This is a genomic window from Saccharothrix sp. CCNWYY140, assembly GCF_037401995.1.
Taxonomy (GTDB): domain Bacteria; phylum Actinomycetota; class Actinomycetes; order Mycobacteriales; family Pseudonocardiaceae; genus Actinosynnema.
Genome location: NZ_JBBEGC010000003.1, coordinates 171655 through 227687 on the forward strand (window position 1 = coordinate 171655; position 56033 = coordinate 227687).

General features: G+C 73.0%; 59 protein-coding genes (2 of these 59 only partly in view). 34 read left to right on the forward strand and 25 right to left on the reverse strand.

Going from position 1 to position 56033, the window contains the following annotated elements; all coding sequences use genetic code 11:
- The 7 genes from WBN91_RS03200 to WBN91_RS03230 form a co-directional block, all read left to right on the forward strand.
- A protein-coding gene (locus tag WBN91_RS03200; protein ID WP_337722490.1) for a hypothetical protein crosses the window boundary here: on the forward strand, positions 1-224 show its 3' portion. Its footprint begins 217 nt before the window's first position; only the last 224 of its 441 coding nucleotides appear in the window; the start codon falls outside the window, past its left edge; the stop codon is at positions 222-224.
- Positions 221-2002 (forward strand): sodium/solute symporter, encoded by a 1782-nt coding sequence (locus tag WBN91_RS03205; RefSeq protein WP_337722491.1) that lies wholly within the window; start codon positions 221-223, stop codon positions 2000-2002. Before WBN91_RS03200 ends, WBN91_RS03205 begins: the two co-directional genes overlap by 4 nt.
- Positions 2003-2440: 438 nt before the next feature.
- Positions 2441-2797, forward strand: coding sequence for a DUF485 domain-containing protein (locus WBN91_RS03210; RefSeq protein ID WP_443217651.1), 357 nt, complete (start codon positions 2441-2443; stop codon positions 2795-2797).
- Positions 2794-4383: a solute symporter family protein gene (locus tag WBN91_RS03215; protein ID WP_337722492.1), complete on the forward strand. Its 1590-nt coding sequence runs from the start codon at positions 2794-2796 to the stop codon at positions 4381-4383. Before WBN91_RS03210 ends, WBN91_RS03215 begins: the two co-directional genes overlap by 4 nt.
- Before the next feature lie 214 nt (positions 4384-4597).
- Entirely contained in the window at positions 4598-4930 is a 333-nt protein-coding gene (locus tag WBN91_RS03220; protein ID WP_443217652.1) for a rhodanese-like domain-containing protein, read from the forward strand.
- Position 4931: 1 nt separating this feature from the next.
- On the forward strand, positions 4932-5831 hold the full coding sequence (locus WBN91_RS03225) for a DUF4328 domain-containing protein (protein ID WP_337722493.1): 900 nt from the start codon (positions 4932-4934) through the stop codon (positions 5829-5831).
- Between the two features lie 46 nt (positions 5832-5877).
- Positions 5878-6294: a hypothetical protein gene (locus tag WBN91_RS03230; protein WP_337722494.1), complete on the forward strand. Its 417-nt coding sequence runs from the start codon at positions 5878-5880 to the stop codon at positions 6292-6294.
- 33 nt (positions 6295-6327) lie between these two features.
- On the opposite strand, the gene WBN91_RS03235 is transcribed toward WBN91_RS03230, so the two are convergent.
- Complete coding sequence (locus WBN91_RS03235; RefSeq protein WP_337722495.1) at positions 6328-6705, reverse strand: hypothetical protein; 378 nt, start codon at positions 6703-6705, stop codon at positions 6328-6330.
- Positions 6698-7198: an RNA polymerase sigma factor gene (locus tag WBN91_RS03240; RefSeq protein ID WP_337722496.1), complete on the reverse strand. Its 501-nt coding sequence runs from the start codon at positions 7196-7198 to the stop codon at positions 6698-6700. Before WBN91_RS03240 ends, WBN91_RS03235 begins: the two co-directional genes overlap by 8 nt.
- Before the next feature lie 139 nt (positions 7199-7337).
- On the opposite strand from WBN91_RS03240, the gene WBN91_RS03245 reads away from it, so the two are divergent.
- The 5 genes from WBN91_RS03245 (at position 7338) to WBN91_RS03265 (ending at position 11753) form a co-directional block, all read left to right on the forward strand.
- A complete protein-coding gene (locus tag WBN91_RS03245; protein ID WP_337722497.1) occupies positions 7338-8165 on the forward strand; it encodes a helix-turn-helix domain-containing protein in 828 nt (275 codons plus the stop codon).
- Positions 8166-8173: 8 nt separating this feature from the next.
- Entirely contained in the window at positions 8174-8368 is a 195-nt protein-coding gene (locus WBN91_RS03250; RefSeq protein ID WP_337722498.1) for a DUF397 domain-containing protein, read from the forward strand.
- A gap of 82 nt (positions 8369-8450) precedes the next feature.
- A complete protein-coding gene (locus tag WBN91_RS03255) occupies positions 8451-9464 on the forward strand; it encodes a glycerophosphodiester phosphodiesterase (RefSeq protein WP_337722499.1) in 1014 nt (337 codons plus the stop codon).
- A gap of 1009 nt (positions 9465-10473) precedes the next feature.
- Positions 10474-10971 carry a SigE family RNA polymerase sigma factor gene (locus tag WBN91_RS03260; RefSeq protein ID WP_443217653.1) on the forward strand — a complete coding sequence of 166 codons (498 nt, stop codon included), beginning with the start codon at positions 10474-10476 and terminating at the stop codon, positions 10969-10971.
- Positions 10968-11753, forward strand: a complete 786-nt coding sequence (locus tag WBN91_RS03265; RefSeq protein WP_337722501.1) for a hypothetical protein — start codon at positions 10968-10970, stop codon at positions 11751-11753. The genes WBN91_RS03260 and WBN91_RS03265 overlap by 4 nt, the downstream gene beginning before the upstream one ends.
- Before the next feature lies 1 nt (position 11754).
- Here WBN91_RS03265 and WBN91_RS03270 read toward each other — a convergent pair whose 3' ends face one another.
- Positions 11755-12987 carry a cytochrome P450 gene (locus WBN91_RS03270; RefSeq protein WP_337722502.1) on the reverse strand — a complete coding sequence of 411 codons (1233 nt, stop codon included), beginning with the start codon at positions 12985-12987 and terminating at the stop codon, positions 11755-11757.
- Positions 12988-13080: 93 nt separating this feature from the next.
- Here WBN91_RS03270 and WBN91_RS03275 point away from each other — a divergent pair, with 93 nt between their 5' ends.
- From WBN91_RS03275 to WBN91_RS03300, 6 genes are all read left to right on the forward strand, one after another.
- The gene (locus WBN91_RS03275) at positions 13081-13788 is read left to right on the forward strand and encodes a glycerophosphodiester phosphodiesterase family protein (protein ID WP_337722503.1); all 708 of its coding nucleotides are present in this window, start codon (positions 13081-13083) and stop codon (positions 13786-13788) included.
- Between the two features lie 20 nt (positions 13789-13808).
- Entirely contained in the window at positions 13809-14753 is a 945-nt protein-coding gene (locus tag WBN91_RS03280; RefSeq protein ID WP_337722504.1) for a DUF5926 family protein, read from the forward strand.
- 48 nt (positions 14754-14801) lie between these two features.
- Positions 14802-15128: a DUF952 domain-containing protein gene (locus WBN91_RS03285; protein WP_337722505.1), complete on the forward strand. Its 327-nt coding sequence runs from the start codon at positions 14802-14804 to the stop codon at positions 15126-15128.
- A gap of 82 nt (positions 15129-15210) precedes the next feature.
- Positions 15211-15705, forward strand: a complete 495-nt coding sequence (locus WBN91_RS03290) for a SigE family RNA polymerase sigma factor (protein ID WP_337722506.1) — start codon at positions 15211-15213, stop codon at positions 15703-15705.
- Entirely contained in the window at positions 15702-16334 is a 633-nt protein-coding gene (locus tag WBN91_RS03295) for a hypothetical protein (protein WP_337722507.1), read from the forward strand. The genes WBN91_RS03290 and WBN91_RS03295 overlap by 4 nt, the downstream gene beginning before the upstream one ends.
- Positions 16316-16849 (forward strand): hypothetical protein, encoded by a 534-nt coding sequence (locus WBN91_RS03300; protein WP_337722508.1) that lies wholly within the window; start codon positions 16316-16318, stop codon positions 16847-16849. The genes WBN91_RS03295 and WBN91_RS03300 overlap by 19 nt, the downstream gene beginning before the upstream one ends.
- Before the next feature lie 4 nt (positions 16850-16853).
- Here WBN91_RS03300 and WBN91_RS03305 read toward each other — a convergent pair whose 3' ends face one another.
- The 3 genes from WBN91_RS03305 to WBN91_RS03315 form a co-directional block, all read right to left on the reverse strand.
- On the reverse strand, positions 16854-17333 hold the full coding sequence (locus WBN91_RS03305) for a GNAT family N-acetyltransferase (RefSeq protein WP_337722509.1): 480 nt from the start codon (positions 17331-17333) through the stop codon (positions 16854-16856).
- Between the two features lie 109 nt (positions 17334-17442).
- Positions 17443-18000 (reverse strand): ferritin, encoded by a 558-nt coding sequence (locus tag WBN91_RS03310; protein WP_337722510.1) that lies wholly within the window; start codon positions 17998-18000, stop codon positions 17443-17445.
- Positions 18001-18100: 100 nt separating this feature from the next.
- A complete protein-coding gene (locus tag WBN91_RS03315; RefSeq protein ID WP_337722511.1) occupies positions 18101-19348 on the reverse strand; it encodes an arginine deiminase in 1248 nt (415 codons plus the stop codon).
- 207 nt (positions 19349-19555) lie between these two features.
- Here WBN91_RS03315 and WBN91_RS03320 point away from each other — a divergent pair, with 207 nt between their 5' ends.
- Positions 19556-19912: a hypothetical protein gene (locus tag WBN91_RS03320; protein ID WP_337722512.1), complete on the forward strand. Its 357-nt coding sequence runs from the start codon at positions 19556-19558 to the stop codon at positions 19910-19912.
- A 1-nt stretch (position 19913) separates the two neighbouring features.
- On the forward strand, positions 19914-22001 hold the full coding sequence (locus WBN91_RS03325; RefSeq protein WP_337722513.1) for a caspase, EACC1-associated type: 2088 nt from the start codon (positions 19914-19916) through the stop codon (positions 21999-22001).
- 46 nt (positions 22002-22047) lie between these two features.
- On the opposite strand, the gene WBN91_RS03330 is transcribed toward WBN91_RS03325, so the two are convergent.
- The 4 genes from WBN91_RS03330 to WBN91_RS03345 form a co-directional block, all read right to left on the reverse strand.
- Positions 22048-22707 (reverse strand): GOLPH3/VPS74 family protein, encoded by a 660-nt coding sequence (locus WBN91_RS03330; protein ID WP_337722514.1) that lies wholly within the window; start codon positions 22705-22707, stop codon positions 22048-22050.
- Between the two features lie 23 nt (positions 22708-22730).
- Positions 22731-23987: an alpha/beta hydrolase family protein gene (locus tag WBN91_RS03335; protein WP_337722515.1), complete on the reverse strand. Its 1257-nt coding sequence runs from the start codon at positions 23985-23987 to the stop codon at positions 22731-22733.
- Positions 23988-24087: 100 nt separating this feature from the next.
- The gene (locus tag WBN91_RS03340) at positions 24088-24840 is read right to left on the reverse strand and encodes a CPBP family intramembrane glutamic endopeptidase (RefSeq protein ID WP_337722516.1); all 753 of its coding nucleotides are present in this window, start codon (positions 24838-24840) and stop codon (positions 24088-24090) included.
- A gap of 9 nt (positions 24841-24849) precedes the next feature.
- Positions 24850-25608 (reverse strand): DUF2470 domain-containing protein, encoded by a 759-nt coding sequence (locus WBN91_RS03345; RefSeq protein ID WP_337722517.1) that lies wholly within the window; start codon positions 25606-25608, stop codon positions 24850-24852.
- Between the two features lie 155 nt (positions 25609-25763).
- Here WBN91_RS03345 and WBN91_RS03350 point away from each other — a divergent pair, with 155 nt between their 5' ends.
- Both WBN91_RS03350 and WBN91_RS03355 read left to right on the forward strand, forming a co-directional pair.
- Positions 25764-26234 (forward strand): hypothetical protein, encoded by a 471-nt coding sequence (locus WBN91_RS03350; RefSeq protein WP_337722518.1) that lies wholly within the window; start codon positions 25764-25766, stop codon positions 26232-26234.
- 71 nt (positions 26235-26305) lie between these two features.
- Positions 26306-26782, forward strand: coding sequence for a hypothetical protein (locus WBN91_RS03355; RefSeq protein ID WP_337722519.1), 477 nt, complete (start codon positions 26306-26308; stop codon positions 26780-26782).
- Between the two features lie 6 nt (positions 26783-26788).
- Here the strand turns inward: WBN91_RS03355 and WBN91_RS03360 are convergent, their stop codons facing one another.
- The 6 genes from WBN91_RS03360 to WBN91_RS03385 form a co-directional block, all read right to left on the reverse strand.
- Positions 26789-28090 carry a VWA domain-containing protein gene (locus WBN91_RS03360; protein ID WP_337722520.1) on the reverse strand — a complete coding sequence of 434 codons (1302 nt, stop codon included), beginning with the start codon at positions 28088-28090 and terminating at the stop codon, positions 26789-26791.
- Positions 28091-28145: 55 nt separating this feature from the next.
- The gene (locus tag WBN91_RS03365) at positions 28146-30461 is read right to left on the reverse strand and encodes a DUF5682 family protein (protein ID WP_337722521.1); all 2316 of its coding nucleotides are present in this window, start codon (positions 30459-30461) and stop codon (positions 28146-28148) included.
- On the reverse strand, positions 30461-31543 hold the full coding sequence (locus tag WBN91_RS03370) for an ATP-binding protein (protein WP_337722522.1): 1083 nt from the start codon (positions 31541-31543) through the stop codon (positions 30461-30463). The genes WBN91_RS03365 and WBN91_RS03370 overlap by 1 nt, the downstream gene beginning before the upstream one ends.
- 3 nt (positions 31544-31546) lie before the next feature.
- A complete protein-coding gene (locus WBN91_RS03375; RefSeq protein WP_443217654.1) occupies positions 31547-33223 on the reverse strand; it encodes a DUF5691 domain-containing protein in 1677 nt (558 codons plus the stop codon).
- Positions 33220-34485 (reverse strand): SWIM zinc finger family protein, encoded by a 1266-nt coding sequence (locus tag WBN91_RS03380; protein ID WP_337722524.1) that lies wholly within the window; start codon positions 34483-34485, stop codon positions 33220-33222. The genes WBN91_RS03375 and WBN91_RS03380 overlap by 4 nt, the downstream gene beginning before the upstream one ends.
- Positions 34486-34554: 69 nt before the next feature.
- Positions 34555-35730, reverse strand: a complete 1176-nt coding sequence (locus WBN91_RS03385; RefSeq protein WP_337722525.1) for a homogentisate 1,2-dioxygenase — start codon at positions 35728-35730, stop codon at positions 34555-34557.
- Positions 35731-35799: 69 nt separating this feature from the next.
- Here WBN91_RS03385 and WBN91_RS03390 point away from each other — a divergent pair, with 69 nt between their 5' ends.
- The 3 genes from WBN91_RS03390 to WBN91_RS03400 are packed head-to-tail and all read left to right on the forward strand — an operon-like array spanning position 35800 to position 38553.
- Complete coding sequence (locus WBN91_RS03390; protein WP_337722526.1) at positions 35800-36666, forward strand: hypothetical protein; 867 nt, start codon at positions 35800-35802, stop codon at positions 36664-36666.
- Positions 36663-37874 (forward strand): fumarylacetoacetate hydrolase family protein, encoded by a 1212-nt coding sequence (locus WBN91_RS03395; protein WP_337722527.1) that lies wholly within the window; start codon positions 36663-36665, stop codon positions 37872-37874. The genes WBN91_RS03390 and WBN91_RS03395 overlap by 4 nt, the downstream gene beginning before the upstream one ends.
- Before the next feature lie 7 nt (positions 37875-37881).
- Positions 37882-38553: an IclR family transcriptional regulator gene (locus tag WBN91_RS03400; RefSeq protein WP_309110133.1), complete on the forward strand. Its 672-nt coding sequence runs from the start codon at positions 37882-37884 to the stop codon at positions 38551-38553.
- On the opposite strand, the gene WBN91_RS03405 is transcribed toward WBN91_RS03400, so the two are convergent.
- The 3 genes from WBN91_RS03405 to WBN91_RS03415 form a co-directional block, all read right to left on the reverse strand.
- Complete coding sequence (locus tag WBN91_RS03405) at positions 38550-39143, reverse strand: TMEM165/GDT1 family protein (RefSeq protein WP_337722528.1); 594 nt, start codon at positions 39141-39143, stop codon at positions 38550-38552. The two genes, WBN91_RS03400 and WBN91_RS03405, sit on opposite strands and share 4 nt — an antisense overlap.
- A 256-nt stretch (positions 39144-39399) precedes the next feature.
- Positions 39400-40575, reverse strand: coding sequence for a hypothetical protein (locus WBN91_RS03410; RefSeq protein ID WP_337722529.1), 1176 nt, complete (start codon positions 40573-40575; stop codon positions 39400-39402).
- Positions 40572-41057, reverse strand: coding sequence for a hypothetical protein (locus WBN91_RS03415; protein WP_337722530.1), 486 nt, complete (start codon positions 41055-41057; stop codon positions 40572-40574). Before WBN91_RS03415 ends, WBN91_RS03410 begins: the two co-directional genes overlap by 4 nt.
- A gap of 153 nt (positions 41058-41210) precedes the next feature.
- Between WBN91_RS03415 and WBN91_RS03420 the strand changes: the two genes are divergently transcribed.
- A complete protein-coding gene (locus WBN91_RS03420; protein ID WP_337722531.1) occupies positions 41211-42686 on the forward strand; it encodes a cytochrome ubiquinol oxidase subunit I in 1476 nt (491 codons plus the stop codon).
- 9 nt (positions 42687-42695) lie between these two features.
- Positions 42696-43700 carry a cytochrome d ubiquinol oxidase subunit II gene (gene cydB, locus WBN91_RS03425; protein WP_337722532.1) on the forward strand — a complete coding sequence of 335 codons (1005 nt, stop codon included), beginning with the start codon at positions 42696-42698 and terminating at the stop codon, positions 43698-43700.
- A 3-nt stretch (positions 43701-43703) separates the two neighbouring features.
- Here cydB and WBN91_RS03430 read toward each other — a convergent pair whose 3' ends face one another.
- Positions 43704-44135, reverse strand: a complete 432-nt coding sequence (locus tag WBN91_RS03430; protein WP_337722533.1) for a hypothetical protein — start codon at positions 44133-44135, stop codon at positions 43704-43706.
- 255 nt (positions 44136-44390) lie between these two features.
- On the opposite strand from WBN91_RS03430, the gene cydC reads away from it, so the two are divergent.
- Together cydC and WBN91_RS03440 are read left to right on the forward strand one after the other, a co-directional pair.
- Positions 44391-47378 carry a thiol reductant ABC exporter subunit CydC gene (cydC, locus tag WBN91_RS03435; RefSeq protein WP_337722534.1) on the forward strand — a complete coding sequence of 996 codons (2988 nt, stop codon included), beginning with the start codon at positions 44391-44393 and terminating at the stop codon, positions 47376-47378.
- 5 nt (positions 47379-47383) lie between these two features.
- Positions 47384-48490, forward strand: coding sequence for a GAF domain-containing sensor histidine kinase (locus WBN91_RS03440; protein ID WP_443217655.1), 1107 nt, complete (start codon positions 47384-47386; stop codon positions 48488-48490).
- 696 nt (positions 48491-49186) lie between these two features.
- Here WBN91_RS03440 and WBN91_RS03445 read toward each other — a convergent pair.
- A complete protein-coding gene (locus tag WBN91_RS03445) occupies positions 49187-49810 on the reverse strand; it encodes a response regulator transcription factor (RefSeq protein WP_337722536.1) in 624 nt (207 codons plus the stop codon).
- Positions 49811-49871: 61 nt separating this feature from the next.
- On the opposite strand from WBN91_RS03445, the gene WBN91_RS03450 reads away from it, so the two are divergent.
- On the forward strand, positions 49872-50354 hold the full coding sequence (locus WBN91_RS03450; RefSeq protein WP_337722537.1) for a GNAT family N-acetyltransferase: 483 nt from the start codon (positions 49872-49874) through the stop codon (positions 50352-50354).
- Between the two features lie 48 nt (positions 50355-50402).
- On the opposite strand, the gene WBN91_RS03455 is transcribed toward WBN91_RS03450, so the two are convergent.
- Positions 50403-51014, reverse strand: coding sequence for a macro domain-containing protein (locus tag WBN91_RS03455; RefSeq protein ID WP_443217656.1), 612 nt, complete (start codon positions 51012-51014; stop codon positions 50403-50405).
- A 103-nt stretch (positions 51015-51117) separates the two neighbouring features.
- On the opposite strand from WBN91_RS03455, the gene pheA reads away from it, so the two are divergent.
- Both pheA and WBN91_RS03465 read left to right on the forward strand, forming a co-directional pair.
- Positions 51118-52011 (forward strand): prephenate dehydratase, encoded by an 894-nt coding sequence (gene pheA, locus WBN91_RS03460; RefSeq protein ID WP_337722539.1) that lies wholly within the window; start codon positions 51118-51120, stop codon positions 52009-52011.
- Positions 52008-52619, forward strand: coding sequence for a histidine phosphatase family protein (locus tag WBN91_RS03465; RefSeq protein WP_337722540.1), 612 nt, complete (start codon positions 52008-52010; stop codon positions 52617-52619). Before pheA ends, WBN91_RS03465 begins: the two co-directional genes overlap by 4 nt.
- Before the next feature lie 68 nt (positions 52620-52687).
- Here the strand turns inward: WBN91_RS03465 and WBN91_RS03470 are convergent, their stop codons facing one another.
- Genes WBN91_RS03470 through WBN91_RS03480 form a run of 3 tightly spaced genes read right to left on the reverse strand, consistent with a single transcriptional unit; the run spans position 52688 to position 54709 of the window.
- Entirely contained in the window at positions 52688-53311 is a 624-nt protein-coding gene (locus WBN91_RS03470) for a hypothetical protein (RefSeq protein WP_337729356.1), read from the reverse strand.
- Positions 53308-53658 (reverse strand): metallopeptidase family protein, encoded by a 351-nt coding sequence (locus WBN91_RS03475; protein ID WP_337722542.1) that lies wholly within the window; start codon positions 53656-53658, stop codon positions 53308-53310. The genes WBN91_RS03470 and WBN91_RS03475 overlap by 4 nt, the downstream gene beginning before the upstream one ends.
- 4 nt (positions 53659-53662) lie before the next feature.
- On the reverse strand, positions 53663-54709 hold the full coding sequence (locus WBN91_RS03480; RefSeq protein ID WP_337722543.1) for a septum formation family protein: 1047 nt from the start codon (positions 54707-54709) through the stop codon (positions 53663-53665).
- A 126-nt stretch (positions 54710-54835) separates the two neighbouring features.
- Here WBN91_RS03480 and WBN91_RS03485 point away from each other — a divergent pair, with 126 nt between their 5' ends.
- On the forward strand, positions 54836-55651 hold the full coding sequence (locus WBN91_RS03485; protein ID WP_337722544.1) for a hypothetical protein: 816 nt from the start codon (positions 54836-54838) through the stop codon (positions 55649-55651).
- On the forward strand, positions 55652-56033 hold the 5' portion of the coding sequence (locus WBN91_RS03490) for a glutathionylspermidine synthase family protein (RefSeq protein WP_337722545.1). The gene runs 782 nt beyond the window's last position; only the first 382 of its 1164 coding nucleotides appear in the window; its start codon is at positions 55652-55654; its stop codon lies beyond the right edge, outside the window.

A 56033-nucleotide genomic window follows, 5' to 3' on the forward strand; every position in this document is an offset into this window, starting at 1 on the left:
AGGCCGCGTTCCTGCTCGGCGGCGGCACGCTGCTGCTGCTGGCGTCCCTGCCCGTGGTGTTCTACCTGGTGCCGGGGATCTCCGACGTCCAGCTGCTCGGCGTGCGGCTGCCGTGGCTGCTGCTGGGCCTGCTGCCGTTCCCGCTGCTGTACGGGGTGGGCTACGCCTACCGAAGACTGGCCGAGAGCCACGAACACGACTTCGTCAGCTCGGTGGACCGGTGACCGGGAACCTGTGGAGCCTCGGGCTGGTGGTCGTCGTCGCGGCGCTGACCTTCCTGCTGGGCTACGTGGGTTCCCGACGCGCCAACACGACACCGGACTTCCTGGTCGCCCGCCGGGCCATCCCCGCGACCCGCAACGCCGCCGCGATCTCCGGCGAGTACCTGTCCGCGGCGTCGTTCCTGGGCGTGGCGGGCCTGGTGCTCAAGGACGGCATCGACGCGCTGTGGTACCCGATCGGCTTCACCGCGGGCTACTTGGCGATGATGCTGTTCGTCGCCGCGCCGCTGCGCCGGTCCGGGGCGTACACGCTGCCCGACTTCGCCGAGGCGCGGCTGGGGTCGACGAACCTGCGCCGGTTCTGCACGTTCTTCGTGATCTGCATCGGCGTGCTGTACCTGGTGCCGCAGTTGCAGTCCGCCGGGCTGACGCTGAACACCATCACCGGGCTGCCCGCGTGGCTGGGCGCGGTGGCGGTGACGGTGATCGTCGCGGTGAACGTCCTGGGCGGCGGGATGCGCGCGATCACATTGGTGCAGGCCTTCCAGTACTGGGGCAAGCTGTTCGCCATCGCCGCGCCGACTTTCGTGCTGTTCACGGTGTTCCTGGCGGGGCCGGGCAACGGGGCGCAGGGCGTGGACGAGGGCGGGGTGCTGCGGTTCCACCAGGACGTCGAGGTGACCACCGCCGAGCAGGTGCGGGTCCGGGTCGTGGAGCCGATGGAGCTGACCGCGACCGGCACCGTCAACGGCGCGCCCGCCGATGGCCACGCCTACTGGGACGTCGGCACCTACACCGTCGGCAAGAACACCGCGCTGCGCTTCGCGGAGGGCTCGCCGGTCCCGGTGGTGGAGGGGTCGCCGACCGGCAACGAGCAGTGGCTCCGACCGCAGACCGGTGGCCTGGGCGGGTTGTTCGAGACCTACTCGCTGATCTTCGCCACGTTCCTGGGCACGATGGGCCTGCCGCACGTCCTGGTCCGCTTCTACACCAACCCAGACGGCAAGGCCGCGCGCCGCACGGCGCTGCACGTGATGTACCTGCTGGGGCTGTTCTACCTGTTCCCGACGGTGCTGGGGGTGATCTCCCGCCAGTACCTGCCGCAGTTGCTGGTGACCGGCAAGACCGACGCGGCGGTGCTCCTGCTGCCGGAGACGATGCAGCCGAACCTGCTGGGTCAGGTGCTCGGCGCGGTCGTGGCGGCGGGGGCGTTCGCGGCGTTCCTGTCCACGTCGTCGGGGCTCGTGGTGAGCGTGGCCGGGGTGGTGTCGACGGACATCCTGCCCGGCAAGGTGCGTGACTTCCGGTGGGCGACCGTGTTGACCGGCGCGGTGGCGATCGGCTTGGCGCTGCTGCTGCCGCGGGGGGACGCGTCGCTGACCGTGGCGATGTCGTTCGCGCTGGCGGCCTCGACGTTCTGCCCGTTGCTGCTGCTGGGCATCTGGTGGCGCGGCTTGACCTGGGTCGGTGCGATGGCGGGGATGCTGGTCGGCGGCGGGCTGGTGCTGACGGCGCTGGCGGTGAACGTGGTGAGCACGCTGTCGGGCTGGGTGGCGCCCGCGCTGTCCTCGCAGCCGGCGCTGGTGACGGTGCCGGCGGCGTTCCTGACCATGATCATGATCAGCAAGCTGACCAGTCGCCGGCGACCGGACGACGTGAACCAGATCCTGCTGCGCCTGCACGCCCCCGACCCGCTCGGGTTCATGCGGGACCGGGACGTCCAGCGCTTCGGACCGCCGGAGGGCGGGGATGCGCGGGACTCCGCCGGGTCGCGGAAGTGACCGGGGGCTTGTCGCGTCGGGTTTGATCAACACGGCGCAGCAGTCGGGTGGTTCACTTGGGGCCTGGGCGGTGTGTTCTTCGCCACGAGGACAGCGTGGGCGTGCCGGCGCCCGTGGGGTCCGGGTTGTGCGCGGGTGTCCTCGGTCGGGTGCTGACGTGCCTGGTCGACCGGCCTGTTCGATCACCCAGAGGTAGGAAAAGATCTCGATCGGGTGAAGTTAAGTCCACCTATCCGGTTATCGGTGAGGTTCGTCACCCGAACGGCACTTCGTCTCAGCATGCCTACCGCTCATCGCATCACTCGACTGTTGAGCGCAAGTCCACGTCCGGGGTCTTTCAGGCGTGACCGGCGTCTCCCTACGGTGCAGCGCGTATCAGGAACGCACCAGGAGGGGTTACGTGCCGTTCACACCGCCGACAAGTGCGAGGAGGGGAACGTGAGCACCACTGAGAACACTTCAGGGGGCGCCACCCCCGCTGGGGCGACCCACGACTGGGTCGCAGTGCAGGAGAGCCCGGACTTCAAGGAGTTGCGCCGCAGGTTGCGCACCTTCGTGTTCCCAATGGCCGGCCTGTTCCTGGCCTGGTACCTGCTTTATGTCCTCCTCGCCGACTACGCGCACGGCTTCATGTCGTTGAAGGTGGTCGGCAACATCAACGTGGGCCTCATCCTGGGCTTGCTCCAGTTCGTGTCCACGTTCGCGATCACCACGCTGTACGTGCGCCACGCCAACAAGAACCTCGACCCCCGCGCGGAGGCCATCCGCGAGGAGCTTGAAGGGGGTAAGGCGTGAACAACGCGAACGCCCTGCTCAACATCGCCATCTTCGGCGTCTTCGTGGTCGCCACGCTGTTCGTGGTGATCCGCGCCAGCCGCAACACCAAGACCGCCGCCGACTACCTGGCCGCCGGTCGCGCGTTCACCGGTCCCCAGAACGGCATCGCGATCGCGGGCGACTACCTGTCCGCCGCGTCCTTCCTGGGCATCGCGGGCGCCATCGCGGTCAACGGCTACGACGGGTTCCTCTACTCCATCGGGTTCCTCGTCGCCTGGCTGGTCGCGCTGCTGCTGGTCGCCGAACTGCTGCGCAACACCGGCAAGTACACGATGGGCGACGTCCTGAGCTTCCGGATGCGCCAGCGCCCGGTCCGCGCGGCGGCGGCCACGTCCACGATGGCCGTGTCGTTCTTCTACCTGCTGGCGCAGATGGCCGGCGCGGGCGGCCTGGTGGCGCTGCTGCTGGGCATCACCGGCAAGGGCGGCCAGGCGATCGTGATCGCCGTGGTCGGCGCCCTGATGATCGCCTACGTGCTGATCGGCGGCATGAAGGGCACCACCTGGGTGCAGATCATCAAGGCCGTCCTGCTGATCATCGGCGCGGGCGTCATGACGCTGTGGGTGCTCGGCAAGTACGGGCTCAACCTGTCCGGCCTGCTCGGCGCGGCCGTCGAGAACGCGCCCAAGGCCGGCGAGAAGCTGCTCGGCCCCGGCCTCCAGTACGGCAAGAGCGGCACGTCCCAGCTGGACTTCCTGTCCCTGGCGCTCGCGCTGGTCCTGGGCACCGCCGGCCTGCCGCACATCCTGATGCGCTTCTACACCGTGCCCACGGCCAAGGAGGCCCGCCGCTCGGTGGTCTGGGCGATCTGGCTGATCGGCCTGTTCTACCTGTTCACGCTGGTCCTGGGCTACGGCGCGGCGGCGCTGGTCGGCCCCGACAAGATCCTCGCCGCGCCCGGCAAAGCCAACTCCGCCGCACCGCTGCTGGCGGAGGCGCTGGGCGGCCCGCTGCTGCTCGGCCTGATCGCGGCGGTGGCGTTCGCGACGATCCTGGCGGTGGTGGCCGGTCTGACGATCACCGCGTCGGCGTCGTTCGCGCACGACATCTACGCCAACATCATCAAGAAGGGCGCTGACGAGGACAAGGCGAACGAGGTCAAGGTCGCCCGCATCACGGCGATCGTCATCGGCATCGTGTCGATCCTCGGCGGCATCGCGGCCAACGGCCAGAACATCGCGTTCCTGGTGGCCCTGGCGTTCGCGGTGGCGGCGTCGGCGAACCTGCCGACCATCCTGTACTCGCTGTTCTGGAAGCGGTTCAACACGTCCGGCGCGCTGTGGAGCATCTACGGCGGCCTCGCGGTGACGATCACGCTGATCGTGCTGTCGCCGGCCGTGTCGGGCAGCGCCACCGCGATGTTCCCGAAGGCCGACTTCGACGTGTTCCCGCTGTCCAACCCGGGCATCGTGTCGATCCCGGTCGCCTTCTTCCTCGGCTGGCTGGGCACCGTCCTCTCGAAGGAGGACAACAAGGCCAAGTACGCCGAGATGGAGGTCCGCGCGCTCACCGGTGTGGGTGCGGAGAAGGCCGTCGCGCACTGAGTTCAATGGCGCGACTGGCGTCGCGCGGCTCGGCCGCCCGGAAGTCGGCTCATCGCGCCGCGTTTCCCGCCGATCGAAGGACGTGATCGTCGGGAAAGGCGGCGCGACAAGCCGACGGCGGCCTCGCGGTTGTTCGTGCAGGGCCGCCCCCGTGTTCGCGGGGGCGGCCCTGCCGCTTATCCCGGGTTTACCGGGCGCATGGCAGCATGGTGGCGTGATCCCCAGCGTTGAAGTGTCGTCCGTGCCGGCCGAGCTGCCGGAGGGCAAGGTGCTGCTCGACGTGCGCGAAGCCGACGAGTGGGAAGCCGGGCACGCCCCCGGCGCGCTGCACATCCCGATGAGCGAGCTCGCGGGCAGGCTCTCGGAGCTGCCGGAGGCCGAGCTGCTCGTCGTGTGTCGCGCGGGTGGCCGGTCGGCGCGGGTCACCCAGTACCTCAACGCCAACGGGTGGGACGCGACCAACGTCGACGGCGGCATGCAGGTGTGGGCCGCGCAGGGTCGTCCGCTGGTGAGCGAGAAGGCCGGCGCGGAGCCGGAGGTCATCTGACGTGGCGTTCCAGCCGATGCGCGTGGACTGGGTGGCGAGCCCGCCGCCCGGGGCCTACCCGCACCGTCGGCTGGCCGCCCCGCCGCGCCCGTACGCCGGTCCGCCGTCCTACCCGGTGCCGCCGCGGTGGGGGTTCCCGCTGCTAGCGTGGCGCTGGCCCACCTCGGTGGCCGGCGAGGCCGCCGAGAACTCCGTGGAGCAGGTCCAGCGGCTGGCGCGCACCGCGTTCCACGTGCTCGGGCTCGCCGCGCTGACCACGCTGTGGGCGGCGGGCAGCGAGATCTGGCGGTACGTGCTGCTGTTGCAGAGCCGCTACGGGGCGTTGTCGCCCACCTCGGTCGACGTGTCCGACGCGATGGTGGGCTCGGCGTCCACCCTGGCACTGATCGCGGTCCTGGGCGGGGTGGTGTTCGGGTACCTGTGGCTGCGCCGGGCGCGGCTCGCCGCCGCGTCGGCCGCCGGGTACGGGCCGTCCCGGTCGGACGCCGAGGTCCTGGTGGGCCTGCTGGTGCCGGGGGTGAACCTGGTGATGGCCGGGTCCATCGCGGCCGAGCTGGAGCACGCGGCGCTGCGGCTGCCCGCGACCGCGCGGCCCTCGCCCTCGCGCCTGGTGCGCTGGTGGTGGGGGCTGTGGGCGGGCGCCGGGCTGTGGGCCGCGTTCACCGTGGCGTGGTCGTTCCGGGACAGCGTGCAGGCGCTGGCCGACGGGGTGCTGCTGCACGCGGTGTCGGACCTGCTGGCCACGGCCGTGATCGTGTTGACGATGGTCCTGGTGCGCCGCATCACGTCGTTGCTGCTGCCGGTCGCGCCCTCGACGCTGCGCCGCATGAGGGTGGTGGAGCTGCGCGACGCGCCCGCGCCCGAGCTGCGTGCCGTCCGCTCCCACGCCTCACCGCGCTAGGGCCGGTCGGTCCGACCGGCCCCGGCGGGGGTGTCACCGGCTGGTCGTGGACGTCACCGGCGGCCAGGTCGTGGTGGGCCACGCCGTCGTCGTCGTGGGCCGTTCCGTCCGGGTCGTGGTGGGCCACTGCGGCGAGGTGTCCGGTCGCTGGGTGGTCGTCCAGCTCGGCTCGCCCGTGGGGGTCGGCCACGTGGTCGTCGGGCGGTCCGGGCGGGTCGTGGTGACCAGGGGCGGGCTGGTGGTGACCGGCGACGTGGTCGCGGGGCTCGTCGTGGTGGTCGTCGGCCGGGTCGTGGTGCTGACCACCACGTCCTCCGGCGATCCCGAGGCGAGCGCCGTCCAGGTCACGCCCCCGGCGGCCACGACCCCGAGCGACAGCGCGGCGGCGACCGCGGTCCGGCGGGAACGCAAGGTGAAGCGCATGGAGTCCTCCTCGTGCGGGTGGGCACTGCTGCCCACGTGATCTCCATGCGTCCGGACCCGGATCCGTTGCACCTCACCGGGTCGTGGTCAGCGCGGGCCAGGTCGTGGTCGTGTTCGGCCTGTTCGTGGTGGTGTTCGTCCACGTCGTGGTCAGCGGCGGGGACGTGGTGGGCCGGTCCGGCGTCGTGGTCGTCACCGTCGGGCGCGGGTCGCCGCCGGCGGGCACGCTCGTCGCCGGGCGGTCCTCGCCACCCGGAGCGCGGGTCAGCAGGAGGCTCGCCACGGCCACCGCGAGCACCACCGCCACCGCCGACACCAGCGGCGCCAGGCGGCGCAGGGTCCGCGGGCGGGCCGCGGCGCGGGCGCGGATCGCCGGACCGGTGAGGTGCGAGTGGACCCGGTCGGCGCGTGCGGCGAGCAGTCGGCGCAGCTCGTCCTCGGTGTCAGTCATGGCCCCTCCACGCGTGTTCCGGCATCGCCGACCTCAGCGCCGACAGGCCGCGGCTGACGTGCGCGCGGACCGTCGGCAGCCGGCACCCGAGCACCTCGGCGATCTCCGCGTCGGCCAGGTCCTCGTAGTACCGCAGCACGACCGCCGCCCGCTGCTGCCGGGGCAGGCCCTGGAGCAGCCGCCACAGCCGTTCGTCGCGCTCGCGGTAGGGCGGGTCGTGGTGGGCGCGGTCGGGCAGGTCGTCGCCGGCCGGCCGGACGTTGCGCGTGTGCCAGCGCCGCCGCCATGACAGGTACTCGTTGGTGACCGCCCGCCGGACGTACGCGTACACCGGGCCGTCCAGCGAACCCCACCGCTGGTAGACCCGCACCAGCACGTCCTGCACCAGGTCCTCGGCCTCGGCGCGGCTGCCGGACAGCAGCGCCGCGTACCGGACCAGCCCCTGCTGGTGCTCGTGGACGAACTCGTCGAAGGACGCCCCTCCGTCCAACACCGACCCCGTTCCTGTCGTGACACACCCCGGCACCACTTACACGCATCCCGGGCCGTTCGTGTTGCACGGGCCGGTGACCTGCCCGAATACACCCGTTGCGGTGAAGTTTTCCGACGATCACGCCGGCATACTCGATGTTGTGAGTACGCAACCACCGTTTCGCAGGCGCAGACTGGGGCGGAAGCTGGCCCGGATGCGCGCCGACGCCCGCCTGACCCTCGACGGCGCCGCGGAGGCCCTGTTCAAGACCAAAGCCGCGCTCCACCGCATCGAGAAGGGGGAGACACTGGTCGACCCGCACCTGGTCAAGTCCATGATGGACCTCTACGAGCACTACGACCCCGACATCGTGCTGGAGGCCCTGCGCGCCCGCGAACGCGGGTGGTGGACGGCGCTGGGGGTCGAGGACCAGGGCTACATCGACATCGAGACCGAGGCCGCCGAGGTCCGGGACGTGTCGCTGCTGCTGATCCCCGGCCTGCTCCAGACCGCCGACTACACCCGGGCGCTGTGCGCCGCGCGCCCGTTCCCCGGCGACCGGGAGCAGGACGAGCGCAACGTCCGGGCGCGGCAGGTGCGGCAGCGGCGGCTGACCGACCCCGACCACCTGCTGAAGCTGGAGGCGATCGTCGACGAGGCCGCCCTGCGCAAGGGCCTCGGCGGGCGGGAGGTCATGCGCGCGCAGCTGGAACACCTGCTGGAGGCGGCCGAACTGCCGAACGTGAGCTTCCGCGTGCTGGCCCACGAGTGCGGTGCGCACGCCGCGATGGGCGGCGGCTTCGCGCTGCTGAGCTTCCCCGACCCCGCCGACCCGCCGGTGCTGTACGTGGAACACCCGTTCGGCGCGCTGCACCTGGAGGAGGAAGGCGTGACGATCGAGGCCAGACTCGCGTTCGAGCACTTGACCACGCAGGCGCTGGGCCTGGACGAGTCGGTGGCCCTGGTGCAACGCCTGCTGACGGAGTGAGGCAGCCGATGTCCACAGTGGACTTCACCACCGCGGTGTGGCGCAAGAGCACCCGCAGCACCGCCGCGACCAACGCCAACTGCGTGGAAGTCGCGCACGCCGGCCCGACCGTCGGCGTGCGCGACTCCAAGAACGCCGCGGCCACACCGCTCGCGTTCCCCGCGGCGACCTGGGCGTCGTTCCTGCGCGCCACACGGTCCTGACCACCGGCTTTTCCCGTTGTTCAAGCACACTTCCCCCGAACGGCCTTGGGTGCGCCGGCGGCGGCGTGCCACGGTGGTCGGCATGCGGGCAGTCGTGGTGGCGGTGGTCCTGGCGTTGGTCGTTCCCGGGGTCGCGAGCGCGGGCGGGCACAGGAAGTTCGACCTCCAGGCGCACCGGGGCGGGATCGGGCTCACCGTGGAGAGCACGTTGGCGGCGTTCGCCAAGGCGCTCGAACTCGGTGTCACCACGCTCGAACTGGACGTCCAGATCACCAAGGACGGCCGCGAGGTCGTCACGCACGACCGCAAGACCAACCCGAACAAGTGCGTCGACACGGCACCGGCGTTCCCCGGCGACCCGGCGTTCCCGTACGCGGGCAAGTACGTGAAGGACCTGACCTTCGCGCAGGTCCGCACGCTGGACTGCGGGTCGCGCCGGTGGTCGCAGTACCCGGACCAGGAGCTGTCGCCCGGCGCGAGGATGCCGACCCTGGCCGAGGTCTTCGCCCTGGCGAGGGAGTACCGCGCGCACACGGTGAAGTTCAACATCGAGACGAAGGTCGAAGCGGCGGCCCCGCACGAGACCGCGCCGCGCGAGCAGTTCGTGGAGGTGACGGCGCGGGAGATCCGCAAGTCGGGGTTCTACCGCAACGTCACCATCCAGTCGTTCGACTGGGGCACCCTCATGCTGTGGCGCAAGGCGGAACCGCGCCTGCCCCTGGTCGCCCTGACCCAGCCGGAGTTCCTGCGCCCGGGCTCACCGTGGACCGGCGGCCTGGACCTGGCGGACTTCGACGGCAGCGTGGTGAAGGCCGTGAAGTCCTTCGGCGCGACGGCCCTGTCCCCGGTACACGGCAACCCGCAGAACGGCAAGGTCGGCGACCCGAACTACGTGCCCTTCACGACAAAGGCCCTGGTAGACGAGGCCCACGCGCACGGCCTGAAGGTGGTGCCGTGGACGATCAACGACCCGGCCACCATGCACAAGCTCATCGACGACGGCGTGGACGGCATCATCACCGACTACCCGAACCGCCTCCGCACCGTCATGGCCGACCGCGGCTTCAAACTCCCAAAACCCTTCAAGCGCCACTAACCCGCCCGCACCCCACAGATTCCCTCCGGCCGCACGCCGCAGGGAACTGTCGGTCCCCCGTGGGACAATAGAACCGGGGGCCGGAGGCCACGCCTCACCGCAATCACCCCACAACCCGCGCGCCCCACGCCACTTCCGCCCGCGCCATGCCGCCCTCGCCGCGCGCGCCGGCCCACCTCGCCCGCCCGCCTGCCTCGCCGCTGCGCCAGCCTGCGCAGCGGGTCGCCGCCGCTGGTGCCGCGCCGCCGCCCCGCGTCTCGCGCCGCCGCCCCGAACCCGCGCCGCCTCGCCGCTGCGCTGACCTACCTCAGCCCGCTGCTGCGCCCGCTCACCCCGGCGCCTGCCTACCCTCCGGCACCCGCCCCGCTCCCGGCACCCGCCCCGCTCCCGATGCTCGCCTCGCGCTCGCCGCCGCCCCGCTCCCGATGCCCGCCCCCGCGCCCGACGCCCGCCCGCGCTCGCCGCCGCCCGGCCCGCCCGAAGCCTGCGCCGTCCGCCGCGCCAGCCCGCAGCCTGCGCCGGCCGCCGCGCCAGCCCGCGCGCGCCGTCCGCCTCGCCCGCCTCGCGCCTTTCGGCCCTGCGCTCGCCGCCGCCGCGCCGCCCGCCACCCGCTGCCGCCCAGCCGCCAACTACTCGCCACCGCGTCGCCCGCCACCCGCTGCCGCCTCGCCGCCAACTACCCGCCGCCGCCCCGCCACACCCCGCTCCGCGTCCGCCGCGCCCGCGCCACTTTTACCCGAGCCGCGCTAGCCGCCCCGCCCGCGCCACGTCAACCCGAGCCGCGCTAGCCGCCCTGCCCGCGCCGTCTCGCTGCTGCGCCCGCCTGCGTAGCGCGTCGCCGCCGCTGGTGCCGCCGCCCGAGTCCGCGCCGCCTCGCCCCCGCCCTGCGTCTGCCGCCGTGCCGTCCTGCCGTCGCGCACCCTCGTTTGGCCGGCCCGCGCTTTTTTCGGGGGGCGTGCAACGGTTCCGGGGGTTGCCGCGTTGAGGGGCGTGATCACGAGTCGGGAGTGTGCCGATGGAGTTCGGTGAGTACGTCGAACGGCGGCGGCCGGCGTTGATGCGGTTCGCCACCGTTCTGACTTGCCAGGCGTGGCTGGCCGAGGATCTCGTGAGTGATGTCCTCGGGCGGGCGTTCGAGCGGTGGGAGCGGATTTCGCGGCTGGACGAGCCGCATGCCTACGTGCGGCGGATGGTCGTCAACGAGTACCTGTCGTGGCGTCGTCGGCTTGCTCGCACCTCGCCCCGCGCCGAACTGGAGGACGTCGGCCGTGGTGACGGTGCCGACGAGCGTGCCGAGCGGGACGCCATGATCCGGCGGCTCGCCACCCTCCCGCGTCGGCAGCGGGCGGCTGTCGTCCTGCGGTACTACGCCGGGCTGCCCGACGCCGAGATCGCCGCCGAACTGGGCTGCCGGGTGACCACCGTGCGCAGCCAGATCTCGCGGGCGCTCGCGAGCCTGCGGGTGGACCTCACCGCCAACCCCCACGCCTACCAGGAGACGAGATGAGCGACCTGCGTGCCCTGAACGACGCGTTCGGCGAGCTGGAGCGGCGCGCCGACGCCGTGACCGCCGGACTGCCCCCGGAGGTCCCGCACCGGACCAAGTCCCGGCTGGTGCCGGTGGCGGTCGCCGTCGCCGTGGTCGCCGGACTGGCCACCGCGACCGCCCTGCTGGTGCCGAACGACGAACCCGGCACCCAGCAAGCCGCAGCTCAGACGACAGCCCAGACGACCCCACCCCCGAGCACCACGACCGCGACCACCACCACCGCGAAGACCAGCCCGAACACCCCCGACGAGCTGGCTGAGCGCTTCAGGGCGGTCCTCGGCGGCACCGCCACCTTCACGGTCACCGAAAGCGGGCCGGGGGCGGTCGTCATGACCATGCCCAAGTCGCCCGACGCGCCGAGCACGGAAACCACGGACACCGAGGCCACGAGGCTCGGGGCGGCGTTGGTCGGCCAGTTGTCGGCGGGCGGGGTGACCGGCGGCTACGACCTCATCGTCTACCCGAGCACGTCCAGCGAGCCCGCGCACTGCGACCTGCCCGACTCGGCCGACTGCACCACCCGCACCCTGCCCGACGGCTCGACGCTGGCCACCGACCGGACCGCGCTGGAAGACGGGGGCGTCACGCACCTGGCCCGCCTCGAACGCGCCGACGGCCTGTCGATCACCATCCACGTCAGCAACCGGGAGAACCCCAAGGGCATGGGCGGCGTGACCGCCGACCGGCCCCCGCTGACCGTGGAGCAGCTCGTGCAGATCGTGACGTCCGACCTCTGGTGAACTAAGCGGCCGTGAGCGGGAGTTCGTGCAGACCTCTGATCACGAACTCCGCCCGGCGGCGCGGTTCGGCCGCCGGCTCCGCCTTGGGCAGCTTCCGGACCAGCGCGGACAGCGCGGCCTGCACCTCGATGCGGGCCAGGGGCGCGCCCAGGCAGTAGTGGATGCCCATGCCGAACCCCAGGTGCGGGTTGCGCTCCCGCCCCACGTCCAGCACGTCGGGGTCCGGGAACACCAGGGGGTCGCGGGCGGCGGCGCCGAGGAGGGCGGCGATCTTCGTCCCCGGCGCCACCGCGTACCCGGCGATCTCGACCGGTTCGGTGGCCGTCCGCTCGAACAGCTGGAGCGGGGAGTCGTAGCGGATCAGCTCCTCCACCGCCGTGGAGAGGAGGGACTGATCCGCTACGAGGCGTTCCCACTGTCCCCGGTGGGTCATGAGGGCGTTGACGCCGTTGCCGATGACGTTGACCGTCGCCTCGTGGCCCGCCATCAGCAGCAGGACCGCGGTGGCCACCAGCTCGTCCTCGGTGAGCTTCGCGCCGTCGGTGTCGGTGACGGCGACCAGGTCGGACACCAGGTCGTCGCCGGGGGAGCGCCGCCGCAGCGCCACCAGGTCCCGCAGGTAGGCGACGAACTCGGTGGCGGCGCGCTCGGCCGCGACCTGCTTGTCGGCGGGCAGGTCGTACTCGTACATCTTCACGATCGCGTTGGACCACGGCTGGAGCAGCGGCCGGTCGGCGGTCGGCACGCCCAGGAGCTCGGCGATGACCTCCACCGGCAGCGGCGCGGCGACGTGCGCGAGCAGGTCGGCGTGACCGTCGTCGGCGATCCGCGCGGACAGCTCGTCCACCAGCCGGTCGGCGAGGTCGGCGATCCACGGCCGCAGCCGCTCGACGTGCCCGCGCCCGAACGCCGCCGCGACCAGGCGGCGCAGCCGGCCGTGCGTGGGCGGCTCGTTCTCCAGCAGCGAGTTGCGGTGCAGCAGGTTGAAGCTGGTGAAGTTCTCGACGGGCTTGGCGTCGGACCAGATCCGGCCCAGCGACCGGTGCTTGAGCACCGCCGAGGACGCCGCGTGCGACACGGCCAGGGCGACACCCATGTCCTCGTGCCAGTGCACCTCGGCTTCGGCTCGCAGCGCGGCGAAGACGGGGTACGGATCGGCGATGAACGCCGGATCGTGCTGGTCGAAGGGTGCCACGGTCACGGACGGTAGGTCTTGAGGGCAGCTCGCGTCCATTGGTGTGTGGTTGTTCTGTCAAACATTCAGCGAGCTGTGACATGGGGTAGTCGAGTTGACCCGTTCGGTGCTCCACCAGGAGCATTCCTCGTTGTGCCGCCTGAAGTCGTCGCCCACCGCGGGGCCTCCGCCGCCCGTCCCGAGCACACCCTGGCCGCTTACGAGTTGGCGCTCGCGCAGGGCGCGGACGGCGTCGAGTGCGACGTCCGCCTGACCCGCGACGGCCACCTGGTGTGCGTGCACGACCGCCGGATCGACCGCACCAGCGGCGGCAGCGGCGTGGTCGGCGCGATGACCCTGGACCAGCTGCGCCGGCACGACTTCGGCAGCAGGCTGGGCGGCGAGCCCGCCGAGGTGCTCACCCTGGAGGACCTGCTGGGCCTGCTCGCCGACTCCGGGGTTCGCCTGTTCGTGGAGACGAAGCACCCGGTCCGGTCCGGCGGCGAGGTGGAACGGCGACTTGTCGACGTGTTGTCCAGGCACCGGGTGGACACCGTGATGATGTCGTTCTCGCCGTGGGCGGTGCGGCGGTTCAAGGACCTCGCGCCGGACGTCCCGACCGTGCTGCTGCTCAACCGGTTCTGGCCGAAGCGGCTGCCCGCCTTCGCCGACTACGCCGGTCCCGGCGTGCACCTCCTCCGGCGGTACCCCGATCGGGGCGCGGGCACGTACTGCTGGACGGTGGACGAGCCGGCGGACGTGGCCCTGTGCGTCGAGCGCGGCGTGCGGTTCCTCGCGACCAACAACCCGGCGCGGACGCGCGGGCTCGTGGGGGATAACTTGACGCCCGACCAGCCCTGAGGATCGAAGAGGAGGCGGCGGTGGCGAAGCGGACGGCCGTGAAGACCAAGCCGGCGGACGGCGTCAACCCGCGTCAGCCCTGCCCGTGCGGCTCGGGCAAGCGCTACAAGGCGTGCCACGGCTCCGCGGGAGGCGCGGCGGACGTCATCGTGGCCCGGCCGTTCCAGGGCTTGGCCGCCGAGACCGAGCTGATCGCGCTGCGCGAGTTCGTGCCCTCCGCCACCGTGGTGCTGCCGCTCAAGGACGCCCCGCGCGAGATCGTGCTGGCGTCGGTGCTGCCGATGGCCGCCGCCGCGCTCGTGCGCGCCGACGGCACCGCGTTCGTCGGCCTCCAGGTGCAGACCCGCTCCGGCGACCTCAGCCGCGACCTGGCGCGCGCCGTCCAGTGGGCGCTCACCGCCGAGACCGGCGAGGCGCTGCCCGTGGTCGGCGTCGACGACGGCAGCAACCCCGGCCGCCTCCAGGACCTGCTCGACGTGGACGCCACCATCGCGCCCGAGCTGCACAAGGACTTCGCGTGGTGGATGCCGCCGGACCACGAGCCGACCGGTGACGTCGCCCTGTCCCTGGAGCGCGCGAACGCCGCGATCCTGCCCACCGAGCGGGTCGACGCCCCCGGCGTGCACGCCGCCTACTGGGTCGACGCGGGCGACAAGGCGCACCTGCGCTGGGTCCGCCCCGAGCCCGAGGAGCGGCTGCTGGCGGCCCTCGCGCGGCTGTCGGTGCGCGGCGAGCTGGACCTGGGCGAGGGCTCCCGGTACGCGGGGTCGTTCCGGGCGCACGGCCTGCTGGTGCCGGTGTGGGACCTGGACCGTGAGCTGCACTCCAGCGAGTGGGCCGGCCCCGCCGAAGCCCTGAGCAAGCGTTTGCAGGACGCCTTGACCAGCCTCGACGACGAGCCGCTGACCGAGGCCGAGCGCCGGGCGCGGGACGGGCTGCGCGGTCGCCAGATCACCCTGCGCTGAGGTTGTCCACACCCGTTCCCCCGGTTGTCCACAGGAGGTTGTGGATAGATGCTGTTGCGGATCGCGTCGCGCGAACAGTGGGCGCGCGCCCGGGAGGACGGCGCCATCCCGCTCGACCCGGACGGGTTCGTGCACTGCTCCGACCCCGGGACGGTGCACCTGCCCGCCAACCGCCTGTTCCGGGGCCGCAACGACCTCGTGCTGCTGATGATCGACCCCGAGGGCCTGCCGGTGCTGTGGGAGCCGGGCGACGGCGACGAGACCGGGCCGTGGTTCCCGCACGTCTACGGCCCGGTCCCGGCCGACGCCGTGGTCGCCGTGCACGAGTTCAGCCCCGACTCGGACGGCTCGTTCCGCCCGTTGCCCGTTCTGTGACCTTCCGGCGGGCAACCGGGAGCCACCCGTCCGCGTGAACCCGTCGACGCCCGATGGGGAGGTCGTCGGGAAGGGGAACGAGGTGACGGCGGTACTGCCCGGCGTCCGGGTCGACTTCGCGGAGTTCGTCCGGACCGCCCTGCCGGGGCTGCTGCGCTACGGGCACGCGCTGACCGGCAACCCGCACGACGCGGCCGACCTGGTCCAGTCCGTGCTGGAGAAGGTCGGGTCGCGCTGGGCGGCGGTGCTGCGCAAGGACGTGGACCCGCTGGCCTACACGCGGCGGGCGATGGCCAACGCGCACATCAGCGTGTGGCGCAGGCTGCGCCGGGAACGCCTCGTGGCCGAGCTCCCCGAGGTCGTCGTGGAGTCCACCGACCGCCTGGAGCACGAACCGCTGTGGCAGGCCCTGCGCGACCTGCCGCCGCGGCAGCGGGCCGTGGTGGTGCTCCGGTTCTACGAGGGGCTGTCCGAGCGGGAGATCGCCGACGCGCTGGGCATCTCCCCGGGCACGGTCAAGAGCCAGAACAGCAAGGCGATGGCGTCCTTGCGCAACAAGCTCGGGGAAGGCGGGTGAGCACGGTGGAGCTGGACGAGCGTTTGCGCGAGCTGTTCTCCGACGAACGGCTCGACCTGCCGGCGCGGGAGGACGCGGTGCCGCGGATCGTGGGTGGCGCGCGCCGGCGGCGCCGGACCCGGTCCGTGGCGACGGGTGCGCTGGTGGTGGCCGCCGTCGTGGGGGGTGTGGTGGCGGCGCAGGGCCTGACGGCCGATTTCGCGTCCGAACCGGGCACCTCGCCGACGTCCACCACGACGATCCGGCCGCAGGCGCTGGAGCCGCCCGCGCACGGCCCGTTCCGGTTGGGCATGCCCGCGGCCGAGGTGGTCGCGAAGGGCTACCCCGTGGCGCCGGCCGGGCCGTGCGCGGTCCACCTCGGCAGCGAGACCAGCTACGACGTGGTGGTGTCGCCGCGGGGTGAAGTGGTGGGGATCAGGACGCCCCGGTTCACCAGGACACCCTCGGGGGTCGGCCACGGCAGCACGCCGGCCGAGCTGCGGGGGCCGTACCCGGACCTGGTGGAGGCCGGGGACCGCGTCACGGTGGCGATGGGGTCAGACTGGGGCTACGTGTTCGAGTTGGACCAGGGCAAGGTGTCCGTCGTGCGGATCGAGAAGACCGGCGGCGGGTGCGGATCGGGTGGCTGATGAAGGCGTTGGCGTGGGTGGTCGGGTCGGTGCTGGCTGCGTCGCTGGTGGCCGGGTGCACGGCCGCGCAGCCGACGCCGACCACGACCACGCCCGCTCCCGCCCGCACGGTCGTGGTGGACGACGTGCCGGTGCTGACCCCCACCGGGCTGGGGAAGGTGCGGCTCGGGATGACGCTGGAGGAGCTGAAGGCCACCGGCGAGGTCGGCGAGCAGCTCGACGACTGGCCGCAGGCGAACTGCCCGGTCTACGGGCTCAAGCGCGCCGCCGGCTGGGTCGGCGTCGAGGACGGGGTGGCGGTCGACCTGCGGTTGGACGGCGGGGCGCGCACGCCCGAGGGCCTGCGGTTCGGCGAGTCGCAGGAGCGGGTGAAGCAGCTGTACCCGACCGCCGAGCTGACCGGCCACGGGTACGTCCTGGCCGTGGCGGAGAGCCGCTGGTACTACTTCGGCTTCGCCAACGCCGGTGACACGCTGACCGTGATGGGCTTGCGGGACCGCGGCTGCTTCATCTGAGACTTCACTCGACCGGGTGAAGTTCGAGCACGGCGTACCCGTCGTGGTCCTCGACGCGGGTCAGCCCGGCGCGTTCGGCGACCCGGATGGCAGCCGCGTTCCAGGGGCGGGTCTCGCAGCGGACGGTCCAATCCGGGCGGGCCCGCGCGGCGGCGCGCACCGCTTCCCGGGCCACCTCGGTGGCGATGCCCCGGCCGTGGAGGGCGGGGTCGACGCGGTAGTACAGGTTCCAGGCGTCGCCGTGGGGTTGGACGCCGCCGAACCCGACCACGCGGCCGTCCAGCTCGACCGCCCAGTAGCCGAGCTCGCCGCGCTCCCACACCCCGGTGAACCGGCGGAGGTACCCGGCCGACGCGGCTTCGTCCGCCGGGGCGCGGTTCTCGGTGGCGCGCAAAGCGTTTTCGAGGGCGGTGAAGGCCGGCAGGTCGGACATCCGAACCCGGCGCAGCCGCAGCCGCGCGGTCGTTCTCTCGAATTGCCCCATGTGGCGAAGGTAACGGCCCCGGCGCGCATTGTCGGGGGATTTTCCCGACCCCGGACACGGCACCGCGCCGCCCCCTGGACCGGGAGCGGCGCGGAGAGGCCCGTGGTGGTTACAGGCTGCCGCCGGCGGCGCGCGGGGCAGTCGGGTCGGCGTCCTCGCCGACGGACTCGCGGGCCAGGAAGGCCTCCACGTGGAACAGGTTGCCGTCGGCGCGGTCCACGACGTTGAGCAGGGTGCTCATCGACGCGACCTCCTCGACCTGCTCCTTGAGGAACCACTGGAGGAACTGCTCGCCGAGGTAGTCGCCCTCGTCGCGGGCGGTCTTGGCCAGCGTCACGACCTGGTCGGTGACCGTCTTCTCCTGCTGGAGGGCCAGTTCGACCGGCTCGCGGGCGGTGCCGAAGTCGTTGCGGACCTCGTCCACGCCCGGGATGGTCGCCTTGATGCCGTTGTCCATCAGGTACTGGACGATCATCATCGCGTGGTTGCGCTCTTCCAGCGCCTGCTTGTAGAAGTGCGCGGCCAGCCGCGGCAGGTCGTTGTCGTCGAACCACACCGCGATGGCCACGTACTGCTGGGACGCGGTGAACTCGTTGCGCACCTGCGCCTGGAGCAGGTCGTGGAACTTCGACGTGCGCGAGGGAATCTTCTTGACGTTGAGGGCCATGCGGACGAGATTAACCGAAAAGGGTTCTCGTCGCATTCAAGGTAAGGCTTATGAATGTTTGGAAAGGGTTGCCTAAATTAGGCAACCCTTTCCAAAGAATTCAGGCCAGTGGGGCGCGGTCGATCGGGCACGACATGCACCGGGGACCGCCGCGGCCCGAGCCCAGCTCCGACCCGCTGATCCGCAGCACCTCGATCCCGGAGGCCTCCAGGCGCTCGTTGGTCTCCACGTTGCGTTCATACGCCACCACCAGACCGGGCGCGACCGCGAGCGTGTTGTTGCCGTCGTCCCACTGCTCGCGCTCGGCGGTCACCGGGTCCAGGCCGGTGTCGATCACGCGCAGCCGCTCGATGCCCATCGCCTCGGCCGCCGCCTCCAGGAACGGCCGCCGGTCGTCGACGAGCACGCCGCCGTCGCCGTCGGAGCGAACGGGGTAGGCGAACAGGTTGTCCCGCACCGCCGGGTACATGACCACGGCGTCCCGGTCGACCATCGTGCACACGGTGTCCAGGTGCATGGTCGCCCGCTCCTGGGTGATCGGCACCGCCAGCACGGTGTGCGCCAGGCCGTCGGCCAGCGCCGACCGGGCGAACGACTCCGCGCCCGCCGGCGTGGTCCGCTCGCCGACGCCGATCGCGAGCACCCCCGGCGCGAGCAGCAGCACGTCACCGCCCTCCACCGGCGCGGAGTGCGCCCCGTAGGCGCGGCCGGTCCGGCGGAACCGCGAGTGGTAGGCGTAGATCAGGTCGGTCAGCGCGGTCTCCCGGTCGCGGGCGGGCAGCGCCAGGGACGTGATCGCCACCCGGTCGCCCACCCACACCGACGAGTCGCGGGTGAACAGCAGGTTCGGCAGCGGGTCCACCGCGAAGTCGATCGGGTGGTGCATCTTGCGCACCAGGGACGCGCCCTCGGCGGCCGGCAGCTCCTCGAACGTCATGCCGGTCATCAACGCCGTCGCGAGCTGCTCCGGACCGCACGACGACAGGTGCGACCGCAGCGCGTCCGCCAGGTCGATGCCCAGCCGCCGCTCGTTGACCGCGCTGTGGATGCCCGCGATGCGCGCCCGGTCGTCGTGCAGCGCCTCCACCAGCAGGTCCGCCAGCAGCAGCACCTCGACCCCGCGCGAGCGCAGCACCTCGGCGAACGCGTCGTGCTCCTCCTGCGCCCGGTCCACCCACGGCACGCCGTCGAACAGGAGCTGGTCGTTGTTGCGCGGGGTCAGCCGTTTCAGCTCCAGGCCCGGGCGGTGCAGCAGCACCGTGCGCAGCGGGCCCACCTCGCTGTCCACCCTCGGCGCCGGGAACGACGCGGCGTCGACGGACTCCGTCTGAGTGATGTGCGCAGTCACGTAGGCGAGGGTAACCCGACGACGGCGAAACGTGCAGCTCTAAGTGGCCTAGATCAGCGAAACTCGATCGTATGAACGGCCCAATGCAGCGAATCGTTAAGCGTTCTGCCGCTTGAGCAGGAGAATCGTTGCGTTGTGACGTGGACTGGCCCTGTCCCGATGATCGGTATGACTGGGATGATCGACGTTCAACCGGGGAGGATCCGCGTGTTCCACTTGACGATCGACGCGCCGGGCAGTGCCGCGTCCGCGACGAACCTGCTGCTCGAGGAGCTGGTCCGGGGCGCCCGCGTGGATGCCCGGCACGCGCCGACACCGCTGCCGGACGGCGCCAAGAGCGGCACCGGCATGGCCATCGCGGAGCTGGTGGTCAACGGCGCGTTACCCGCCGCCGTGGCCGCCGCCGTCGCGTCCGTCATCACCGCCTTCGTCCAGCGCGGCAGCGCCCGCAAGGTCACCATCAAGGTCGGCCAGGACTCGATCACCGTCCAGGGCGGCACCAAGGCCGACCAGAAGGCCCTGGTGCAGGCGTTCCTGGAGAAGCACGGCAAGACGGACGCCTGACGTGGGCCGCTACGCCCTGCTGGTGGCCACCGGCCAGTACGAGGACGCGCGGCTGAGCCGGCTTCGCGCGCCCTCGCAGGACGTGGAGCGGCTCGCCGCGCTGCTGGAGGACCCCGACGTCGGCGGTTTCGCGGGCGTCCGGGTCCTGCGCGACGCGCCCGACCACGAGATCCGCCGGGCCGTCGAGGACGTGCTGGCCTCCCGCACCCCCGACGACCTGGTCCTGCTGTACTTCTCCTGCCACGGCCTCACCACGCCCGCGCGGCGGCTGTACTTCGCGGCGGCCAACACCCTCCAGGACCGGCCCGCCGGCACCGCCATCCCGCGCTCGTTCCTCAACGAGCAGCTGGAGGACTGCCGGGCCGCGGGCCGCATCCTGGTGCTGGACTGCTGCTTCAGCGGCGCGTTCGTGGAGGGCTTCAAGGACGCGTCGGCGACCGTCCTGGACGACTCCGCCCAGGGGTACGTGGTGCTGACCGCCTCCAACGCCTACGAGTACGCCTTCGAGCAGGACACCCTGTCGCTGGAAGCGCCGCGGGCCTCGCTGTTCACCGACGTGCTCATCGAAGGGCTGTCCAGCGGCGCGGCCGACCTCGACGGCGACGGGTGGATCGACGTCAACGAGCTGTTCGGCTACGCCCACCGGGAGGTCCGGCGGCGGCGACCCGACCAGACGCCGCAGTTCTTCGCCCAGGCCGGCGGGCCTCCGCTGCGGGTGGCGCGGGCCGGCGGGTCTGTGCCGGCGGTGGTGCGGCGGTCGGCGTCCTACACGTCCGGGCAGCTGCTGGTGGCGCGCGGGTTCCGGGCGGCGGCGGAACCCGTGTGCCGGACGTTGGGGCCGCTGGGCCGGCGGTCGGTGCTGTTCGTACGGGGCGTGCCGGTCGAACTGGCCGACGCCGCCGCCATCGCGCACGCGTTCCACCCGGACGACCCGCGCGACACCCTCGGGGCGTCCTACGTGCGCGAACTGGTCGAGGACGTGCACCGGGCGGCCGGGGACGGCGCCGCGTCGGCGGTCGCGGTCGCGCAGGGGGCGATCCTGCGGCTGGTCGAGGCCATGCGCGACGGCCACAACCCCGTGCGGCTCATGCGCGGTGTCCAGGCAGCCGGCGTCCGCGCGGCCGAGCTGATCGCCGAGGTCGCCCGGCCGCTGGAGAACCCCGACGTCACCCGGCTGGCCACCGCGTCCTCCGGCAGTGCCGAGATCGGCGCGGTCGTCGGGCAGGTCATGGCGGTGACCGGGCGAGGCGGCGCGCTGCTCGTCGAACCGACCCGGCGGTTCGGCCTGGACTACGAGATCACCCGCGGCCTGCGCTTCCCGGGCGGCTACGCCTCGCCGGAGTCGGTCACCGACCGCGTCCGCCGGGAAGCGGTGCTCGAGTCGCCGCAGGTGTTCCTGCACCGGGGCCGGCTGACCGCGGTGCCGCGCCTGATCGCGACCGGGCAGTTCCTGGTGGTGTGCGAGGAGGTCGCCGACTCCGCGCTCACCGACCTGGTGCTCGGCGGCAAGGTCGTGGTGACCGCGGGAGCGGACGTGCTGGCCCGGCTGAGCACCGTCGTCGGCGGGCGCGTCCTGGACCCGGACCTGCTGCTGCCCAACGTGAGCCAGGGCGTCGGCCCGGAGGACCTGGGCCGGGCGGCGAAGGTCGTGGTGACCGAGACCGACACCACCGTGATCGGCCTGCCGGTCGTGGGGTCGCGGGTCCCCGAGGCCGCTCCGGCCGCGGGCGTGATCCTCGCCCCGGCCGCCGCCGGCATCATCCGCGCGCCGGCCGCCGACGTGGAACGCGTGCGCGGAGCCGTCCGCACGGTCCGGGGCGCGGTGGCCGCCGGCGTCCTGCGCGGCGCGGCGGTCGGGTTGCGCGAGGTCGGCGAGCGCTTGGCGGCCGAGGCCACCGGTGCGCCCGCCGAGGTCGCGGGCTGGAAGGCGCTGGCTGGCGCGCTGTCCGAACCGTCGCGGTGGATCGCCGAGAACGCGGCCGTGGACGTGTCCGACCTGGACCCGACCCTGATCGACTCGGCCGCCACCGCCCGCGCGGTGGTGGCGGCGGCCGGCGCCACCGCCGCCCGCTTCCTGCTGGTGGCGTGACGCCGGGGTCAGCTGCCCGCTTCCTGCCGGTGGCCTGAGGCCGGGGTCAGCTGCCGGCCGCCGGCAGGACGGCGGCCACCAGCACCAACGTCACCGCCGCCTGCACCTCCTCGATCGCCTTGCGGGTCGCGTCGGCCGCCCAGTCGCCCCGGGAGATCTCCTTGAGCCGCCGCTTCACCCGGTCGCGCGGCTGGCCGGCGAACACCGTGCGCTCGAACTGCACCGCCTTGATCAGCGCGCACAGCGCGGCCGTGCGCGGGTCCACCGGATCGTCCGTGGCGACCGCCCGCGCCAGCCGTGCCCGGACCTCGGTCTCCAGCGGCGGTTCGACACCGCCGGGCGAGGGGAAGCGGGTGCGCGGGAAGACCAGCAGCACCTTGTCCTGCTCGCGGCGCAGGACGCCGGACTCGGCCAGGCCGTCCAGCACCTGGTCGGTCAGGCCCTTGCTCAGCTTCTCGATCCACGCCTTGGGCTTGCGCAGCCGGTCGTCGGCGATCCGGGTCAGGGCGTCGTCGAGCACGTCGTGGCCGATGCGCTCGGTGCTCACCGCCACGACCTTCTTGTCCACGACCTCGACCCGACCGGAGATCGTGAGCTCCACCAGCACCGCGCCGGCCAGGCCGTACCCCAGGGCGGGCTGGCCCAGCCGGCGCTTGCCGTCGTCGTCGTAGGCCAACAACGCCAGTTCGTCGGCGAGAGTCAACATGAGAACCACGATAGGCGCGCTGATCAGGCGATGAATCGCGTGTCGGGGTGCCGGACGGGGCCGTGGTCGAACAGCCACCCGCCCCGGTGCTTCAGGTGCAGGTCGAAGAACCCGGCGAAGTAGGCGCGCTGCGCGTCCATCGACCGGTCGGCGTCGATGGTGCCGACGACCTCGCGCCGCTTGTCCGGCGGGACCAGGTCGCCCAGCTGCGCCACGGCGAACTGGAGGTCGCTGAAGCTCAGGTGCGCGGCCCCGTCGAAGTGCAGGTCCCGCTTCCAGCCCCGCTGGTGGGGCCAGAACGCGTGCCAGGTCGGGTCGAACTCGGTCTCCCGGTGGGAGTGGACGATGACCCGGCCGTCCACCTCGAAGTCCGCGCCGACCAGCATGAACGGCCGGTCCAGGCCGTGCTTCACGACGTCGCCCACGTCGTCGGAGCGCATGGCGCCGTCGACGTTGATCCCCGCGTCGAACCGCCGGTCCCGGTACATCGTCTCGCCCGCCGTGAACCCGCCGTAGGAGTGCCCGTAGATCCCGACCCGGGACAGGTCCAGGGCGCCGGCCAGGCCACGCGGCAGCGGGTCGCGCTCGGCGTCCGGGTTCTCGCCGCGGTCGACCCGTTCGAGCTGGTCCAGCACGAACCGGGAGTCCGCGATCCGCGCCTCCAGCGCGGTCCGCATCGCGGCGGCGTCCGGGTCGCCGACCGACCCGACCACGACCCGCCCGCCGGGGAACTCGACGACGCCGGCCTCGTGCGTGTGCGAGATCGACACGACGACGTAGCCGCGACTGGCCAGGTCGTCGGTGAGGCCCGCGTTCAGCTCCCGCATCCCGCCGAACCCGTGCGAGAACACCACGACCGGCCAGTCACCGCGCAGCGCCCGCGCGCCGGTGCGGGTGTGCCGCTTGGTCGCGTCCCAGTCCACCGAACCCGGCGGCACGCCCAGCAGGTCCGGACCGATCTGCTCGATCGCCCCGGCCACGCTCGGCGACAGCCACGCGGCGCGGTCGCCGTCGCGGTGCGCCGGGTAGGTGACGGTGACCATCAGTTCCCGCTTCTCGGCGGGGAACCACGGGTCGGGGCGCGCGTCGACCAGGTGCAGGTCGGTGGTGCCGACCGGGAAGTGCCCGGTGAGCGCGGGCATCGTGATCGACACCTTCGTGCCGGCCGCCGGTGCGGCGGCGGCCGACGCCGGTGGTGCGAGCAGAGCGCCGGCGACCGCGAGGCCCGCGGTCAGCGCTAGCGCGCGTCTGTACACAGTGGACGTTTGCATGTCGGGCATTCCCCTCGTTGCCGGATGGCGGCCCGGCTCATGCTGGCAAGGGGGACGGTGGTGGCGCGTCAGCCTGGCGGAGGAGTTCGGCGTACTCCGCCGGAGTGATCTACGGCAGCCAGGAGACGACGCCGCGCAGCGCCGTGTACCCGACGAAAGCGACCACGTCGAGCAACGTGTGGGCGATGACGAGCACCCACAGGCGGTTCGTGCGCTGCCACACCTTGCCGAACACCAAGCCCATCACGACGTTGCCGATGAACCCGCCGAACCCCTGGTACAGGTGGTACGAGCCGCGCAGCACGGCGCTGACCAGCAGCGCGGTGTTGTCCCGGAAGCCCAGCTGCTTGAGCCGCGTCAGCAGGTAGCCGACGACCAGGACCTCCTCCGCCCACGCGTTGCCCGCGGCGGCCAGGACCAGCACCACGCTGCGCCACCACGACTCGTCCAAAGTGGACGGCAGCACCGCGAGGTTGAGGCCCAGGTTCCACGCGATCAGGTAGAAGACCAGGCCGGGGATGCCGATCACGGCGGCCAGCGCGGTGCCCCCGAGGAAGTCCTTGCCGATCCGGGTGCGGTCCAGGCCCAGCGAGGCCAGGGCGACCCCGCCGCGCCACAGCAGGTACGCGCCGAGCCCGCCCCACGCCACCAGCTGCACCACCCCGAGCAGCTGCGCGAGCAGGTCCAGCAGGTCGAACCGGGCCTGCGGCACGTTGATCGCGACCGACTGCTCGTTGAGCGGCTTGGGCTGGAGCAGGCTGTCCAGCAACCGCACGAGGCTGCGCAACCCGGACAGGCCGAGGGTGACGGCGAAGACCAGCAGCAGCTCGACCTTGTGCGCGGTGCGCTCCTCCGGGATCACCCGCGCAGGTTAACGGCGCTGTGCCAGGAACGGGCAGCCCATCAGCCGGCGCAACTCCGCCGCCAGTTCACCCGAGGTGGCCACCGGGCGGGAGAACGCGATCCGCACGTCGTGGTCGGAGTCGGCGGTCTCCACCCGCAGCCGCAGCCCGAACCGGTCCAGGCCCAGCGGCCGGACGTGCCCGCCGCGCAGGTCGTCGGGCAGGTGCCGGCCGAGCAGGCCGACGACGTCCCGGTGCGACAGCTCCAGGTGCCGCAGCCAGTGGTCCTCCTGCCGGTGGAACGGGTCCGGGTCGGCCTGGGCGAACAGCTCCGGGCGCAGCGAGGTGGTGCCCTCGGCGTCGGCCACGACCAGGCTCGCCGGCACCAGCCGCAGCACGGACGCGCCGTGTCCGACGTCCAGCAGGCGCGGGTCGGGGCGCTCCTCGGCGACCTCCAGGCTCGCGGCGCGGGCCTCCTGCGGGTCCATCGTGCGCAGCCAGCCGGTCACCCACAGCAGGCCGCGCACCGGTTCGCGCAGCGGCACGGCGGCGTGGTCGGCGACCTCCAGCATCGCGGTGATCTCACCGCCCTCGGCGGCCTTGGTGAGCGGGTGGTCGTCCGGCAGCAGGATCGTCGCGTCACCGCACGCGTGCACGTGGTGCAGCAGCGGCGTCACGCGGTTCTCCGTGCCGTCCGAGGGCAGCAAGGCGGCGCGGCCACCCCGTGCGGCGATCGTCCGTGCGCGCTCCGCGGGGTGCGGCGCGGGCGGTCGGCGGTTGTCGGTCACCGTTCACCTCCCCAACTTAGGGCAGCCTAACTTGGAGGAGTGCGTGCGGGGAAGTCCCACGAACGGATGTCCCGCTTCGTGGTTGCCCGCAGACGGACGGTGGTCGGAGGTCGTAGCCTCGTCGGTCGTGGCCTCGGCGGTGGCGGAGGTGGGCCGTGGTCGTGCCGAACAAGCCGTCCACCGAGGGGGCGGCGCTCGACGACGAGTGGACCCGGCACTGCCTGGAGATCGCGAGCAGACGGGCGTTCGGCTGGGTCGTGCTGGGCGTGCTGGCGTTCGTCGGGCAGCTGCTCCTGGTGTTCCTGGCCCCCGTGCCGGACTTGCCCGTGGTGCTGCTCGCGTTCTCCACGATCGTGCTGTTGGCCGCTCTGCGCCGCCGTCGACCGGCCGCGCCCGTCCTGGCCGACCGCGAGTGGCGGTACGTGCGGGTCCACTGGCGGCACGGGCTGCTGGTCGTCCACGGCGAGTTCCCGCTGGTCCTGGACATCAACGCCGGCCCGCTGGCCCGGGGTCGGATCAGCCGCCACCGCCGGGCCTGGCTGGTGGACCCGGACCGGGCCGGGAACACCGTGGTGACCTTCCGGGGCGTGCCCCGCCTCTTCCCCGCCCAGGTCCGCCGGCGTTGAGAGCTATCTCTCGGGGGTTTCGGTGATCATTTGGGCGGCTATCCGGGCTGGGAGGAGCTATCTCTGGTTGTGTGGGAGCAGTGGTGGGCGAGGAGTGGACGCGGCGGTGCCTGGTGCGGGCGGACCGGCGCGCGGTCGGGTTCATCGGGCTCGCGCTGCTCTCGTTCGCCGTCCTGTGGCTGGTGTCGCTGTGGATCGGCTCGAACTGGGTGTTCGTGCTGATCCCGCTGTGCATCGAGTTCGCAGTGCCCGGCTTGCGGCACTTCGCGTGCCGGCGCAAGGTCCGGCGGCTGGCCGAGGACTTCTCGTGGCACCCGGTCAGCGTGTCGTTCGTGCCCGGCAGGTCTCGGATCGGGCGGCAGGCGTACCTGGAGACCGAGGGCTCGGACCGGACGTTCCTGCGGCTGCCCGAGATGCCCGAACGCGCCCGCGAGGACGTCCGCCGCACCGGCAAGCTGTGGCTCGCGGGCCCCGACGACCGGGGCCGCACCGCCGTGCTGACGCCGGAGACCCCCTTCGTGACGCTGGGCCGGGTGGTGATCCGCTGACCGGGGTCAGCGGCCCACCGCGATGTCGTTGCGCTCCGCCCAGGCGGTGACGTCCTCCTTGCGCAGCGCCGTGGCCAGCAGGTCCGGGAAGCGGTCCGGGGTGCAGGCGAACGCGGGCGCGCCCAGCTCCGACAGCTTCGCCGCCAGCTCGTGGTCGTAGGCCGGCGTGCCGCTGTCTGACAGGGCCAGCAGAACGACCACCGTCACGCCGCTCTGCACCAGCTCCCGCACCCGGCGCTGGAGTTCCCGCGCCACACCGCCCTCGTACAGGTCGCTGATCAGGACCAGCACGGTGTCGGTCGGGCGTCGGACCAGGGACTGGCCGTACGCGACCGCGCGGTTGATGTCCGTGCCGCCGCCCAACTGGGTGGCGAACAGCAGGTCCACGGGGTCCTTCAGGTCCTCGGTCAGGTCCACGACCTCGGTGTCGAACACGACCAGCTTCGTGTCGACGGCCCTGAGCGACGCCAGCGAGGCACCCATCACCGCCGAGTAGACCACCGACTCCGCCATCGACCCCGACTGGTCGACCAGCAGGATCACGTCCTTGAGGGACGCGGCCCGGCTGCGGCGCGTGTTGCCCTTCAGGTCCTGGACGACGACCGTCCGCTGGTCCGGCTGGTAGTGCTTGAGGTTGGCGCGGATGGTGCGGGCCCAGTCGACGTCGCTCAGGCGCGGCCGGTTGGTGCGCTTGGCGTGGTCGATCGCGCCGTGGACGGCGGCGAGCAGGCGTTCGGCCAGGCGGCGCTCGATGTCCTCGACGACCTTGCGCACGACCGCGCGGGCCGTGTCGCGGGTCTTCGCCGGGATCGCGCCGGACAGCGAGATCAGCGTGCCGACGAGGTTGACGTCCGGCTCGACGCTCTTGAGCAGCTCGGGTTCGAGCAGCAGCTGGCGCAGGCCCAGGCGGTCGACGGCGTCCTTCTGCATGACCTGGACGACCGAGGTCGGGAAGTACGTGCGGATGTCGCCCAGCCAGCGGTGCAGGACCGGTGACGAGCCGCCCAGGCCGGCGCTGCGCTTGCCGTTGGCCTCGGGGGCGTCGGTGGCATTCACGGGCGCCCCGCCGCCGTAGAGGCCGGTGAGGGCGGAGTCGCGGCGGCGGTCGTCCTCGTCCAGCGCGCCCAGGTCGCCGGCCGCGCCGCCGAGGAGGAGACGCCAGCGGCGGAGGCGTTCGGTGTCCGTGTCGGCGGGTCCTGTGGCTGTGGGCGGGCCGGCGGGTCCGGTGGCGGTGTCCGTGTCGGCGGGTCCTGGGGCAGCGGGCGGGTCGGCGGGGCCTGTGGCTGTGGGCGGGTCGGCGTTTGTCATCGGGTGGCGTGCTCCTTGCCGGGGGTGTGCCCTGCCGGCTGCCCGCGCTCCTTGTTTACGGGACGCGCGAGTCGGCCTTTGGTCGCGGATCGTGCATGTCGCTTGATCGGGTGATGTTGGCGAGTGGGCTGGTGAGCAGGGCTTGGACGTGGGCGGTGAGGCGGGCGGCCAGGGGTTCGTCCCAGGTGGTGGTGGCGGTCGTCGTTCGGGCCGCGCCCTTCGCGCGGTCGCCGAGCATGCGGCGTTCCGCCGGGCTGAACTCGGTGATCGCCCGGCGCAGCAGGGGCAGCGCCGCCTCGAAGTCCGGGCTGGTGAGGTCCGTCAGCCAGTCGTCCACCACCGCGAAGAGCCGGGGGTCCGCGGTCAGGAGTGCCGCCGAGCCGCGCAGGAAGCCGGCCACGAAGGCGGTCGCGGCGGCGGCTTGAGTGGTGGCGCGGTGGAGCCTGGTCGCGACGGCGTCGGAGTCCAGGGCTCCCGACTCCCACAGGAGGCGGGTCGCGCGGCCGGTGGGCAGGCCGTGCGCGTCCGGCATGGCGACCAGCGAGCGCAGCGCGTGCTGCCAGGTCTCCTTGTGGTCGTCGTCGGCGGCCAGGCGCACGGCGTCGTCGGCCCCGTTGACGGCGGCCAACGCGCGTTCGGCGGTGTCGTCGTCGATGCCCCGGCACGCCAGCGGCAGGCCGACCGCACCCCGGGTCAGCAGGCCGTGCAGGGCCACGCGCAGCAGGTCCGGGTCGGTGCCGCGGACCGAGCCGTAGCGGACCGTGGACGCGAGGTCCGGCAGGGCCGTCAGGAGTTCGAGGGCGTCCGTCGCCGCCGCGGCGCAGCGGTCGAGGGCGGTTCGGGACGCGGTGACCGACTCGGGGAGTTCGCAGTTCACCGAGCGGCCCAGGGCGTCCGCCGCCTCGACCACGCGGGTCGCCGCGCCGGCCCGGGTGACCAGGACCTGGTTCGCCGCAGCCTCGACCGTGGTGCCGTGGCGGGCGGCCGTGGCCAGGGCGACCGCGAACTCCGGCCGCCAGTGCAGCTGCCACGCCTCGGCGAACGTGCCGATGGTGCGGGTCGTGTCCGGCTTGCCCCAGGGGACGTCGAGGACTTCCAGGCGACGGAGGAGTTTCGAGCGTTCGCGGTCGGTGTCCTTGCGGAGGTCCAGGCGGATCTGCTTCGGCTCCGCGTTCAGCGGCAGGCGCAGGCGGCGGGTCAGCCGGTTCAGGTCGGCGGCCAGCGGGGACGTCGGGACGGACTCGCCCACCTCGCCCAGCCGCTCGCCGACCACCAGCCGGGTGTGGATCAGCCGCAACGGGGTGTCGTCGCCGCCGCACAGCACCGCCCGCGCGGCCTCCATGACCTCGGACAGCCCCGGCGACGGCCGCCCGCGCAGCGCCGCGAGCGTGTCCGCCAGGCGCACGGCCTCCACGGCGCTCGCCGTCGACGCCGGCAGGTCCTCCCCGCGCAGCACGGTGCACGCCCGCGCGAACCACCGCGGCACCGCATCACCGGCCGGGGCGCACTCCCACAGGTGCGCGTACCAGCCGGGGGAGTCGACGCCCGCGCCGTAGCCCGACGCCGTGGCCAGCTTGCCGTGGCTCCACGGGACCCAGGTGCCGGAGACCTTCCGCCGGGGCAGCCCCTTGAGCAGGGCGTTGTCGGCGGACGCGGGCGGCAGCGCGCGCAACGCCGGCACGTGCCACGCGCCGCACACGACCGCGATCGGCCCGTCGGTGTCCTTCAGGGCTTGGCGGAGGTTCTTCCGCATCGCGGCTTCGCGGCGCAGTGTGCGGTCGTCGACCTCGTCGGCGAACTCCTCGCGCAGGGCCGTCATCGCCTCCGCCACGGCCTCGGCGAGGTCGGCGGGATCGGTGTGGTGCTCGACCACGTCCTCCCACCAGCGCTCCGGGTCGTCGAAGCCGGCCGCGGCGGCGAGGGTGCCCAGCGGGTCGAGGGACGCACGGTGCCGCTCGCCCGGCTCGGGTTGGCCGCCCGGCTCGGGCTGGCCGGGCGGCGTGGGCTGGCTGGGTGTGGCGGCGGCCGGCGGGGTGTCGGGGTCGTCGGCGAGCGAGGTCGCCGCGGGCAGGTCGAAGAAGCGCACGGGCACGTTCTCGGCGTCCGCCCAGACCATCGCCCGCCACTCCGGCGAGAACTCCGCGAACGGCCAGAACGCCGCCCGTGCCGGGTCGGTCTCGTCGTGCAGCAGCAACGCCACCGGCGGCACCAGGTCCGGCACGTGCGGCAGCAGCGCGTCGCCTTCCGGCGGACCCTCGATCAGCACGATCGACGGCCGCACGCGGTCCAGCGCCTCGGCGACCATGCGGGCCGAGCCGGGGCCGTGGTGGCGGATGCCGAGCAGGGTCACCCGCGGTGGCAGGTCGGCCATCACCACCCCTGGCACGCCCGGTAGAGGTCGCGCCAGTCGGCGCGTTCCTTCACGACCGCCTCCAGGTACTCCTGCCAGGCCGCCGTGTCCGACACGCGGTCCTTCACCACCGCGCCCTGCAAGCCCGACGCCAGTTCGTCGGCGGTGATCGTGCCGTCGCCGAAGTGCCCGGCCAGCGCCATCCCGCTGGTCACCACGGAGATCGCCTCCGCCGTGGACAGGCTGCCGCTGGGCCGCTTGAGCTGGGTACGACCGTCCACTGTGGACCCGTTGCGCAGTTCGCGGAAGATGCGCACCACCCGGCGCACCTCCTCCAGCGCCGGCGGCTCGGCGGGAAGTTCCAGCGCCCGGCCCAGCTCGGCGGCCCGCGACGCCACGATCCGCACCTCGTCGTCCTCGGTCGCCGGCGGCGGCAGCACCACGGTGTTGAACCGGCGGGCCAGCGCGGACGACATCTGGTTGACGCCCCGGTCCCGGTCGTTGGCCGTGGCGATCACCGTGAACCCGGGCACCGCCTGCACCTGCATGCCCAGCTCCGGCACGGGCAGCGCCTTCTCCGACAGGATCGTGATGAACGAGTCCTGCACCTCGGCCGGCATCCGGGTCAGCTCCTCGACCCGCGCCACCGCCCCGGTCCGCATCGCGGTCAGCACCGGGCTGGGCACCAGCGCCGCCTCGCTCGGACCCTCCGCGATCAGCCGCGCGTAGTTCCAGCCGTAGCGGACCTGCTCCTCGCCGGTGCCCGCCGTGCCCTGCACGACCAGTGTCGAGTCACCGCTCACCGCCGCCGCCAGGTGCTCGGACAGCCACGACTTCGCCGTGCCCGGCACACCCACCAGCAGCAGCGCCCGGTCGGTCACCAGGGTGCCCACGGCGATCTCCACCAGCCGGCGTTCGCCGACGTACTTCGGTGCGATCACGGTGCCGTCGGGCAGCGTGCCGCCCAGCACGTACCGGACCACGGCCTGCGGCGACAGCCGCCAGCGCGGCGGGCGCGGGCGGTCGTCCTGGCGGGCGAGGGCCGCGAGTTCGTCGGCGTACTGCCGCTCCGCGGCGGGGCGCAGCACGGTCTCGGTGGTCACGGCTCAAGGTCCTTCCGGTCGGGGGGTGAAGGCTTCGCGCAGCTGCACCCGCAGGCGGAGCACGTCGAGGTCCACGGTGCGCTCGGGCCACCGCGCGGTGATGCGGTCCCAGTTCGCGCCCAGCACGCCGGCGTCGCCCCGGGCCAGCAGCACCGCGGGCGGGCGGCCCGCGCGCCACCGGGGGTCGCGCATCAGCGCGTACCGGTCCAGCAGGGCGGCGGTGGCCTCCGGTGTCCACGGCGCGGGCAGCTGCGAGCAGGCGTGGTCGAGCAGGTCGTAGTTCCAGTTCTTCGACACCTCGGCCACGGTGCGCGCCCCGAGGTCCGGCGGCAGGGTGGCCAGCATCTCCAGCTGCTCCATGCCGGTCAGCGCGCGGGTGGCCGCCACCGCCCACGGCCCGGCGTCCGCCGCCAGCCGCAGCCGCTGCGCCACGCCCCGCAGCAGCGCGGACGCCCACGGGCTGCGCTCCAGCTCGCGGGCCGCGCCCAGGTCGTCGGTGCCCAGCCGCTGCGTCCAGTGGCTCGGCGGCACGCTCGCCGCCGCGCCCCGGATGCGGCCCGCCACGCCGCTCTCCGACCCGTCGCGCAGCAGGTCCCGAGCCTCCTCGGGCTCGGGGTCCAGGGCCGTCCACAGCTCGTCGCTCTGCACGTCGAAGCCGTCGGTGGTCAGCCACAACCCCCGGTAGAGGCGTTCGGCGGCCCGCTGGGACAGCCGCGAGGACGGCAGCGCCCGCAGCAGCTGCACGGCCTCGTCGTGGACGCCGACCGCCCGGTCGTCCAGGACCTCCTCGAGCAGCGGCTCGTCGTCCTCGGACAGCGCCGCGGCCAGTGCGCCGACCAGCACCTGCCGGTCGGTGGCCCGCCGCTGCACGGCCAGCTGCTCGGCGATGAACTCGCGCGTGCCCGCCGGGTCGTGCCGGCGCGCCCGGCGCAGGGCGGTGAGCCGGCTCTGGCCCGGCAGGTCGAGCACGTCGGCCAGGTCGACGTCGGCCGGTGTGGCGTCGGTGGCCCACGACCAGACCGGCCGCAGCCCCGCGAGCCACCGGCCGCGCGCGCCCAGCACCCCGGACACCGCCTGCCGCAGACCGGGGTGACCGGTGGCCATCGTGAGCAGCGCGGGCAACTGCCTGGGCTCCGCGACGAACCCGCCCGCCGCCGCCAACCCGCACCACTCGGTGAGCAGCACCTGGTCGTCCAGCGCCACGACCTGCGCCAGCACACCCCGCGCCGCCGGCCCGGGCACCCGGTCGGCCGACTGCGGCGCCGGCTCCAGCAGGGGTGTGTCCACGGTCGGCGGGAGTTGCGCGCCGTGCGCGGCCAGGCCGAGCGCGGCGCACCGGTCCAGCAGCTCGGTGGGGCTGGTGCGGGCGCGGTGCGCGCCGACCAGCAGTGCCTGCACGGTCTCGTCCCACGCGGCGCGCGTGGCCGCGGAAGGCCCTGGCGCGCTCCCCGCCGCGTCTGGCGTGCCCGCGGAAGGGCCTGGCGCGCTCCCCGCCGCGCCGGGGGTGGTCGCGGCAGCGTCTCGCGCGTTCCCCGCTGCGGCGGGCGTGGCCGCGGAAGGCCCTGGCGCGCTTCCCGCTGCGCCTGGCGTGGTTGCGGCGGCGTCTCGCGCGCTCCCCGTGGGGTCTCCCGTGGTCCGGGCTGCGCCTGGCGTGCTCGCCCCGGTGGCTCGCGTGCTCATCCCAGCACCTCCGGCACCCCGCCGGGCTCCGCGACCGCGCCCAGGCGGAGGTCGCGCCCGTTCCACAGCCCCCACGCGTCGAACGGCGCACCGCCGGTGATCGCCACCGCCTGCTCCAGCGCCAGGTCACCGCGCACCGGCAGGCCGCGCCCCGCGGCGTCCACCACGTGCTTGAGGTCGGCGGTCAGCCGCACGCCGCCGCACCCCAGCGGGTGGAGCCGCAGCCACGGGTCGCCGAGCAACTGGGGTTCCAGCCCCGCCAACGCCTCCCGCCACGTCCCGGGCACCGGCACCGGCACCGGATCACAAGGCTCCACTTCGCCCACGGCCACCCGGTGCGGCGACGATCCCGGGTACGGGTGCACCACCCCCTGCACCTCCACCCCGTGCGGCAGCGCCGGAACCGGCCGCGCCCCACCGGCCGCGTGCTTCACCGCGACCACCCAGCCGTGCTCCCGACCCCACAGCCACTGCCGGACCGTGCGCACCAGCCCGTCGTCGGACTCCAGCCGCAGCAGCGGCAACCAGCGGTCCGACCAGGTCTCGCCCGCCCGGACCTCCTCCTCGGCCACCGAGAACCCCAGCCGGCGGCGCACCACGTCCGACGGTGTGTCCGCCAGCCGCGCCAGCAGGTGCAGGCCGCCCAACCGGTCCGCCGCGTCGTGCGCCCAGGACGGCCCGCCCGCGGCCACCACGGACCGCAGGTCGTCCACGGCCGACGCCAGCCCCTTGGCCTGCGCGTCCACCATCCGCGCCCCGATCGAGTGCCACCACCCGCCGTCGCGCGCGGGCAGGCCCGCGATGCCCGCGCCCGCCACGTCGGCCAGCCAGTCGGTCAGCCCGGCGACGCCGCCGCGCACCGCCTCGGCCCGGTTGCGGGCCGTCTTCTCCTTCGCCCGCGCCCGCCGCTCGACCGCCTCCGGCGAGTCGTCCAGCGGTCGGGCGGTCTGCTGCCGCCTGTCCAGCCACTCGACTACCCAGTCGGGTGGATCACCGGCCGGGAACGGCTCCCGCGCGTCCCGCAGTTGCAGCGCCAGCGCGTGCTTGCACGGGAACTTCCGCGACGGGCACGAGCACTTCGACGCCCGGTCGCCCAGGTCGACGCACACCCGGTACGGGTTGGCCCCGCTGCCCTTGCACAGCCCCCACAGCGCCTCGTCGCTGCGGCCGGTGCCGGTCCAGCCGGACGACCCCGCCAGCCGGGTGGCGCTGCTCGCCACCTGGCTGTCCGGGGCCAGTCCCAGCACCGCTTGTGCGTCCATGCCCACGACGCTAGCGGCGAGCACCGACAAAAAGACGATCACCCGCCAGGAAGATTCCCGACGAGGGGATCAGTCCAGGTCAGGGCCTCGCTTCGCCCACGACCACGCGTACTTGCGGTCCTCGGACGCCAGCGCCGCCTCGCCCAGCTCCAGCGGCCGGAAGGTGTCCACCATGACCGCGGTCTCGTCGAAGTAGTCCACTCCCAGCGACGCCTCTACCGCACCCGGCTGCGGTCCGTGGGTGCAGCCCGACGGGTGCAGCGACAGCGACCCGATGCCGATGCCCGAGCCCTTGCGGGCCTCGTAGTTGCCGCCCACGTAGAACATCAGCTCGTCGGAGTCGACGTTGGCGTGGTTGTAGGGCACCGGGATCGCCAGCGGGTGGTAGTCGACCTTGCGCGGCATGAACGAGCACACCACGAAGTTCGGCCCTTCGAACGTCTGGTGCACGGGCGGCGGCTGGTGCACGCGGCCCGTGATCGGCTCGAAGTCGCGGATGTTGAACACCCACGGGTACAGGCAGCCGTCCCACCCGACGACGTCGAACGGGTGGTTGGCGTAGGTGAACCGGGTGAGGCCGGCGCGGTGGCGCACCAGGACCTCGACGTCCTCGCCGTCCACCAGCAGCGGCTCGGCCGGCCCGCGGATGTCCCGCTCGCAGTACGGCGAGTGCTCCAGGAACTGGCCCTTGGCCGACAGGTAGCGGCGCGGCGGGCCGATGTGGCCCTTGGCCTCCAGCACCAGGACGTTCATGGGCTGGGACGGCACGACCCGGTAGGTGCACGACGTCGGCAGGACCACGTAGTCGCCCTCGGCGACCGGCAGCGCGCCGTAGATGGTCTCCACGACCCCCTCGCCGGTCTGCACGTACAGCAGCTCGTCGCCCGCCGCGTTGCGGTACAGGGGGCTGGGGGTGGTGGCGCGGACGAACCCGATCGTCACGTCCTGGTTGCCGAACAGCCGCCGCCGCCCGGTGACCGCGTCCACGTCGTCGGACCAGGTCAGGTCCTGCGTCTTGAAGGCGCGGGGCTTGAGCGGGAGGTTCGGCTCCAGCGCGCCCCGGTCGTCCGCGACGGTCTCCGCGTTCACGATCGCGGTCGGCAGGTGGCGGTGGTAGAGCAAGGCCGAGTCGGCCGAAAAGCCCTCCACGCCCATCAGCTCTTCCGCGTACAGGCCGCCGTCCGGTGTGCGGAACTGCGTGTGGCGCTTTCGGGGGATCTCCCCGACTTGGCGGTAGTACGCCATCGTTCTCTCCGGGCGTTCGATAAACGGACATCTTTGTTCATTGACCGGTACGCCACTAGCGTGTCAGCCGTGTCAAGCGCCTTCGAACTCCGTGCGCCCGGTCCCCGCGGCACTCCGCCCCTGCTCGCGCGGCTAGTCGACGACGCCGCGCTCTTCCCGCCGGGCAACGCGACCATGCCCGACGCGGTCCGCGGCCACCTCGACGCGAGGGCCGGCGAGTGGGCCGGCGCGGTGGGGCTCTTCCTGTGTCCCGCGTCACGCCTGGCCGAGCTGATCACCGAGTTGATCAAGGTCAAGCCGGTGAAGCCGGTCGCCCTGTCCCTCGTCATCGACACCGGTCTGGGCGGCGTGCCCAAGGCGGTCTCGATCGTCGAGTCGCGCAGCGAGCTGCTCGCGCTGCGCATGGTCGAGATGCCCGCCCCGTCCGACGTGGACGAGGTGTGGCTGGAGCGCGTCTCGGAGTTCGTCCCCGAGGACGTGATCCGGGTCGTCGAGCCCCGCCGGGGCGGCCCCGAGTGGCTCGACGGCGTCCGCCGCGTCATCGAGCACGGCAGCTGGCCCAAGCTGCGCTGCGGTGGCCTGAGCAAGGAGAACTTCCCCAGCGTGGACGAGGTCGCCGACTTCCTGGCGGTGGTCTCCGGCGGCGGGGTCGCGTTCAAGGCGACCGCGGGCCTGCACCACGCCGTCCGCTACACCGACAGCGAGACCGGGTTCACCCACCACGGTTTCCTCAACCTGCTGGTCGCCACCGCCCGCGCCCTGTCCGGCGGCGACGTGCGGGCCGCGCTGGCCTCCTCCGACGCCCAGGCGCTGGCCGCCGAGGCCGGCGAGCTGTCCGACCAGGCCGCCCACGCCGTGCGCGGCGTGTTCGCCTCCTACGGCTCGTGCTCCCTGGACGAGCCCGTCACCGACCTGGAAGAACTGGGCCTGCTGTGAGCTGGATCGAGGACCCGGCGTTCACGCCGGACGCGCCCTTCGGGCCGCAGACCCTGCCCTACGGCGTCGTGGCGGGCGGCATCGCCGTGCGCGTCGGCGACCGGGCACTGCTCCTGCGACCCCTCGCCGACCACTTCGGGGAGCGCCTGGCGCCCCTCGTGGCGGCTCCGACGCTCAACCCCCTGCTGGCCGCCGGCCGGCCGGTGTGGAGCGAGCTGCGGGCCAAGCTGGTCGAGCTCGTCACCGCCACCTCCGCGCCGCGCGGCGCCGAGCTGGTGGACGTCGAGGGCGCGGTGCTGCCGTTCGAGGTCGCCGACTACGTGGACTTCTACTCGTCGCGCCACCACGCGGAGAACGTCGGCCGGATGTTCCGCCCCGACGGCGACCCGCTGCTGCCCAACTGGACCCACATCCCGATCGGCTACCACGGCCGCGCGGGCACGGTGGTCGTGTCGGGGACGCCGGTGGTGCGGCCGGAGGGTCAGCGCAGGTCCTCGGACGGGCCGGTGTTCGGGCCCAGCCGGCGGTTGGACATCGAGGCCGAGGTCGGCTTCGTGTGCGGCGGCCCGGTGGCGTCCCGGCTGTCGCCGGCCGCGGCCGTGGACCACGTGTTCGGCGTGACCCTGGTCAACGACTGGAGCGCGCGGGACGTCCAGGCCTGGGAGTACCAGCCGCTCGGGCCGTTCCTGGGCAAGTCGTTCGCCACCTCGGTGGGCGCGTGGATCACGCCGCTGGAGGCGTTCTCGGCGGCCCGCGTCACCCCGCCGCCGCTGGGCAACGACGTGCTGCCGTACCTGGTCGAGGACCGGCCGTGGGGCCTGGACATCCGCATCGAGGTCGAGTGGAACGGCGAACTGGTGTCGCGCCCGCCGTTCCGGACCATGTCGTGGACGTTCGCGCAGCAACTCGCGCACCTCTCGTCCAACGGCGCTACGGTCAGGCCGGGTGACCTGATCGCGTCGGGCACCGTGTCCGGCCCGGAGCGCGACCAGCGCGGCTCGTTCCTGGAGCTGAGCTGGGGCGGGCAGGAGCCGGTCGCGGTCGGGGGCGCCGAGCGCACGTTCCTGGAGGACGGCGACACGGTGCGGATCACCGCGACGGCCCCCGGCCCCAACGGGTCGGTCGTGGGCCTGTCCGAGGTGGTCGGCACCATCTCGCCCGCGGTGTCGGATGCGGTTGCAGTTTCGGGCTCGGGTTCGGAAGGGTAGGACGCCGGTGGCCAGACCAGACCCGCGCGGCAAGCTGCCGCTGCCCGCCGGGTCCAAGGAGAGCTCGCTGACCCTGGAGCGGGGCCTGGCCCTGCTCCAGGCGGTGGCGGACGCCGAGTCGGAAGCCCCGTCGATCAGCGAGCTGGCCGCCGCCATCGGCGCCTCCCGGGCGGCCGTGTACCGGCTGCTGGTGCCGTTGCAGTCGCGTGGCCTGGTGCGCCGGGAGGGCTCGAAGGTCCGGCTGGGCCTGGGCGTGCTGCGCCTGGCGTCCAACGTCCTGCCGCAACTGCGCCTGGCCGCCCAGCCCGCCCTGCGGACGTTGGCCGAGCAGGTGGGCGCGACCGCGCACCTGACCGTGGCCGACGGGACGGAGGCCCAGGCGGTGGCCGTGGTGGAACCGTCCTGGACGGCCTACCACGTGGCGTACCGGGTGGGGTCGCGCCACCCGGTCCACCGGGGCGCGGCGGGCAAGGCCATCGGCCTGTCCCCGGAGGGTCGCCAGTGGGTCCACTCGACGGGCGAGTTGCAGCCGGGCGCGTTCGGCGTGGCCGCACCCGTGCGCGGTGTGCCCGGATTGCGGGCCAGCGTGGGCGTGGTGGCCCTGGAGAAGCTCGACGGCGACGTGGTGGGGCCCCAGGTGGTCCGGGCGGCTCAGGAGGTCGCTGACGCCCTGCGCTAGGCGAGGGCCTGCCACAGCGCCAGGACGGCGAACACCGCGAAGATCGTCCCGCTCACCCGTTGGATCAGGTGCGTCGGGATGCGCGCGGCGATCTTGCGGCCCACCAAGACCGCGATCCCGGCCACCGTGACCAGCGCCAGGAACGCGCCCAACCCCACGAACACCGGGGTGCCGTAACGGGCGGCCAAGGCGGCGGTGCCCAGTTGGGACGCGTCGCCCCACTCGGCCGCGAACAAGACGCCGAAGGACGTCAGCGCCGCCCGGCCGAAGGAGACCGCCGGGGCCGAGGAACCGCCGTCGGTGTCGTCCTCGTCCTTCGCGAAGCTCTCCTTGAGCAGCAGGAACGCCCCGACGCCGAACAGCGCCGCCACGATCCCCGCCACCACCCGATCCGGGAGCAGGGTCAGCACGCCGCCGAACGTCGCCGCCACCACGCACTGGATGGCGAACGCGGCCGTGACGCCGACGAACACCGGTAGCGCCCGGTAGCGGGTGGTCAGGACCAGGGTGGCGACCATTGTCTTATCGGGTAGTTCGGCCAGGAAGATGATGCCGAACGCCGTCGCCAGCGCGATGAGTTCCGGTGCCACGAGTACCTCCACGTCCGTGAACCCGGACGGAGGCAGCACGACCCCGACCGGGCGTGTTGCGCTGCCCGGCCGGAGGTCTCGTTCGCCCGTTCACGAGAACGGGTGAGGGACCGGATCCGCTCGAAGGCGGGATCAGTGTGTCGATCACCTCGCCGTGATCGTCCGAAGTGCACGATCGCGGGAACTACTCCCCTCTGGCGGAACCTATCCTAGGTCACGCATATGAGCAGGTCGACGTGACGCCGGACGCATCCGCTCACCGCCAGGTGGACCTCGGGCGGACACCGTGCTCGCGGGCGTTCAGCACGGTCGGGCGGGCGAAGGCCCACAGCCCTTCCACGACCTCCTGCAAAGTCGTGGCCAGGTGCAGGGGTCCGTCCGCCGCGTCGCCCAGAAAGTCGCGCAAGGACCGGCGAAGGGCCTCGCGACGCAGGGCGGCCGGCGGGTGGCTGGTCGCGAGCGGGACCTCTTCGGTGCCGGTCCGCAGCAACTGCATGGCCCGCGAGAACACGTCCATGAGGGTGAAGTAGAAGTCCGGCCCGGCCGCGTAGCCGAGGGTCAGGTCGTAGCCTGCGCGGATCGTGGGCGGGATGGCGTACTCGACGCCACGGACGTCCGCCTCCAGTTCCTGCTTCCAGCTGTAGAGGACCTCCTCGGGCAACTCCTCCGCGTCATCCCCGCCGATGTCCATGCCGGCCACCAGTCGCCGTTCGCCCAGGTGCCGGGAGACGATGTGCCCGTACTCGTGGCCCAGGACGAAGAACTCCAACGCGTTGCGGAAGATCCTGGTCAGCGCCTCGCGCTTGCGGCTCTGGAGGTACTGGCGGGCGAAACCCGGCCGACCGGTCACGGCGTAGCCGAGCAGGACCTCGACGAACCGCGCCGCGAGCCGCGGCTCGGCTTCCAGCGCTGCCCGGATGTGCGCGGTGTCGAGGTCGAAGGACAAGCGGCCGTCGTCGAGTTCGCCGAGGGGGAGCGCCTCGACGACGGCCTTCGCGGCGAGGTGCGCGAACAGGATGAGCTGGCTCTCGAACAGGACGAGGTGTTCACCGGTCCCCGGGACCAGCATCGTCCGGGCGTTGACGTCCCCGTGGGGGAGCGTGCCGAGCAGCGGGCGGTCCGGGAGGGGCACCCCCGCCTCCCGGCACGCGGCTTCGACCCGGTCGGCGACGTCCCGGAGGATGCTGATCATGAACGGGTCCTCGTACTTGCTCAGGACGTTCCCCGCGGCGGCCTCCAGGGCCTGCTCGGCGGCCTCCCGCACGACCCGGGCCTCCTCCGGTGGCAGCCCGTCGCTGTGCAGCTCGTGGATCTGGCGCACGATCCGGAGGTTGGTGGGGTCGCGCGTCACGTCCTGCTCACCGGGCGGCGGGAGACCCGCCGTCCGGTACACGGCCTCGTAGAGGCTGTCCAGGAACGTCGACGCCTTCACACCGGCCCCCCGCCCGACGCCCGCTCGACGGCCACGCTGCCGATCTCGCCCACGGCCGACTCGACGACCCCGGCCACCTCTGCGGCGCCGGCTTCCGGCATCCCGGTGAGCACCTGCACGACCGCGTCGATCGCTTGGCCGAACAGGCCGCGCGGCTCCTTCACCTCGACGGACACCTTCCCGTCCACCGTGTGGATCACGATCAGCCCGTACACGACGTCCTTCGACCGGTACAGCGGCCGGGGCGCGCCGGGACGCAGGTCGACCACCTGGCCGCCTTTCACCCGGTCCACCAGGTGGGTCACGGTGCCGACCGCGAGCGCCGAGCCGAGCAGGACCAGTGTCACGGTGAGCACCGGTTCGAGGTCGCGGGTGTCGACCGGCTGCACGAGCACGCCGTGCTCCGCGGCGATCCCGGTGACCGCGTCCAGGTCGTCGCGGTCCACGATGACGACGCTCGAAGTGTTGTCGCTCAAAGCCATCCCCTCCTCCTACGAGGCCTTGACCGGTAGTTCGGGTGGGGTGGGCGGCCCGTTAGCCGTTCACCCGGACGGGGGTGGGGGGACCTTGGTCCCGGGCCGGACGGGACCGTCGTACCTGAGCGGGACCCGCTCCTCCGACTTACCGTCGTCGCCGTGGACGTACTCGACCTGGCGCGGTGGCAGTTCGGCATCACCACCGTCTACCACTTCCTGATGGTGCCGCTGACGATCGGCCTGTCGCTGCTCGTCGCGGGCATGCAGACGGCGTGGGTCCGCACGGGGGACCGCAAGTACTACGCGATGACCAAGTTCTGGGGCAAGCTCCTGCTGATCAACTTCGCGATGGGCGTGGTGACCGGCATCGTGCAGGAGTTCCAGTTCGGCATGACCTGGAGCGCCTACTCGCGGTTCGTCGGCGACGTGTTCGGCGCGCCGCTGGCGATGGAGGGCCTGGTCGCGTTCTTCGTGGAGTCGACCTTCCTCGGCCTGTGGATCTTCGGCTGGGACCGGCTGCCCAAGAAGGTCCACCTCGCCTGCGCCTGGGCGTTCTCCACGGCCACGATGGCCTCGGCGTACTTCATCCTGGCCGCCAACTCGTGGATGCAGCACCCGGTGGGCGTCGAGCTGGTCGACGGCCGGCCGCGGCTGACCTCGATCTGGGCGGTGCTGGGCAACAACACCGTGCTGGCCGCGTTCCCGCACACGATCTTCGGCGCGTTCGCCGTGGCCGCCTCGTTCCTGGTCGGCATCGCCGCCTGGCACCTGTGGAAGCGCTCGGCCGACGGCCCGGTGTGGCGGTCGTCGGTCAAGCTCGGCACGTGGGTCGGCGTGGTCGCGTTCGCCGGGCTGGCGATCAGCGGCGACGTCCAGGGCAAGCTGATGTTCGAGCAGCAGCCGATGAAGATGGCCGCCGCCGAGGCGCTGTGCCACACCGAGCAGCCCGCCGCGTTCTCGGTGTTCGCGGTCGGCGACGTGTCGCGGCCGGACTGCGAGAACGTCAAGAGCATCACCGTGCCCGCGCTGCTGTCGTTCCTGGCGCACAACGACTTCACGTCGGAGGTCAAGGGCATCGAGGAGCTGGTCCCGATGTACCAGGCCAAGTACGGCACGAACTACCCGGTGGACGAGCGGCTGGGCGAGCTGTCGGGCAAGCCCATCGACTACGTGCCGCTGCTGCCGGTGACCTACTGGGGCTTCCGGCTGATGATCGGCTTCGGCGCGATCGCCGCCGGCGTGGGCCTGTTGATTCTGTGGCTGACGCGGGGCGGGCGGGTGCCGACCGGGCGGTGGTTCCGGCTGCTGGCGCTGGGCAGCATCGCGACCCCGTTCCTGGCCAACAGCTTCGGCTGGATCTTCACCGAGATGGGACGGCAGCCCTTCGTCGTCGTCCCGAACCCGAGCGGCGTGGACGGGGTGTGGATGTTCACCGCGCGCGCCGTGTCGAACTCGACGGTCGGCGAGGTGCTGACGTCGTTGATCGCCTTGACGCTCGTCTACGGGGTGCTCGCGTGCGTCGAGGTGTTCCTGGTCCGGCGGTACGTCCGCGGCGGTGTCGCGGGCGTGCTGCCGGACCACAAACCGGACCAGGCCGATCGCAAAGACGACGACGTCCTGTCGTTCGCGTACTGAGGGGTTGTCGTGGAGACGTTCTGGTTCTGCGTGATCGCCCTGCTGTGGCTGGGCTACCTGTTCCTGGAGGGCTTCGACTTCGGCGTCGGTATGCTGCTGCCGGTGCTGGGCCGTGACGAGACCGAGCGGCGCGTGCTGATCAACACGATCGGGCCGGTGTGGGACGGCAACGAGGTGTGGCTGCTGGTGGCGGGCGGCGCGACGTTCGCCGCGTTCCCCGGCTGGTACGCCTCGCTGTTCAGCTCGGCCTACCTGCCGCTGGTGCTGTTCCTGCTGGCCCTGATCGGGCGCGGGGTGGCCTTCGAGTACCGCGGCAAGGTGGACTCGGCGCGCTGGCGGCGGGTGTGGGACGCGGTGATCTTCGTCGGCTCGTGGGTGGCGACGCTCGGGGTCGGGTTGGTGTTGACGGCCAACGTGTTCGGGCTGCCGCTGGACGCCAACGGCGACCGGGTGGGCTCGCCGTTCGCGGCGGTGACGCTGGAGTCGTTGTTGGGCGCGTTGGCGATCGCCGGGTACGCGCTGGTGCACGGCGCGGTGTTCCTGTCGCTGAAGACCGAGGGCGAAGTGCGGGAACGTGCCCGTGCGGTGGCGTTGCGGATCGCACCGGTCGCGTTGCTGCCGCTGGTCGTGTTGCTGCTGTTGGTGCAGCTGCGGTTCGGGAGCGTGTGGACGTACGCGGCGGCGATCGGTGTCGCGTTGGCGGCTTTCGGTGCTCTGGCGCGGTTGGCGCTGCGGCGTGAGGGGCAGGCGTTCGCGTTGATGGGCGTGGCGGTGGCGTGTGCGGTGGTGGCGTTGTTCGGTGCGCTGTACCCGAACGTGCTGCCGTCCACTTTGGACCCAGCGTTCTCGTTGACGGTGGAGAACGCCGCTTCGAGCCCTTACACGTTGACCGTGATGACGTGGGTGGCGGCGTTCGGGACGCCCGCGGTGCTCGTGTACCAGGGGTGGACGTACTGGGTGTTCCGCAAGCGCATCGGGACGCGGCACATCCCCAAGGTGCACGTGCCCCAGTAAGCCTCAGTAGTCGAGTTCGAAGTCGCGGTGGTCGTCGGGGTCGACCACCGCGTCGAGCTTGTTCCCGGCCTTCAGGCTGGGGTGGTACGAGGTGTCGTGGTCGATCAGGAACTCGGGCACGTCCGGACCCCTGATCAGGAGCCGGACGCGGATCGTGGCGTCCTCGCTGATCGGCTCCGAGGTCAGGACGAAGGCGGTCGCGGGCAGGCCCACCTCGTCCAGGCGCAGCAGCCGCCGCTTGGCCCGGCCGGTGCCGCGCCACACGCCGATGCCCAGGGGCAACAGGATCACCGTGAGCACGATGCCGACCGTGCCGCCATCGGTGGACGCGTAGACGATCGGTCCGGTGACCATCAGCGCCACGGCGAACAGGTGCAGGACGACGTTGTTCCCCCGGTTGGCCCCGCGCACTTCGACGAACCCGCTCTCCGCCATTCCGGCACCGTAACGCGCGGGCGGCGGTCCCCTGGCCGGGTCGCGGCGAGGTGCGGCCGGACGGCGGACGGGGCGAGGGGACCTAGGTCCTGCCGTCGGGGGGACCCTCGTACCTGAGCGGGACGAGGGCCGGGGACCTACGGTCGTGGTGTGGACGTCCCCGGAACCCCTTCCGCCAAGAAGCCGGGGAGAGGGCCGCTCGGCGCGCTACCCGCCCTTTCGCCTTCGGCGCGCCGAGCGCTGACCCTCTGCGGCGTGCTCGCCGCGCTGTCCTCCGCCGCTCTGGTCCTCCAGGCCGTGACGCTCGCCTCCGCGCTGGTGGAGGGCGGGTCGCTGTGGGCGCTGGGGTGCGCGGTGGTGGCGCGGGCGGTGTTGGCGTGGGCCACCGAGACGGTCGCGGCGCGGGCGGCGGCGGGCGCCAAGGAGGAGCTGCGGGCCGCGGTGCTGGACCGGGCGCTGGGGCTGGGGCCGGCGTGGATCGTGTCCCGCGGGCCGGCGGAGCTGGCGGTGGTGGCCACCAAGGGCCTGGACGCGCTGGACGCCTACTTCACCAAGTACCTGCCCGCCCTGGTGACGACGGCCGTGGTGCCGGTGCTGGTGGGTCTGTGGATCTTCGTGACGGACCCGACGTCGGCGGTGCTGGTGGCGGTGACGCTGCCGCTGATCCCGGTGTTCGCGATCCTGATCGGCAAGTTCACCTCGGCCCGGGTGGCGGCTGCCGCGACGGCGTTGGAGCGGCTGTCGGGGCGGTTGGCGGAGCTGGTGCGCGCGCTGCCGGTGCTCACGGCGTTCGGGCGGGCTTCGGCGCAGGCGCGGGCGGTCGAGGAGGTGGGGGCGCGGTACCGCAAGGCCACGATGGGGACGTTGCGGGTGGCGTTCCTGTCGGCGCTGGTGCTGGAGGTGGCGGCGTCGCTGTCGGTGGCGCTGATCGCGGTCGGCATCGGGCTGCGGCTGGTGTCGGGGGAGTTGACGCTGGTCACCGGGCTGGTGGTGCTGATCCTCGCGCCCGAGTGCTACCTGCCGCTGCGGGCGGCGGGCGCGGCGCACCACGCGTCGGAGGACGGCGTGGAGGCCGTGCGCCGGGTCGCGGAGATCCCGGAGGCGCGGCGCACGAGCGGACGGGCGGTCCGGTTGGTCGGGGTGGCGATCGACGGTCGGCCCGTGGGCGTGCAGGTGCGCAACCTGCGGGTGCGGCGCCGGGGCCGGTTCGCGCCGGACGGGATCAGCCTCGTGGTGTGGCCCGGCGAGGTGCACCGCCTGGACGCGCCCAGCGGCGCGGGCAAGTCGACCTTGTTCGACGTGCTCCTCGGCTACGTCGAGCCGGATGGCGGCGAGGTCGTCGTGGACCGGGACGCCATCGCGTGGGTCCCGCAGCGGCCCGCGTTCGCCGGGCGGACGGTCGCCGACGAGCTGGAGTTGACCACCGGCCGCGTCGACCGGGAGGTGCTGGCGTCGGTCGCCGCCGACCACCTGGTGGAGCGCCGGATCGCCGAGCTGTCCACCGGCGAGCGGCAGCGGGTGGCCATCGCCCGTGCGCTGACCAGGGTGAAGGACGGCGCGACGGTCCTGCTGCTGGACGAGCCCACGGCCCACCTCGACCCCGCGACGGCGGCGCTCGTGATGACCGCCGTGCAGGCCGCCGCGGACGCCGGTGCGGCCGTTCTCCTCTCGACCCACCGGACCGTCGAACAAGCGGACAACGCCTTCGCGGCGGCGGCCGTGGACCACGAGGTCGGCCGGGCCGCGACACCGCGGACCCCGCGGCCGACCGGGCGGGTGCTGGCCGGGGCGGCGTTGGGGATCGCCGCCTCGGCCAGCGGGGTCGCGCTGACCGCCGTCGCCGCGCACCTCATCGCCAAGGCCGCCACCCAGCCGCCGATCCTGACGCTGTCGGTGCTGGTCGTGGGCGTGCGAACGTTTGCACTCTCGAAGGGCGTCCTGCGCTACCTCGAAAGGCTGGTGTCGCACGACGCCGCGTTCCGGTTCGCCGAGGACCTCCGCGTCCGGCTGTGGCGGTCGCTGCGCCCGGGGCGCGCCGAGCTGACCCGGCTGGTGGACGACGTGGACACCGTCCGCGACCTGGTGCCCCGAGTCCTCCAGCCGCCGCTGGTGGCCGCCGGGGTCGGGCTCGCCACGACCGTCCTGTTCGCGCTCCTGGACCCGTGGGCAGGGGTTGCGGTCGGGCTCGCGGTCCTGGTCGGCGGGACGCTCCCGCCGCTGGTCGCGGTCCTGGCCGAGCGGCGGGCGAGCACCGTGCTGGCGCGCGGTCGGCGGCAGGTGTCCGAAGAGGTGCTGACCCTGTTGACCGCCGCGCCCGACCTGATCGCGTTCGGGGCGGACCGGGAGGTGCGGGCGCGGCTGGCCGCGCACGACGCCGAACTGGCCCGGCTGGCGCGGCGGCAGGCGTGGGGCGCGGGCGCGGCGACCGGGCTGGTGCACCTCGTGCTCGGCGGCGCGGTGGTGGCGTGCACGGCGATCGCCGCCGGCGTCGACCCGCTGCTCGCGCCTTTGCTGGGCTTGGTGCCGTTGGCGCTGGCCGAGGCGTTGGGCGCGTTGCCGGCGGCTGCTCAGCACCGGCAGGCGTTGCGGGAGGCGTACGGGCGGATCGTGGAACAGGGCAATGACCTGCCGCCGGTTGGGCACGTCGATGGCGTGATCTTGGACGGCGTCACCGCGCGGTGGCCGGGTGCGACCCGACCGGTGCTCGAGGACGTGAGCGTCCAGGTGCCCGCCGGGGCGAAGGTCGCCGTCGTGGGACCGTCGGGCGCGGGCAAGTCGACGCTGTTCGCGCTGCTGCTGGGGTTCGTAGCGCCGAGCACGGGCACGGTCCGGCGACCCGCGCGGATCGCGTGGTGCCCGCAGGAGCCGATGCTGGTGTCCACGACCCTGCGCGAGAACCTGCGCATCGGCGACCCGGCCGCCGACGACACCCGGCTGCGGGCGGCACTCGCGTCGGTCGGGCTCGACCTCGACCTGGACACCGTCGTCGGCCCGACCCTGCTGTCCGGCGGCGAGGCGCAACGCGTGGCCCTCGCCCGCGCCCTGCTGCACGACGCCGACGTCCTGCTCCTGGACGAACCCACCGCCCACCTCGACGAGGACTCGGCCCGCCGGCTGCTGGACCTGGTGGACGGGCTGGACCGGACCGTCGTGCACATCACCCACCGCCCCGACGAGGCGCGGCGGGCCGACGTGGTGTGGGAGGTGTCCCGGGGCCGAGTCGCGGTCGGGGCCTACCGTTGACGGCCGTGGACCCCGCCCTGGTGCTCGCCGCGTCGACCGAGATCACCTCCGCCGCCCTCGCCGGCGACGACCCGGACGCCGTGCTGCCGCTCGTCGTGCGCCGCGCCGCCGAGTTGGCCGAGGCGGACCTGGGCCTGGCGATGGCCACCGGCGACGACGGGAGCCTCACCGTGGAGGCGTCGTCCGGCGACGTGGACCCGGTGGGCATCGTGCTGTCCCACCGCTCTTCCGCCGCGCGCGCCGCCCGAACCGGCGTCGCGGTGGTCGCCGACGACTTCACCACCGACCCACGCACAGCGCCTTTCGTGCCGCAGTCGCTGCGCGGCTACGGCCCGTTCGCCGTCGCGCCGTTCGGGACACGCGAACGCAAGATCGGCGCCCTGGCCGTGTACCGCCGCAAGGGTGCACCCCCCTTCAGCACCGACACCGTCGACGTCCTCACCGCTTTCGCCGCCCAGGCCGGACTGGCCGTTGTGCTCGCGGAGGGTTCGACGGCCAGGCAGCGGATCGCGGTGTACCAGGAGCGCGAACGGATCGCCCGCGACCTGCACGACGTGATCATCCAGCGCTTGTACGCGACCGGCGTGCAGCTGGAACTCCTCAACCGCCGCCTGAAGCTGGACGGACGGGAAGCCAAGCGCCTCGCCGACTGCGTGGACCAACTCGACCAGACGATGGCCGAAGTCCGCGCCACCGTCCGAGCACTCCGCAGCGCCGACCCCGGCAAACCCGGCGACGCCGACCTGCACACCTCCGTCCTGGCCGAAGCGAGGACCGCGGGCGAGCTGCTCGGCTTCGACCCGGAGGTCCACGTGGACGGCGACCTGACCGACGTACCGGCAGCCCTGGCCGACCACGCCCGAGCGGCCCTGCGCGAGGCCCTGTCCAACGTCGTCCGCCACTCGGGCGCCGGCCGGGTGGAAATCGCCCTGACCCGAGACCCTTCCCACCTGGAACTCCGCGTGTCCGACAACGGCTGCGGCATCCCGCGCGGCGTGGCCCGCCGCGGCCTGCGGCACTTGGAGGAGCGGGCTCTGGCGGCAGGCGGCGGCTGCGAGGTCACTTCCTCCCCGCGCACCGGCACCACGATCACCTGGCACGTACCGCTCTGAGAGGCCTTCCGCCGTTTCCGGCACCTGGCCAGGCCGCGGTCTGAACGCCCCAACACCTGCTCGCTGATTGGGCGGGGTCGCGGCCTCCGGCCCCCGTCTCCATTATCTCACCTGGGTACGACAATTCCGCCCAAGCGCCCCCTGGGGCTCATTCTTCCAGCCGGCACCGACAATTCTCGGCCAGTCGTGGTCGTGCGGCGGCTGTGGCGCTGTGCGTGGCGGCCCGCAGGAGGGGCGGCCCGCGCTCGGGGTGTGCGATGGCCGAAAGGTCCGCGCGAGAGTGAGCGGTGACGTCGTGGCCCTCGGCCGCCCGGCTCGGCTCCAGCCCTCAGCCTCCAGCCCTCAGCCTCCAGCCCTCAGCCTCCAGCCCTCAGCCTCCAGCCCTCAGCCTCCAGCCCTCAGCCTCGGCCGGTCTGGCTCGGCCCCCGGCCGCCTGGCGCAGCCCTCGGCCCTTGGGCGAGCCTCCAGCCCCCGGCCTTCGCCGCGCCCGGCTCCAGCCTCCAGCTCTCGGCTCCAGCCCCCGGCCTTCGCCGCCCCCAGCTCCAGTCCTCAGCTCCCGGCTCCAGCCCTCGGCTCGGCCCTGGCCCTGGGCTCTTGGGCGTGGCCTCCGGCCCCCGGTTCCATTGTCCCACGGGGGTACGACAATTTCGGCTGAGCGCCCCCTGGGGCTCATTCTTCCAGGCGGCACCGACAAAGTCAGCGGGAGCGGCGGGCTACCCAGGCGGCGGCTTGGGTTCGGCGTTCCATTCCGAGTTTTTGCAGCACCGAGGTGACGTAGTTCTTCACCGTCTTCTCCGCCAGGAACAGTTGTTCCGCGATCTGCCGGTTCGTCATGCCCTCGCCGATCAGGTCCAGCACCCGTCGCTCCTGCTCGGTCAGGGCGTCCAGGACGTCGACCTCCGGTGGGCGGCGCATCCGGTCCAGGACCCTGGCCGTGGTCTGGGGGTCCAGCAGGGATCTGCCTGCCGCTACCTCGTGGACCGCGTTGACCAGGTCCTGTCCTCGGACTTGCTTCAGGAGGTAGCCCGAGGCGCCGGCCATGATCGCGCCGACCAAGGCTTCCTCGTCGTCGAACGCCGTCAGGACCAGGCAGCGGACGTCCAGTGCCCTCAAGCGGCGGCACAGGTCTACGCCTGTTCCGTCCGGCAGGCGGACATCCACGAGGGCCACGTCCGGGTGCAGGGACGTCGCGAAGACCACGGCCTCGTCGACCCCTCCGGCCTCGGCCACGACGGTGATGTCGTCCTCGTCTTCCAGGAGTTCGCGCAGACCCCTGCGGACGATCTCGTGGTCGTCGACCAGCAACACGCGCACGGGCACGAACCCACCATAGGTCGAATGCCGGTACCGGTTGCGCGCGGACCTCAAGACAGTGCAAGACATGCAGGTACGCGCGATCGAGGAAGCCGACCGGATCGTCGTCGGTCGGCTGGTGCTGGAGCTGTGGGGCGCGCACACCGCGGTCGCCCACGGCCAGGTGTTCTTCCCCGCGAGTCTGCCGGGGTTCCTGGTGGAGCAGCAGGACCAGGTGGTCGGCCTGCTGACCTACGCCACCACCGAGGGGCTGCTGGAGATCGTCACCGTCGACGCGCTGCGAAGAGGCCGGGGCGTGGGGAGTTCGCTGGTCGAGGCGGCCGTGCAGCGCGCGCGGCAGCTCGGCTGCTCCCGCGTCCGGCTCACCACCACCAACGACAACCTGGACGCGCTGCGGTTCTACCAGCGGCGCGGGTTCCGGCTCGCCGCGTTGCGGCCCGACGCGGTGCGCGAGTCACGTCGGCTCAAACCAGAGATCCCCTCCGTGGGGGACTACGGCATCCCCATCACCGATGAGCTGGACCTGGAGCGATGGGTCGCACCCCGGTAGTTGTCCACAGGCTCCACGCGGGTTGTCCACAGAGTTGTGCACAGGTCGTCAGCGCCGGGGGAGGGAGCTGAACACCTCGTCCCACGCGGCGGCGACCTGGCGCGCGCACGTCTCCGGCGCCACCCCGCCGACGCCCGTGCCCAGGCCCGGCATGGCGATCGTCCGCACCGCCGTCCGGACCGGGCGGCCGTCGTCCAGGCGGCCGTCCCGCCACAGCCGCAGCACGGCCCGCGCCGCCAGGTACGGGTGGACGGTGTCGCCGGGCAGGTGCTCGCCGGCGGTGCGCATGGTCGGCGCGCTGATCAGCCACTCCGGCTGCGGCTCGCCGGTCGGCACCACCAGCGCCTCGCCCACCGGCAGCTCGCCGCCGTGCAGGCCGAGCACGGCGCTGCGCACGTTGGCCTCGACGTGGGGGAAGGCCCGCGCGTACACGGCGTCCATGCCGAAACGCATCCAGCCCGAGGAGTTCGCGGGGCTCACGACGGCCTCGGCCACGATGTCGAGCACCGAACCGCGGTGCACCTGGACACCGGTGCGGCCGTCGGCGACACCCAGCCACGCCGTCGCGAGGGGCTCGTCGACAGCGCACAGCACCAGACGGGGAACAGCTACCGGAGCGTTGATCTCACCCTCCGTATCGGCGGACACAGCCGCAAGCATTCCAGGACACAGGGGTCTGGCGGAACGGGGCCGGGCACCCGCCGGCCGGGTGATCCTCGCCTCAGCGGCGATCACCGGCCGTGGTGCTCGTATCGTTGCGGCCGTGCTCGCCTACTTCGGACCGCAGGGGACGTTCACCGAGCAGGCCGCCCTCGGCCTCGGTGCCTCCCCGGACGAGCTGGTCCCGTACGACACCGTGCCCGCCGCCTTGGCCGCCACCCGCCGCGGGGACGCCGAGGCCGCGTGCGTGCCGGTGGAGAACTCCGTCGAGGGCGCGGTCCCGGCCACGATGGACGCCCTGGCCGAGGGCGAGCCGCTGGTGGCCGTCGCGGAGGCCGTGCTGGACGTGCGGTTCAGCGTGCTGGTGCGGCCCGGCGGCGGCGAGGTGAGGACCGTCGCGAGCCACCCGCACGCCCTGGGTCAGGTCCGGCACTGGCTGGCCGAGCACCTGCCCGCCGCCGAGGCCGTCGCCACCACGTCCACCGCCGCCGCCGCGCGGGCCGTGCTGGCGGGCGAGTTCGACGCGGCGGTGTGCGCGCCGGTCGCGGTGCGGCACTACCCGCTGGAGGTGCTGGCCACCGACGTGGCCGACGTCCGGGACGCCAAGACCCGGTTCCTGCTGCTGCGCCGCCCCGGCCCGCCGCCCGCGCCGACCGGGCGGGACCGCACGTCCGTCGTGATCACCGCGACCGACCGGGTGGGCGCGCTGTCCGAGCTGCTCACCGAGCTGGCGCTGCGCCGCATCAACCTGACCAGCATCGAGTCCCGTCCCACCAAGGGCCGGCTGGGCGAGTACCGGTTCTACATCGACTTCGACGGGCACGTCGCCGAGCCGCGCGTGGGTGACGCGCTCGCCGCGCTGCGCCGGCACTGCCCGGACACCCGGTTCCTCGGGTCCTACCCGAAGGCGGAGCCGGGCGGCGCACCCGTCGGGGACGAGGAGTTCGTGGCTGCGGCCGAGTGGGTCGCCGCCGTGCGGGAAGGGCGGGGGGCGTGAAGCTGATCCTGGTGCGGCACGGCGAGACGGCGTCGAACCTGAAGATGGCGCTGGACTCCCTGCCACCCGGCCCGCCGTTGACCGACGCGGGCCGGGCGCAGGCGGAGGCGCTGGGCGAGGCGCTGGCGACCGAGCCGGTGTCCGCCGTGTACGCCAGCACGGCCGTGCGGGCGCAGCAGACCGCGGCCCCGGTGGCCGCCGCGCACGGCCTGGACGTCGAGGTGCTCGACGGCGTGCACGAGATCTTCTGCGGCGACCTGGAGGGCCGGCACGACCGGGAGGCGTTCGACCTGTTCATCGCGGCGGCGCACCGGTGGGCGGCGGGCGACCTGGACGCGACGATCCCCGGCGGCGAGTCGGGCAGGCAGGTGATCGACCGGTTCGTGGCCGCCGTGGACAAGGTGTGCGCGCGGCACGCACCAGATGACACGTTCGTGCTGGTCAGCCACGGTGGGGCGATCCGGCTGGCGGCGCTGGCGATGGCGCGCAACGTCCAGCCGGCGCTGCTGGAGGCGGGCCTGCTGCCCAACACGGGCCAGGTCGTGCTGGAGGACACCGGCGACGGCTGGCGCTGCACGTCGTGGACCGGCGTGGACCGAGTCGACTAGGCGCGGCGGTCGACCGGCGGTGAACAGCCGGCGGTGGCCGGCTCGCAGCGGTCGGCCGGTGGTGGCGGCTAGCGCTTGCGCACGTCGTGCTGGCTGCGGATCTCGGTGACCTCGCGGCCGTGCGCCCGATGGGTGACCGACGCCCACCACAAGCCGTCCGCGCGGGCCTTCGGCTCCCACACCAACGTGCCAGGCACCCACTCGCCACCGACCCGCACCAGGCACGGCTTCCCTCCGGCCACAGCCACGGCACTGTCGGTACCCCGTGGGACAATGGACATCGGGGGCCGGAGGCCGCGCTCAGCCGCCGCCGAGGGCCGCGAGCCGCGCTCAGCCGCCGCCGAGGGCCGCGAGCCGCGCTCAGCCGCCGCCGGCGAGCCGCGCTCAGCGCGACTGCCGCCCGGCGCGCGGTCGTGGCGGCGCAGCCACTCCGGCGTGCAGCAGTGCTCGCAGGGCTGGAGTTCGCCCGGGTTCACATCCACCCACCGCACCGGCACGGCGTCGTGCACCTCGTTGCCCCGCCGCTCGGCGTAGCGGTGGCCCTTGCGCAGAAGATCGCAATCCCGGTCGTTGTGGTACGCCCGCCCGACCTTCGTCCGCCACCCCTGCTTCAACACACCCGGAGGCGGGGCCTTGCACAGGTGGCACATGCCGGCCGGGAGTTCGTGGACGCACTCCTCGGCCTCGCTCATCCCCAGCCCAGCTCGTGCAGCTTGTCGTCGTCGATGCCGAAGTGGTGGGCGATCTCGTGGATCACGGTCACCGCGACCTCCTCCACCACGTCCTCCTCGGTGCGGCAGATGTCGAGGATCGCCTCGCGGTAGATCGTGATCCGGTCCGGCAGCACGCCGCCGTAGTCGGTGGTGCGCCGGGTCAGCGCGATCCCCGTGTACAGGCCCAGCAGCGACGGCACCTGGGGGTGGCGGTCCTCGACCAGGACCACCACGTTGCTCATCGCCGCCGCGAACTCCGGCGGCAGCAGGTCCAGGGCGTCGCCCACGAGCTCTTCGAACCGCTGCCGGGTCATCTCCGCGGGCACGGGCTCACCTCGACGGTTTGGTGTCGGACGGGCTGGTCGACGTCGGCGCGACCGACGACGACGAGGTCGCCGACGCCGCGCTGCTGTTGGACTGCGAGTGCAGCGGCGCGCCGGTCGCCTCTTCCTGCTGCACCGCGGTCGTCTGCGGCGGGTTCGACGTGGTCAACGGTGGTGCGTTGGGGTTGCGGATGCTCCCGTCCCACGGGTTCAGGCCGGCGCCGTCGGTGGCCGCGCCGACCTTGCAGTTCGCGCGGTGCGAGCCCGCCGCCCAGCTCTCCGGCGCCCGCGTGTCCCAGGTGACGACCAGGTTGCGGGCCCTGAAGTCCAGGCCGCCGGAGTACTCGGCGGCGATCCGCGCGCACTCGACGGCCAGCACCTTGTCCTGCTCCTCGACCGGCGGGAAGTCGCCCGCGGGCAGCGTCACCACGCCGACGATCTCGTACGCGTGCGGCTTGGCGCACTCGACCGGGTCGCCCACGCCGCGCGCGTCGGTGATGCCCAGGCACACGCCCGGGTCGTACACGTCGGACTGGTCCTGGGTCTTGGCCGAGCCGTACGCGGGCAGCAGGCCACCGGCCGGTCCCGCGACCTGGAGCCCGCAGCGCAGCGTCCGCTGGCCCTCGGCCCACAGCCGCTCGCCGGGGTTGAGCGGGCCGACGGTGTACTTGCCGAACGGGTCGAACCGGCCGCCCAGGTAGTCCAGGGACGTCTTGGCGCAGTGCTCCTCGCTGATCTTCTGCCACTGCTCGTCGGTCGGGAACGGCGCCTGCGGCCCGTACGCCGGCCCGATGTCCGCCACGCCCGTGACCTCGAACATGTGCTGCGCCGAGCAGTCGACCTTGGCCACGTCGGACAGGTTGGCGCGGGTCCAGTTCAGGCAGTCGCCAGCCTGCGAGGTGTAGACAGGGTTGATGGTCTGCGAGGCCCCGCCGACCGGGCCGCCGGCCACCGGCCACGACGTGAACGTGCTCAGCGCGAGCAGTCCGAGCGCGCCGACGAACGCGCCGAGCATGACCAGGTGGTCACCTCGACGAAACCAGCGAGCGCTCATGGACATCTACTCCATGATGCCTGTGCCGACCGTGTTGCCAACCGGGCGGGTGGAGTGTGTTGCTTTTGGGACACTCGTCACCCATTCGGCGGCCGATCTCTGTACCGTCCCCGCCGGGAGTGGCTGATGACTGAGAACGACCGTAACGACGAGAAGAACCCGCCGCCGTACGTGCCGCCGCCGGCACCCGGCGGGCCGCCGCCTGCGCCGGGTCAGCCGGGTGGCGCGCAGCCGACGCAGCCGTTGCCGGGCCAGACCGGGCCCGGTCAGCCGGGCTTCGCGCCGAGCGGGCCGCAGCCGACGCAACCCCTGCCGGGCCAGGGCGGATCCGGCCAGCCGGGTCAGCCGGGCTTCGCGCCGGGCGCGCCGCAGCCGGGCCAGGCCGGACCGGGTGGCCCGCAGGGACCCGGTGGCAAGCCGGTGAAGCCGGGCAAGATCCGGCAGCAGCAGCCCGGCGTCACGCAGCCCCGGCCGCCGACGGTGGCCGAGCAGCGCGCCCGCCAGCAGGCCGTCAAGCAGCAGCGGGAGGAGGCCGCGGCAGCCGCCGCGGCCGAGGCCAAGCGGCGCAAGAGGCGCAAGCGGCTGCTCATCGGCGGTGGCGTGGCCGTGGGCGTGGTCGGCGTCGTCGCCATCTGGTACGCCGTGGCCAGCCCGGACGAGGTCGAAGCCCAGTGCACCCGCGACGACGTGGTCGTCGAGGACCAGTACTGCGACGAGAACTACGCCCGCTCGCACGGCGGCTACGTCAGCAGCGGCTTCATCTACATCGGTGGCAGCTCCTACCGCTACCACTACGGCGGCGCGAGCGTCCCGGTCGGCTCGAAGGTCAGCGGCGGCAGCTACACCATCCCCAAGGGCGCGAACGTCACGACCAAGTCCGGCACGACGATCCAGCGCGGCGGGTTCGGCATCGGCGGCAGCGGCAAGAGCGGGGGCAGCTGAGTGCGTCGGGAGACCTCCGCGCCCCGGCCGAACTGGCAGCGGACCGTGTCCGAGCAGGGGCTGGTGTTCGGCGCGCCCGCCCGCGCGGTCGACGGCAGCGCCCGCCCGTACTGGGACGAGTCGGCGCACTACGTGTTCGACATGAGCGACATCCTGTCGCTCGAAGCGGACGTCGAACTGCTGCACAGCATGTGCCTGGAAGCCGTCGACAACGTGGTGCTCACCGAGCGGTACCGCGACTTCGGCATCCCGGAGTGGACGTGGCCCGCGATCGCCGAGTCGTGGAAGCGCCGCGACCCGCACGTCTACGGCCGGTTCGACCTGCGCTACGACGGCCGCGGCCCGGCCAAGCTGCTGGAGTACAACGCCGACACCCCCACGT

Coding starts and splice junctions, on each gene's coding strand:
- WBN91_RS03235 (WP_337722495.1), bottom strand. CDS start 6,705: ATGACTGACACCGAGGACGAGCTGCGCCGACTGCTCGCCGCACGCGCC.
- WBN91_RS03250 (WP_337722498.1), top strand. CDS start 8,174: ATGTCCACAGTGGACTTCACCACCGCGGTGTGGCGCAAGAGCACCCGC.
- WBN91_RS03255 (WP_337722499.1), top strand. CDS start 8,451: ATGCGGGCAGTCGTGGTGGCGGTGGTCCTGGCGTTGGTCGTTCCCGGG.
- WBN91_RS03265 (WP_337722501.1), top strand. CDS start 10,968: ATGAGCGACCTGCGTGCCCTGAACGACGCGTTCGGCGAGCTGGAGCGG.
- WBN91_RS03270 (WP_337722502.1), bottom strand. CDS start 12,987: ATGGACGCGAGCTGCCCTCAAGACCTACCGTCCGTGACCGTGGCACCC.
- WBN91_RS03285 (WP_337722505.1), top strand. CDS start 14,802: ATGCTGTTGCGGATCGCGTCGCGCGAACAGTGGGCGCGCGCCCGGGAG.
- WBN91_RS03305 (WP_337722509.1), bottom strand. CDS start 17,333: ATGGGGCAATTCGAGAGAACGACCGCGCGGCTGCGGCTGCGCCGGGTT.
- WBN91_RS03310 (WP_337722510.1), bottom strand. CDS start 18,000: ATGGCCCTCAACGTCAAGAAGATTCCCTCGCGCACGTCGAAGTTCCAC.
- WBN91_RS03330 (WP_337722514.1), bottom strand. CDS start 22,707: ATGTTGACTCTCGCCGACGAACTGGCGTTGTTGGCCTACGACGACGAC.
- WBN91_RS03335 (WP_337722515.1), bottom strand. CDS start 23,987: ATGCCCGACATGCAAACGTCCACTGTGTACAGACGCGCGCTAGCGCTG.
- WBN91_RS03360 (WP_337722520.1), bottom strand. CDS start 28,090: ATGACAAACGCCGACCCGCCCACAGCCACAGGCCCCGCCGACCCGCCC.
- WBN91_RS03365 (WP_337722521.1), bottom strand. CDS start 30,461: ATGGCCGACCTGCCACCGCGGGTGACCCTGCTCGGCATCCGCCACCAC.
- WBN91_RS03375 (WP_443217654.1), bottom strand. CDS start 33,223: ATGAGCACGCGAGCCACCGGGGCGAGCACGCCAGGCGCAGCCCGGACC.
- WBN91_RS03380 (WP_337722524.1), bottom strand. CDS start 34,485: ATGGACGCACAAGCGGTGCTGGGACTGGCCCCGGACAGCCAGGTGGCG.
- WBN91_RS03385 (WP_337722525.1), bottom strand. CDS start 35,730: ATGGCGTACTACCGCCAAGTCGGGGAGATCCCCCGAAAGCGCCACACG.
- WBN91_RS03415 (WP_337722530.1), bottom strand. CDS start 41,057: ATGGCTTTGAGCGACAACACTTCGAGCGTCGTCATCGTGGACCGCGAC.
- WBN91_RS03430 (WP_337722533.1), bottom strand. CDS start 44,135: ATGGCGGAGAGCGGGTTCGTCGAAGTGCGCGGGGCCAACCGGGGGAAC.
- WBN91_RS03450 (WP_337722537.1), top strand. CDS start 49,872: ATGCAGGTACGCGCGATCGAGGAAGCCGACCGGATCGTCGTCGGTCGG.
- WBN91_RS03455 (WP_443217656.1), bottom strand. CDS start 51,014: ATGCTTGCGGCTGTGTCCGCCGATACGGAGGGTGAGATCAACGCTCCG.
- WBN91_RS03470 (WP_337729356.1), bottom strand. CDS start 53,311: ATGAGCGAGGCCGAGGAGTGCGTCCACGAACTCCCGGCCGGCATGTGC.
- WBN91_RS03480 (WP_337722543.1), bottom strand. CDS start 54,709: ATGAGCGCTCGCTGGTTTCGTCGAGGTGACCACCTGGTCATGCTCGGC.
- WBN91_RS03485 (WP_337722544.1), top strand. CDS start 54,836: ATGACTGAGAACGACCGTAACGACGAGAAGAACCCGCCGCCGTACGTG.